General features: G+C 43.3%; 49 protein-coding genes and 2 pseudogenes (1 of these 51 only partly in view). 24 read left to right on the forward strand and 27 right to left on the reverse strand.

From position 1 onward, the window contains the following. Nucleotides 1-530, forward strand: partial view of a DUF975 family protein gene (locus DW743_RS12175; RefSeq protein WP_022461316.1) — the 3' portion only. The gene continues 289 nt to the left of window position 1, outside the view; only the last 530 of its 819 coding nucleotides appear in the window; the start codon falls outside the window, past its left edge; its stop codon occupies nt 528-530. Between the two features lie 89 nt (nt 531-619). Here the strand turns inward: DW743_RS12175 and DW743_RS12180 are convergent, their stop codons facing one another. The 13 genes from DW743_RS12180 to hrcA form a co-directional block, all read right to left on the reverse strand. Further along, entirely contained in the window at nt 620-1,837 is a 1,218-nt protein-coding gene (locus tag DW743_RS12180) for a homoserine dehydrogenase (RefSeq protein ID WP_022461317.1), read from the reverse strand. Between the two features lie 30 nt (nt 1,838-1,867). Beyond that, on the reverse strand, nt 1,868-2,314 hold the full coding sequence (locus DW743_RS12185; protein ID WP_022461318.1) for an ACT domain-containing protein: 447 nt from the start codon (nt 2,312-2,314) through the stop codon (nt 1,868-1,870). A gap of 106 nt (nt 2,315-2,420) precedes the next feature. Then, entirely contained in the window at nt 2,421-3,254 is an 834-nt protein-coding gene (locus tag DW743_RS12190; RefSeq protein ID WP_117761691.1) for a TPM domain-containing protein, read from the reverse strand. Continuing rightward, on the reverse strand, nt 3,251-4,360 hold the full coding sequence (locus DW743_RS12195; protein WP_055218422.1) for a TFIIB-type zinc ribbon-containing protein: 1,110 nt from the start codon (nt 4,358-4,360) through the stop codon (nt 3,251-3,253). Before DW743_RS12195 ends, DW743_RS12190 begins: the two co-directional genes overlap by 4 nt. 56 nt (nt 4,361-4,416) lie before the next feature. Further along, nucleotides 4,417-5,670 (reverse strand): SPFH domain-containing protein, encoded by a 1,254-nt coding sequence (locus tag DW743_RS12200; RefSeq protein WP_117761692.1) that lies wholly within the window; start codon nt 5,668-5,670, stop codon nt 4,417-4,419. Nucleotides 5,671-5,781: 111 nt separating this feature from the next. Next, nucleotides 5,782-6,889 (reverse strand): peptide chain release factor 2 gene (gene prfB / locus DW743_RS12205; protein ID WP_117509617.1). Its coding sequence is split into 2 segments (ribosomal slippage): nt 5,782-6,837 and nt 6,839-6,889, totalling 1,107 coding nucleotides; the frame shifts between segments, so codons are not numbered across the junction. Between the two features lie 141 nt (nt 6,890-7,030). Further along, nucleotides 7,031-9,601, reverse strand: a complete 2,571-nt coding sequence (gene secA / locus DW743_RS12210; RefSeq protein ID WP_117761693.1) for a preprotein translocase subunit SecA — start codon at nt 9,599-9,601, stop codon at nt 7,031-7,033. Nucleotides 9,602-9,835: 234 nt separating this feature from the next. Further along, nucleotides 9,836-10,363, reverse strand: a complete 528-nt coding sequence (gene hpf, locus DW743_RS12215) for a ribosome hibernation-promoting factor, HPF/YfiA family (protein WP_055218411.1) — start codon at nt 10,361-10,363, stop codon at nt 9,836-9,838. A gap of 301 nt (nt 10,364-10,664) precedes the next feature. Then, nucleotides 10,665-11,441 (reverse strand): phosphoribosylformimino-5-aminoimidazole carboxamide ribotide isomerase, encoded by a 777-nt coding sequence (gene hisA, locus DW743_RS12220; protein ID WP_117761694.1) that lies wholly within the window; start codon nt 11,439-11,441, stop codon nt 10,665-10,667. A gap of 167 nt (nt 11,442-11,608) precedes the next feature. Further along, nucleotides 11,609-12,817 carry a molecular chaperone DnaJ gene (gene dnaJ, locus DW743_RS12225; RefSeq protein ID WP_117761695.1) on the reverse strand — a complete coding sequence of 403 codons (1,209 nt, stop codon included), beginning with the start codon at nt 12,815-12,817 and terminating at the stop codon, nt 11,609-11,611. Between the two features lie 225 nt (nt 12,818-13,042). After that, nucleotides 13,043-14,920, reverse strand: coding sequence for a molecular chaperone DnaK (dnaK, locus tag DW743_RS12230; protein WP_117509603.1), 1,878 nt, complete (start codon nt 14,918-14,920; stop codon nt 13,043-13,045). A 66-nt stretch (nt 14,921-14,986) separates the two neighbouring features. Further along, nucleotides 14,987-15,598, reverse strand: coding sequence for a nucleotide exchange factor GrpE (grpE, locus tag DW743_RS12235; RefSeq protein WP_055218747.1), 612 nt, complete (start codon nt 15,596-15,598; stop codon nt 14,987-14,989). A 49-nt stretch (nt 15,599-15,647) separates the two neighbouring features. Beyond that, complete coding sequence (gene hrcA, locus DW743_RS12240) at nt 15,648-16,706, reverse strand: heat-inducible transcriptional repressor HrcA (RefSeq protein ID WP_022461073.1); 1,059 nt, start codon at nt 16,704-16,706, stop codon at nt 15,648-15,650. Nucleotides 16,707-16,990: 284 nt separating this feature from the next. Between hrcA and DW743_RS12245 the strand changes: the two genes are divergently transcribed. Then, the gene (locus DW743_RS12245; RefSeq protein WP_055218403.1) at nt 16,991-17,209 is read left to right on the forward strand and encodes a helix-turn-helix domain-containing protein; all 219 of its coding nucleotides are present in this window, start codon (nt 16,991-16,993) and stop codon (nt 17,207-17,209) included. A 77-nt stretch (nt 17,210-17,286) separates the two neighbouring features. On the opposite strand, the gene DW743_RS12250 is transcribed toward DW743_RS12245, so the two are convergent. Beyond that, the gene (locus DW743_RS12250; RefSeq protein WP_022461735.1) at nt 17,287-17,652 is read right to left on the reverse strand and encodes a hypothetical protein; all 366 of its coding nucleotides are present in this window, start codon (nt 17,650-17,652) and stop codon (nt 17,287-17,289) included. A 172-nt stretch (nt 17,653-17,824) separates the two neighbouring features. Here DW743_RS12250 and DW743_RS12255 point away from each other — a divergent pair, with 172 nt between their 5' ends. Beyond that, nucleotides 17,825-18,043: a helix-turn-helix domain-containing protein gene (locus tag DW743_RS12255; protein ID WP_055228291.1), complete on the forward strand. Its 219-nt coding sequence runs from the start codon at nt 17,825-17,827 to the stop codon at nt 18,041-18,043. A 196-nt stretch (nt 18,044-18,239) separates the two neighbouring features. Here DW743_RS12255 and uvrB read toward each other — a convergent pair whose 3' ends face one another. The 13 genes and pseudogenes from uvrB to DW743_RS12325 all read right to left on the reverse strand — a co-directional run. Next, nucleotides 18,240-20,228: an excinuclease ABC subunit UvrB gene (uvrB, locus tag DW743_RS12260; RefSeq protein ID WP_117761696.1), complete on the reverse strand. Its 1,989-nt coding sequence runs from the start codon at nt 20,226-20,228 to the stop codon at nt 18,240-18,242. Between the two features lie 334 nt (nt 20,229-20,562). Next, a complete protein-coding gene (locus DW743_RS12270; RefSeq protein ID WP_330418101.1) occupies nt 20,563-20,970 on the reverse strand; it encodes a tyrosine-type recombinase/integrase in 408 nt (135 codons plus the stop codon). Next, nucleotides 20,891-21,547, reverse strand: coding sequence for a DUF3991 domain-containing protein (locus DW743_RS12275; RefSeq protein ID WP_243004581.1), 657 nt, complete (start codon nt 21,545-21,547; stop codon nt 20,891-20,893). Before DW743_RS12275 ends, DW743_RS12270 begins: the two co-directional genes overlap by 80 nt. A 112-nt stretch (nt 21,548-21,659) precedes the next feature. Continuing rightward, nucleotides 21,660-23,306 (reverse strand): P-loop NTPase fold protein, encoded by a 1,647-nt coding sequence (locus DW743_RS12280; protein ID WP_117761698.1) that lies wholly within the window; start codon nt 23,304-23,306, stop codon nt 21,660-21,662. Nucleotides 23,307-23,342: 36 nt separating this feature from the next. After that, nucleotides 23,343-24,044: an RloB family protein gene (locus DW743_RS12285; protein ID WP_055290367.1), complete on the reverse strand. Its 702-nt coding sequence runs from the start codon at nt 24,042-24,044 to the stop codon at nt 23,343-23,345. A 2-nt stretch (nt 24,045-24,046) separates the two neighbouring features. Beyond that, nucleotides 24,047-25,402 (reverse strand): AAA family ATPase, encoded by a 1,356-nt coding sequence (locus tag DW743_RS12290; RefSeq protein ID WP_117761699.1) that lies wholly within the window; start codon nt 25,400-25,402, stop codon nt 24,047-24,049. 232 nt (nt 25,403-25,634) lie between these two features. Then, nucleotides 25,635-26,108 carry a JAB domain-containing protein gene (locus DW743_RS12295; protein ID WP_117761700.1) on the reverse strand — a complete coding sequence of 158 codons (474 nt, stop codon included), beginning with the start codon at nt 26,106-26,108 and terminating at the stop codon, nt 25,635-25,637. A 98-nt stretch (nt 26,109-26,206) separates the two neighbouring features. Beyond that, nucleotides 26,207-26,521, reverse strand: coding sequence for a hypothetical protein (locus tag DW743_RS12300; RefSeq protein ID WP_082432805.1), 315 nt, complete (start codon nt 26,519-26,521; stop codon nt 26,207-26,209). Further along, nucleotides 26,493-29,560: pseudogene (locus tag DW743_RS12305) on the reverse strand (VaFE repeat-containing surface-anchored protein). The gene DW743_RS12300 and the pseudogene DW743_RS12305 overlap by 29 nt, the downstream one beginning before the upstream one ends. A gap of 265 nt (nt 29,561-29,825) precedes the next feature. After that, nucleotides 29,826-30,764, reverse strand: a complete 939-nt coding sequence (locus DW743_RS12310; RefSeq protein WP_117761701.1) for a ParB/RepB/Spo0J family partition protein — start codon at nt 30,762-30,764, stop codon at nt 29,826-29,828. Further along, nucleotides 30,718-31,545, reverse strand: a complete 828-nt coding sequence (locus DW743_RS12315; RefSeq protein WP_117761702.1) for a ParA family protein — start codon at nt 31,543-31,545, stop codon at nt 30,718-30,720. Before DW743_RS12315 ends, DW743_RS12310 begins: the two co-directional genes overlap by 47 nt. 156 nt (nt 31,546-31,701) lie before the next feature. Further along, nucleotides 31,702-32,976, reverse strand: a complete 1,275-nt coding sequence (locus DW743_RS12320) for a hypothetical protein (RefSeq protein WP_117761703.1) — start codon at nt 32,974-32,976, stop codon at nt 31,702-31,704. 332 nt (nt 32,977-33,308) lie between these two features. Then, nucleotides 33,309-33,572 (reverse strand): annotated as a pseudogene (locus tag DW743_RS12325) (DEAD/DEAH box helicase family protein); the annotation flags it as partial. Nucleotides 33,573-33,899: 327 nt separating this feature from the next. On the opposite strand from DW743_RS12325, the gene DW743_RS12330 reads away from it, so the two are divergent. The 21 genes from DW743_RS12330 to DW743_RS12440 form a co-directional block, all read left to right on the forward strand. Next, complete coding sequence (locus tag DW743_RS12330) at nt 33,900-36,950, forward strand: SrtB-anchored collagen-binding adhesin (RefSeq protein WP_003060618.1); 3,051 nt, start codon at nt 33,900-33,902, stop codon at nt 36,948-36,950. Between the two features lie 235 nt (nt 36,951-37,185). After that, nucleotides 37,186-37,512, forward strand: a complete 327-nt coding sequence (locus DW743_RS12340; protein ID WP_003059926.1) for a YdcP family protein — start codon at nt 37,186-37,188, stop codon at nt 37,510-37,512. Nucleotides 37,513-37,527: 15 nt separating this feature from the next. Next, a complete protein-coding gene (locus tag DW743_RS12345) occupies nt 37,528-37,911 on the forward strand; it encodes a YdcP family protein (RefSeq protein WP_003062614.1) in 384 nt (127 codons plus the stop codon). Between the two features lie 168 nt (nt 37,912-38,079). Next, on the forward strand, nt 38,080-38,667 hold the full coding sequence (locus DW743_RS12350; protein ID WP_003061262.1) for a helix-turn-helix domain-containing protein: 588 nt from the start codon (nt 38,080-38,082) through the stop codon (nt 38,665-38,667). Between the two features lie 208 nt (nt 38,668-38,875). Further along, entirely contained in the window at nt 38,876-40,270 is a 1,395-nt protein-coding gene (locus tag DW743_RS12355; RefSeq protein WP_118760262.1) for an FtsK/SpoIIIE domain-containing protein, read from the forward strand. Nucleotides 40,271-40,453: 183 nt separating this feature from the next. Further along, entirely contained in the window at nt 40,454-41,650 is a 1,197-nt protein-coding gene (gene mobT, locus DW743_RS12365; protein WP_003062030.1) for a MobT family relaxase, read from the forward strand. Between the two features lie 13 nt (nt 41,651-41,663). Further along, on the forward strand, nt 41,664-41,798 hold the full coding sequence (locus DW743_RS12370; RefSeq protein ID WP_003061156.1) for a DUF3789 domain-containing protein: 135 nt from the start codon (nt 41,664-41,666) through the stop codon (nt 41,796-41,798). Nucleotide 41,799: 1 nt separating this feature from the next. Continuing rightward, nucleotides 41,800-42,021: a hypothetical protein gene (locus tag DW743_RS12375; RefSeq protein WP_003060793.1), complete on the forward strand. Its 222-nt coding sequence runs from the start codon at nt 41,800-41,802 to the stop codon at nt 42,019-42,021. Between the two features lie 67 nt (nt 42,022-42,088). Further along, complete coding sequence (locus DW743_RS12380; RefSeq protein WP_003060053.1) at nt 42,089-42,508, forward strand: nuclear transport factor 2 family protein; 420 nt, start codon at nt 42,089-42,091, stop codon at nt 42,506-42,508. 90 nt (nt 42,509-42,598) lie between these two features. Continuing rightward, nucleotides 42,599-42,895: a hypothetical protein gene (locus tag DW743_RS12385; RefSeq protein WP_008687105.1), complete on the forward strand. Its 297-nt coding sequence runs from the start codon at nt 42,599-42,601 to the stop codon at nt 42,893-42,895. Then, on the forward strand, nt 42,814-43,317 hold the full coding sequence (locus tag DW743_RS12390) for an antirestriction protein ArdA (RefSeq protein WP_003062492.1): 504 nt from the start codon (nt 42,814-42,816) through the stop codon (nt 43,315-43,317). Before DW743_RS12385 ends, DW743_RS12390 begins: the two co-directional genes overlap by 82 nt. 17 nt (nt 43,318-43,334) lie before the next feature. Next, nucleotides 43,335-43,838, forward strand: a complete 504-nt coding sequence (locus tag DW743_RS12395) for an antirestriction protein ArdA (protein ID WP_002323345.1) — start codon at nt 43,335-43,337, stop codon at nt 43,836-43,838. 107 nt (nt 43,839-43,945) lie between these two features. Beyond that, entirely contained in the window at nt 43,946-44,344 is a 399-nt protein-coding gene (locus tag DW743_RS12400; protein WP_003061368.1) for a conjugal transfer protein, read from the forward strand. Continuing rightward, nucleotides 44,322-46,772 (forward strand): ATP-binding protein, encoded by a 2,451-nt coding sequence (locus DW743_RS12405; protein ID WP_118760263.1) that lies wholly within the window; start codon nt 44,322-44,324, stop codon nt 46,770-46,772. Before DW743_RS12400 ends, DW743_RS12405 begins: the two co-directional genes overlap by 23 nt. After that, on the forward strand, nt 46,772-48,982 hold the full coding sequence (locus tag DW743_RS12410) for a CD3337/EF1877 family mobilome membrane protein (protein WP_117761705.1): 2,211 nt from the start codon (nt 46,772-46,774) through the stop codon (nt 48,980-48,982). The genes DW743_RS12405 and DW743_RS12410 overlap by 1 nt, the downstream gene beginning before the upstream one ends. After that, nucleotides 48,979-49,986, forward strand: coding sequence for a bifunctional lytic transglycosylase/C40 family peptidase (locus tag DW743_RS12415; RefSeq protein WP_003059774.1), 1,008 nt, complete (start codon nt 48,979-48,981; stop codon nt 49,984-49,986). Before DW743_RS12410 ends, DW743_RS12415 begins: the two co-directional genes overlap by 4 nt. Before the next feature lie 16 nt (nt 49,987-50,002). Beyond that, a complete protein-coding gene (locus tag DW743_RS12420) occupies nt 50,003-50,914 on the forward strand; it encodes a conjugal transfer protein (RefSeq protein ID WP_117761706.1) in 912 nt (303 codons plus the stop codon). A 144-nt stretch (nt 50,915-51,058) separates the two neighbouring features. Then, a complete protein-coding gene (locus DW743_RS12425; RefSeq protein WP_003061887.1) occupies nt 51,059-51,373 on the forward strand; it encodes a DUF6442 family protein in 315 nt (104 codons plus the stop codon). A gap of 1 nt (nt 51,374) precedes the next feature. Continuing rightward, the gene (locus tag DW743_RS12430) at nt 51,375-51,584 is read left to right on the forward strand and encodes a helix-turn-helix transcriptional regulator (protein ID WP_007286202.1); all 210 of its coding nucleotides are present in this window, start codon (nt 51,375-51,377) and stop codon (nt 51,582-51,584) included. Between the two features lie 14 nt (nt 51,585-51,598). Further along, nucleotides 51,599-51,928, forward strand: a complete 330-nt coding sequence (locus tag DW743_RS12435) for a DUF3784 domain-containing protein (protein WP_003061243.1) — start codon at nt 51,599-51,601, stop codon at nt 51,926-51,928. 15 nt (nt 51,929-51,943) lie between these two features. After that, a partial coding sequence (locus DW743_RS12440; protein ID WP_118753775.1) for a hypothetical protein occupies nt 51,944-52,142 on the forward strand: 199 nt, incomplete at its 3' end.

Here is a 52,142-nt window from a genome sequence, read left to right on the forward strand (position 1 = left end):
ACGCTTTCTATCACCACCCGGACCAGTACGTGCTGATGTTCCTTATCATCAACGGCATCAGCTCCGTGATCGCCCTGATTTCCAGCATTCCGGGCTTCCAGTATCTTTCCTCCCCGAGTGCGGAACTGACGCTTGGAACAGCACTTTCCATCGAAGCCGAGCTTTCTTCTCTGATGAACGTTTACGTTTACAAGCTGATCGGCTCTCTCGTTTCCACGCTGGTGCTGGTTCCGTTTTCCCTTTCCACCTTTGTGATGAACGACGCTCCCGGCATCGGCCCGATCCAGGCGATCCGTCAGAGCTTTGCGATGATGAAGAAGAACTTTTTCCGCTACATTCTGCTTCTCTTAAGTTTCTTAGGGCTTGAGATTCTCGCATCCTGTTCCTGTGTCATCGGCTTTTTGTGGGTAATGCCCTATATGCAGATCACGATGGCTGCGTTCTATCAGGAACGGAAAGATGTCCTGTATCCGGCATCGGAACCGGTGGGATATGATACGGATTCCTTTGGATCCGGCACAGATCTTTAAAAATAAATTTTAAGATAACTAAAAAGACGTTTCACACCCCTTGCTTTACGGCTGTGAAACGTCTTTTTAGTTATGTCTATTTCGAGATCTTAAATTCTCGCGCGGATTCTGCTCTGGATTCCGTCGAGTTTCTCTGCTTTTTCTCTGTACTCCTGCTCTGTGATTTCGCCGGTAATAAATGCGAACTCCTCGGACAGACTTGGAACTGCTACGATTTCTACTTTTCCGAACAGCTCCTCGATCTCACTCTGGCGCTCTGCGGCGTGGCCGGACACGCGGACGAAGAAGCGGCTCTTTACATCATCGATCTGCAGCAGGTCCAGTTTTTCCTCGCTCCAGCTCATCATGATGTTTCTGCCTTTGTTCTTTGCGCAGTCTACGACATCGGCTACAACGGCACTTGCGGTCGGAAGCTTTCCTGCTCCGCTTCCGTAGAACATCGCATCACCCAGTACATTTCCGTGGATGAAGATGGCGTTGAAGACACCGTTTACGCTGTACAGCGGGTTTTTCGCGTCAATCATCACCGGGCTTACCATGGCGTAATACTGATCACCCACCTTGCGGCTTGTTGCGAGCAGTTTGATTGCGGTTCCCATCGAGGTCGCATATTTGATATCCTCTGCGGTGATCTTTGTGATTCCCTCGGTGTAAACCTCTTCGTAATTGACTTCTTTTCCATAAGCAAGAGAAGAAAGAATCGCAATTTTACGGCACGCATCGTAGCCTTCTACATCTGCTTCCGGGTTGCGCTCTGCGTAGCCGAGGCGCTGTGCCTCTTTTAATACATCCGCGAAATCGGAACCGTCGCTTGCCATTTTGCTTAAGATATAGTTCGTGGTACCATTTAAGATACCAGTTACTTCATCGATCTCATCTGCAGTCAGGGAGGAGTTTAACGGACGGATGATCGGGATACCGCCGCCGCAGCTTGCCTCAAACAGATAGTTTGCGCCGTGCTCTTTTGCAATTGCAAGAAGCTCGGTACCGTGTCTTGCCACCAGCTCTTTGTTGGATGTGCAGACGCTCTTTCCAGCCTCCAGCGCACGTTTTGTGAAGGTGTAAGCCGGCTCAACGCCGCCCATGACCTCGACAACAATATCAACCTCCGGATCGTTTGCGATCACTTCGTAATCATGTACCAGCACTTTTTCCACTGGATCTCCCGGGAAATCTCTTAAATCCAGAACGTATTTGATATTAATCTCGTTCTCTGCTCTCTTGTTGATGCTGTCATGGTTCGTGTTGATGACTTCTACCACGCCGGAACCAACGGTGCCATATCCTAATACTGCAATCTGAATCATCTCTTTTGTCCCTCTCTTGCTTTTTCTTTTTCAGGACTCCTGTCCTAAGATTTTAAAATAATGAACTCCCTGTCTGGACTCAATCTCGTTGATCATCTCCGAGGCGTCTCCCCGGTCTTCCGCGATATCCACGCTGATTGTCAGTGACGCCACGCCGTTTAACGGAATCGTCTGATGAATGGTCAGAATGTTTCCGTGAAACTCGGCGATAATCTTCAGCACATCGGAAAGCAGTCCCGGCTCATCGTCCATCTGCAGAATAAACGTAATCGTTTTTCCTTTTGCATTGTCATGAAAAGGAAGAATATCATCTTTGTATTTATAGAAAGAGCTTCTGCTGATTCCCGCTTTTTCCGTTGCCTGCTGCACGGTAAGCTCCTGCATATCCATCAGCCGTTTGGCCTCGATGACCTTCAAAAGAACCTCGGGAACCGCTTTTTCTTTGATTACATAGTACTTTGTTTTCTCTTCTCTCATGGCAATCCTCTACCTTTATACTCTTTCCAGGAAATACATTTGTTTTCACAGGAAAGATCGTATCATATTCCGACACAATACGCAAGGAATTTTTTCGAATCGGTTTTCAGAAGCCAATGCTTCCGCCGCCGTGACTGTTTCCGCTCGACGAAGTGTGAACGGTGCTTCCGCCGCCAGAAGCGCCTCCGCCGTAGTTTCCATCATCCTTCTGGATTTTGTGCATCGATACATGACGGTCGATCAGCGCATCCCTGCGGTCTCTAATGTTTACACGTTTCAGATCCGCATAGCTCTTTGCACCACGGTTTTTCTTTCGTCGATAGCTTTTCCAAATTCCAAAATAAACAAGAATTCCTGTCGCAGCAGCTGCGATAACAGCAATAAGAGCCTCCGTGCTGTTGATCTTACGGTAATGAATAATGGAACCATCTTCTGTAATCAGATAGTCCGCATCGGAAACGCCGCGGTCGAAGCATTCCTGCGTCATCGTAATCATTTTTGCAAAAGTTCCCGCATAGTCGCCGTCTTTCGCGTACCCCTGCGCCGCCTGCAGAATATCGTCAATTTCCGTGTCCGACATATAATACTGCATAATACCGGACGTCGAAATCACGATCTGGCGCTGTCCCATGTCGATGAGGAAGCAGACACCGTTTGGCTCTTTCGGATACTTTTTGTCATAAAAATCATCTGCAATCGCCTGACAGTCCTCGGAACCACTGCTGCGCTCGGTCAGGATGACCATATGGAGCTTTGTATTGCGCTCGAACTCTGTACAGGATCTCTCGAGGTCCTGCTCCTCCTCATCGGAAAGAAGTGATGCATTGTCGTAGACATACTGGGATTCGGCTTTTACAATATTCACAGAAAAAACTCCGCACAGCAGAAGGGCCGCAAAAATTCCGAGCAGATATTGTCCTGCTTTTTTCATTCTTCTCATGCGAAATACCCTCCTATCAGCATCACAATCAGAACCAGAAGAGCACTCACAGCCGACGTCAGAAGGGCTCTCTTCCGCTCATAGGGAAAATCGCCGTTGATCGTTCCGGTCTGGCCGTTCATCGCATAGTAGTAAACCTTCCCGTCCTTTCCCGGATACGTCAGCGTCCAGACGGGAAACAGGACGTAACGCCAGTTCTCCTGCTTCGGGGAAAGGTTCATTTTTTCCTGCTCGAGGGAGATATATTCGTTCGCCTCATTCCGCATGGCGCCGCGTGCCATCGTCTCCAGTTCTTTTTTCAGTTCCGGTGCGATCTGCTGCTGTTCGATATCACGCTTTTCCGCCTGAAAGCCGGAAAGGTACCCCATGGAAAACGGCTGCATCTCCTCCAGACGGTATGGCTGTACGCATTCGATCAGATCGCGGTCTGCCTTGTTCAGAGCGTTACGCGACAGACCGTCCACACGGACCTCTCCCTCCCGGCGGACATCGTAGATGCTGGTCTCTGTGTACTCCACATCACCGGTCTGCCAGACTCTCACCTTCCGGCCGCGCGCTATGTAATCCGTCTCAAAGTCTCCGCCGTAAATCCAGTACGGGAAATAGACACCTGTCATCTTCTGTACCTGACTCTTTTCGAAAAAGTCCTTCGGAATAAAGTGTTTCTTCCGGGTAAATGACAAAAATTTCTCGATTGCCTGCTCCTTGCTGATTTTGAACGGCAGCACAAAATCCGGCATATATTCTCCCGAAAGCCGGCCGGAAAGCACCACCGGGTTGTGGCAGTAGAAACAGTATGTCGCTGCCGTCGTCGCATCGGTCACAATCTCGGCGCCGCAGTTCGGGCAGGTGTAGACAACTGCTTCGCCCTGCTCTGTTTCCCCTTTTGTTTCCTCCGTACTGCTTTCCTTCTGTGCATCGGATGCTTCCTGTGCACCGGCAGCATCGTCCTCCCCGTTCAGCGCTTCCGCTGCTTTCGGGTTCGCCTTTTCGGCTTCTTCCTGTGTAAACGAGGACAGGCAGTACTCGCATTTATACTTTCCGCTTGCCGGATCGAAGGTCAGATCGCCTCCGCAGTTCGGGCATTTGTATGTAATAACCTCCATATTCTATCCCTCCTTCCCCGGAGCCGCTGTTGTATTGGATGGTTATCTGTTTTCTTTTACTGTCTTGGTTTTCCGCAGTTCGAGCAGAACTTGCCGGTATTCTCCGTTCCGCATGCGCAGACCCATTTTCCTGCCGCTTCCGATTTCGGGCTGCCACAGTTCGAACAGAATTTACCGCTGTTCTCGGTTCCACACTTGCCGCAGATCCACACCATCGGCTTTGCACTTCCGCAGTTTGAGCAGAAATTGCCGGTGTTCTCCGTTCCGCAGGAGCATTTCCATACGCCTTTTGCAGCTTCCTGCTGTGCCTTGGCTGCCGCCTGCTGCTGCATCTGCTGCTGATTCGAAGCGGACGCCGATGCAAACGAAGAACCGAAGGCATTCATGCCCATCTGAACACCCATAAAGCCGTTCATGGCTCCGTTTGGGTTGGCTGCTGCTTTCTCCATACTGCGTGCCATCGCTCCCTGTACATAGCCCTCACGGATCGATGGATCAGACATCATCGCACCTTCGTTGCGCATCTGGATCAGTTTCTGGGAAGCTTCATCGTAGGAAAGGCTTGCGATTGCCACGGACTGGATCTCCATGCCGCGCATTGCCCGCCAGCTCTCATCCATCGCATCTGCCATGTAGCGGGACAGCTCGGCGCTCTTGGATGCTGCGAACGAAATGCGGATGCCGTCGGCTGCCATCTGATTGATCGAGGACTGCAGGCCCTCTAAAAATTCGTTCATATACTGCTCGTTGATATCCTCGATCTCTACGCGGGATGCGTTTCTCGGCACAGCCTCTGCGTAGAAGCGGAGCGGATCGACGATGCGGATGGAATAGGAACCGTGTGCCCGAAGGAACAGCTCGGCATTGTAGAACTGGTCGAAATAGTTGACCGGATTTCTCGTTCCGAATTTGATTCCCTTGATTTCCTGCAGATTAATATAGAAAACTCTCTGCTCATGCGGGGTCTGGCCGCCGAATTTCAGGCGCTCAAACGTATCTTTTACGGCTGCGTCAAGCGATCCGCTGAACATCGACGGAGACGATGACTGGTCTACGGTAAAGTAGCCCGGCTCTGCGGTGTAATCAATGATCTTTCCGCCGTCCACCAGCATCATGAACTGATTGTCATAGACATGGATCACAGAACCGTTTGAAATCGTCTGGCTTCCCTTTTTATTCTGGCCTTTTCTTACCAGAATTCCCTCTGTAAATACCGTATGTTCCCCCATCTCATACGGTTCCACGGTCTCCAGCCACTGATCGGCGAGACTGCCGTGTACTGCATTGACTGCTGCTCTGATAATACCCATACTTTTACCTCCTGTTTGCCTTTGGCTTCAAAACAGAAAGGAGCATTTCCGTCCTCTGTTGGTGAAAATGCTCCTTATTTTACTTGTCACTGTGCTCTGCCCACAGCCGAATTATGCTTCTTCCTCTTTCGCTCCGGTTCCGAGGGCAATCCACTTCAGATATGCGTTGATAAACAGATCAATTCCGCCGTCCATGACTGCATCGACGTTTCCGGTCTCTGCGTTGGTACGGTGGTCTTTGACCATGGTGTATGGCTGCATAACGTAAGAACGGATCTGGTTGCCCCAGCCGATCTCGGTTACTTCGCCGCGGATGTCGCTCAGCTTATCTGCCTGCTCCTGGAGTTTCAGCATATACAATTTTGCTTTCAGCATCTGCATTGCCTTGTCCTTGTTCTGGAACTGGGAACGCTCATTCTGGCACGTAACCACGATGCCGGTCGGCATATGCGTGATTCGGATCGCCGATGACGTCTTGTTGATGTGCTGTCCGCCGGCACCGCTGGAACGGTACGTATCGATACGGATATCCTCATCACGAACCTCAACATCGATCTCTTTGTCGATATCCGGCATAACATCGCACGATACGAACGATGTCTGGCGTTTTCCTGCCGCGTTGAACGGAGAAATACGGACGAGACGGTGAACGCCTTTTTCGGATTTCAGATAACCGTAAGCGTTTTCGCCGTTGACCTGGAATGTCACGGACTTCACACCGGCCTCATCACCGTCCAGAAAGTCGAGTTCCTCGATCGTAAAGCCTTTGCGTTCTGCCCATCTGGTGTACATACGGTACAGCATGCCGCACCAGTCGCACGCCTCGGTTCCGCCTGCACCTGCGTTCAGTTTGATGATCGCATTGTCCTTGTCAAATTCGCCGGACAGCAGGGTTTTGATGCGGATGGCATCGAAGGATGCCTTGAACTCTTCCATCATTTCCGCGATTTCCGGAACAACGGAATCGTCATCCTCCTCCTGTCCCATCTCAATCAGAGTTTCCATATCTTCTTTGGCGGATACCAGTTTCTGATACGTATCTCTGTCCTCTTTCATGCTGCTCAGCTGTTTCATCTGCTCCTGCGCTTCTTCGGGGTTGTCCCAGAAATTGGGTTCCTCCATTTTACGCTCTAATTCTTCGATCCTCTGCTCTTTATTAGCGAGGTCAAAGTGAATCCCTCACTTCCACTAATGGTTTATCGTATGTGCCAAGTTCCATTTTGAACTGGTCTAATTCAACTACCACAAGCTTCACCTGCTTTCTGTTTTATATTTTGTATGACACGCAGCTTCTGGTAGGGAAGCTGCGTGCTTTGTCAAACGGATCGTGCTCATCCGTCTCACTGCTGTTCTGCTTTTATCAAACCGGTTTTCTTCCGCAGCACTGTTTGTACTTTTTGCCGCTTCCGCACGGGCATGGATCGTTTGGATAGATCTTACGCTCTGCGCGCTGTACCGGTTTTCTCGGGCCGGACTCGTCTTTGTTGGTTCCGGTCACTTTGGCTACCTGCTCACGTTCTACTTTCTGCTCAACACGTACATGGAACAGGAGACGGACGGTATCCTGCTGGATGGACTCGAGCATTTCGTTAAACATGTCGTAAGCTGCCATCTTGTACTCAACCTTCGGGTCTCTCTGACCGTATGCCTGCAGGCCGATACCCTCGCGGAGCTGATCCATATCATCGATATGATCCATCCACTTCTGGTCGATAACCTTCAGAAGAACGACACGCTCAAGCTCACGAATCTGCTCCTCCTCCGGGAATTCTGCTTCTTTCTCCTCGTAGAGTTTAACAGCTTCCTCTTTTAACTGCTGTTTCAGCTCGTTTTTGGAAATCTTCTCTACGCGCTCTTTTGTCACTGCCTTCACCGGCATGATGGAGAGCAGCATCTCATTTAACTCGGTCAGATCCCACTCGGACTGCTCGGTGTTCTCGCCGATGCAGAGATCCACAGTATTGTCGATGGTGTCGGCAATCATCTTGAAGATGGTGTCTCTCATGCTCTCGCCGTCCAGAACGCGGCGTCTCTCTTTGTAGATGATCTCACGCTGCTCGTTATTGACCTGGTCATAGTCGAGCAGGTTTTTACGGATTCCGTAGTTGTTGCCCTCGATCTTCTTCTGCGCTTTTTCGATGGCGGAAGAAAGCATCTTGTGCTCGATCTGCTCATTTTCCGGTACGCCGAGGGATTTGAAAATGCCCATCAGTTTTTCGGAACCGAAGAGTCTCATCAGATCGTCTTCCAGGGAAATGTAGAAACGGGACTCACCCGGGTCTCCCTGACGGCCGGAACGACCGCGGAGCTGATTGTCGATACGGCGGGACTCATGACGCTCGGTGCCGATGATCTTTAAGCCGCCGGCAGCTTTTGCCACATCATCCAGCTTGATATCGGTACCACGGCCGGCCATGTTGGTCGCGATGGTAACGGCTCCTGCCTCGCCGGCATGGGCTACGATTTCTGCCTCGAGCTCATGGAACTTCGCATTTAAGACCTGATGCGGGATTCCCTCGCGGCGCAGCATTTTGCTGATCAGCTCAGAAGTCTCAATGGTGATGGTACCAACCAGAACCGGCTGGTTCACGGCATGTGCCTCTTTGACTTCCTCTACGACTGCGTGGAATTTCTCTTTTTTCGTCATGTATACGGCATCGTCCATATCCACACGGATGACCGGGCGGTTGGTCGGGATCTCGATAACGTCCATGCCGTAGATGTCACGGAACTCCTGCTCCTCGGTGAGGGCAGTACCGGTCATGCCGGCTTTTTTCTCGTATTTGTTAAAGAAGTTCTGGAACGTGATGGTTGCCAGAGTCTTGCTCTCTCTTCTTACTTTTACGTGCTCTTTTGCCTCGATTGCCTGATGCAGACCATCGGAATAACGGCGCCCCGGCATGATACGGCCGGTGAACTCATCGACGATCAGAACCTCGTCGTCTTTGACTACGTAGTCCTTGTCGCGGTGCATCAGATAATTGGCACGCAGCGCCAGGATCACGTTGTGCTGGATCTCCAGGTTCTCCGGATCGGAGAGGTTCTCGATATGGAAGAAGTTCTCGACTTTCTTCACACCGTCATCGGTCAGGGTAACGAATTTGTCCTTCTCGTTGACGATGAAGTCTCCGGTCTCCTCGATCTCCTCGCCCATGATCGCGGTCATCTTGGTCATCTCGCCGCTTGCCTCGCCGCGCTGCATCTGGTGTGCCAGAATATCTGCGGTCTCGTACAGCTTGGTGGATTTGCTGCTCTGTCCGGAAATAATCAGAGGTGTTCTTGCCTCGTCGATCAGGACGGAGTCGACCTCGTCGATGATACAGTAAGCAAGCTCTCTCTGTACGAGCTGCTCTTTGTAGATCACCATGTTGTCACGCAGGTAATCGAAACCAAGCTCATTGTTGGTGATGTAGGTGATATCGCATGCGTACTGCTGGCGGCGCTCATCGTTTTTCATATCATTTAAAACGACGCCGACGGTCAGACCGAGGAATCTGTGGACTTTTCCCATCCACTCTGCATCTCGGTTTGCCAGGTAGTCGTTGACGGTAACGATGTGGACGCCGCGTCCGGTCAGTGCGTTCAGGTAAGCCGGAAGGGTGGAAACGAGGGTTTTTCCTTCACCGGTTTTCATCTCAGCGATACGGCCCTGATGGAGGATAATACCACCCATCAGCTGTACGCGGTGGTGCTCCATACCGAGGGAACGTTTTGCTGCCTCGCGGACGGTTGCGAATGCTTCCGGGAGAATGGAATCCAGGGATTCGCCTCCGTTGTAGCGGTCTTTATATTCCTTTGTCTTGGCACGCAGCTCTTCATCGGTCAGCGCCTGCATGGTCGGGCGGAGAGCTTCGATTTTGTCTACAATTGGATAGATTCGTTTCAGCTCGCGCTCACTGTGCGTACCAAAAAGTTTTTCTGTGAATTTCATAGAATGTTTGCTCCTGCTTTCTCTATTAATTGCCATATTAACATATGGTACTATTCTACCACTTCTGGCACAAGATAACAATGAATTTTTCGTAAACATTTGGTGCCGTTCCCCGGTTTTCCGCTGTTTTTACGGCTTTTCCCGGACTTTCCGGCCCTTTCCGCGAAAAAGTCACCCTGTTTCACAGCTTTTCTAAGCTGGAAACAGGGTGACTGTTCATTCTTTATTTACTTTTCAGCACTCCGGCTCGATCAGACCGTAGGTGTTGTTCTTTCTCTTGTAAACGACGTTTACTTCGTCGGTCTCTGCATTGCGGAATACGAAGAAGGTGTGTCCAAGAAGTTCCATCTGTACGCAGGCATCTTCCGGATACATTGGTTTCATGCCGAATTTTTTCGTACGGATGATCTGGATGTCTTCGTCCTCCAGATAGTCATGCTCCAGATATTCTTTCTGGAAGTTTCCTGCTTCCTGCTGTTTGTCGGCAATTTTGTTTTTGTATTTGCGAAGCTGGCGTTCGATGACTTCCTCTACCAGATCGATGGATACGTACATATCGTTGCTTACCTGCTCGGAACGGATGATATTTCCTTTTACCGGAATGGTAACCTCAATTTTCTGTCTTTCTTTCTCTACGCTTAAGGTTACAATGACATTTGTGTCAGGCGTAAAATATTTCTCCAGTTTGCCAAGTTTTTCGTTGACCGCGGCTTTTAATCCCTCTGTCACGTCAATATTTTTTCCGCTGATGGTAATTTTCATTATGCCCAACCCCTTTGCTCTCAAATTTTACAGGTTCTTCACTTCCCCTGTAAGTAACTCTAATTATAGCAATAGTTGTCTCTATTTGCAATAGTATTTAGAAAATTCATGAATATTTTAGAGTTTTTTCTGTTACAGTTCACTTGTATCTTATTTTTGACAGATTTCATGCTCGCATGAAAATCTGTCAAGAATAAGATACAAAGGGAGCGCCTGGTTATGAGCAAAAAGGAGCTGCGCAGCAGCGGAGAGCGCTGAAAGCGCGGTTTTGCGAATGGCGCGGGTGAACGTCCGTTTCCGCTTACCGGCGGCATACTGCCAGCACGTCTTCAAACTTCATTTTGCCGCCGAACAGATCCAGTGCACTGCCAATTGTCACATCGACGTGGTTGTTTCCCAGTTTTTTGAGCAGCTCCAGGTCTTCAAAACTTCCCACGCCGCCGGCGTACGTCACCGGAAAATCTTTCATCTTCGCAAGCAGTTCCACCAGCTCCGTCTCAATGCCGGAAGCCTTTCCCTCGACATCCACGGCATGGATCAGGAACTCATCACAGTATTCTGACAGGTGATGCAGCAGTTCCTCTGTCACTTCTTCGTCCGTGAACTTCTGCCAGCGGTCCGTCACGATATAGTATTTTCCGTCCCGCTTCCGGCAGCTTAAATCCAGTGTCAGCCGCTGCTTTCCTACCGTCGTCACCAGCTTGTCCAGATTTTCATAGAACACATGGCCGTCGCGGAACACATACGAAGTCACAATCACATGGCTTGCCCCCGCTGTCAGAAACTCGCACGCATTCTCCGCATCAATGCCGCCTCCCACCTGCAGGCCGCCCGGGTACGTCGAGAGTGCCAGCAATGCCTGGCGCTTCGTTTCCTCGTAAAACTCGGTACCTTCCTTGTTCAGCAGAATCACATGGCCGCCCGTAATGCCCTGCTCTTCGTACAGCTGCGCATAGTACGACGCATCCTGCTCCGAGACAAAATTCTCGCTCGCCTGATTTCCCTGATCTTTCAGCGATCCCCCGACAATCTGTTTTACTTTTCCGTTATGAATATCAATACATGGTCGAAATCTCATTTTCCCCGTTTCCTTTCTTTTCTCTCCCCTTAAGTTTTCCACATTATATCAAAATCCGACCATTCTGTGTATAAATTCACCAAATTTTCATGGTTCTTTCATAGAAAAGAAAGAAGAACCTGCTTTTTCCACAGATTCTTCTTTCTTTTCCGGCTTGCCACCGTTCTTTATTTATCGATGTCCTCAAAGGCCTCTTTCACTTTATCCATAAAGCCTTTTTTCTTCTTCGGCTGCTCTGCAGTTTCGCCGTCGGCTGCTTTTTCTTCTGCTGCCGGGCGGTTTCCGCAGGCTTCGTCGAAGGCGCGGAGGGCCTCTTTTGCTTTCTCATTCAGTTTCGTCGGAGTCTGGACTACGAGTGTTACGTAGTGATCACCGCGCACATTGCTGTTGCGAAGGGACGGAACACCTTTTCCCTTCAGACGGATCTTCGTATCGGTCTGGGTTCCCGGTTTTACAGTGTAGAGAACGTCCCCGTCAACGGTGCTGATCTTCACATCACCGCCGAGTGCTGCCTGGGCAAACGTAATCGGTGCAGTGGAGAAAATGTTCATATCCTGTCTCTGGAAGATCGGATGACGGGTTACCTGAACCTCGACAAGCAGATCTCCTCTCGGTCCGCCGTTTACACCCGGCTCACCTTTTTCACGGATCCGGATGCTCTGTCCATCGTCGATTCCAGCCGGAATGTTGACCTGAATGCGTTTTCTGCTGGATGTATAGCCCGTGCCGTGGCATGCGGTACATTTATCGCGAATGATCTTTCCGGTTCCGTTACAATCCGGACAGGTCGTCACGTTTCTCACAGAACCGAACATGGTCTGCTGTGTGTACGTAATCTGACCAGTTCCGTTACATTTGGAGCATGTCTCCGGTGAAGTTCCTGGTTTTGCGCCGGTTCCGTGGCACGTTGTACAGGTATCCTTCAGGTTGATCTCGAGCTCTTTCTGGCATCCGAAAACAGCTTCCTCAAACGTAATGTGGACAACAGCGCGGAGGTTTGCTCCCTTCATAGGTCCATTGTTTGCTCTTCTTCTGCTTCCGCCGCCACCGAACAGGTCGCCGAAAATATCGCCGAAGATATCACCCATATCTCCGCCGCCAAAGTCGAAGCCGCCGAATCCGCCGGCTCCTGCGCCGCCACCGCCGTTTTCAAATGCAGCGTGGCCAAACTGATCGTACTGACGCCGTTTGTCCGGATCACTCAGCACGCCATAGGCTTCTGTCGCCTCTTTAAATTTTGCCTCGGCCTCTTTGTCGCCCGGGTTCATATCCGGATGGTATTTCTTGGCCAGTTTACGGTATGCTTTTTTTAATGTTGCATCGTCCGCTCCGCGGTCTACGCCGAGGACCTCGTAATAATCTCTTTTTTCTGCCATTTATGTTCACCTTTTCATTTCTGTTCCACAAATTTCATCTTTGCAGAAATGTTTTTCCGCACGCTCCAGTATAGCACTTTTCCGAAAGCAATACCAGCATAAATACAGGGGGCGGAATGTATTTTCCGTCCCCTGCAAACATTCGCCTCACAGGGCTTTTTGCGTTTATTTACTTATTGTTTCAACTCACAGTCGGTATTTTCACGGAGTGTGACATGCCGAAAATTAAACCTCTTTGTAGTCAGCGTCTACGACATCGTCGTCATGGCCGCCTGCTGCTCCTGCATTTCCCATATCCGGGCCTGCACCTGCTGTTCCGGCACCAGCGCCTGCTGCTCCGCCCTGCTGCTCATACAGTTTTGCAAACAGTTTCTGAGCGCTTGTCATCAGTTTTTCCTGAGCTGCTTTCAGATCAGCTACCTGTGCATCGGTCATTTCTTCCGGATTGCATTTTGCAATGAGATCTTTCAGTGCGTTCAGGTCAGCTTCTACTGCTGTTTTGTCGTTTGCATCAAGCTTGTCGCCGACTTCCTCGATTGCTTTCTCGGTCTGGAATACCATGGAGTCTGCATCGTTTCTTGCGTCGATTGCTTCTTTTCGTTTCTTATCCTGAGCCTCGAACTCAGCAGCTTCTTTGACTGCTTTGTCGATCTCGCTGTCGGACATGTTAGAGCCTGCGGTGATGGTGATGTGCTGCTCTTTTCCTGTTCCAAGGTCTTTTGCAGATACATTTACGATACCGTTGGCATCGATATCAAAGGTAACCTCGATCTGCGGAACGCCTCTTCTTGCTGGCGGAATTCCATCCAGACGGAACTGGCCGAGGGATTTGTTGTCTTTCGCGAACTGACGCTCACCCTGTACTACGTTGATATCTACTGCTGTCTGGTTATCTGCTGCTGTTGAGAAGATCTGGCTCTTCTTGGTCGGGATTGTGGTGTTACGCTCGATCAGACGAGTTGCAATACCTCCCATGGTCTCGATGGACAGAGACAGCGGAGTTACATCCAGAAGAAGGATATCGCCTGCGCCGGCGTCTCCTGCAAGTTTACCACCCTGTACGGAAGCACCAAGTGCTACGCACTCATCCGGGTTCAGGCTCTTGCTCGGCTCGTGTCCGGTCAGCTGTCTTACTTTATCCTGTACAGCCGGGATACGGGTAGATCCGCCTACCAGAAGGACTTTGGAAAGCTCGGATGCCTGAAGGCCTGCATCAGAAAGTGCTCTCTGTACCGGCTCTGCGGTTTTCTCTACCAGGTCGTGGGTCAGCTCATCGAATTTAGCCTTTGTCAGGTTCATATCGAGATGTTTCGGGCCATCTGCGGTTGCAGTGATGAACGGCAGGTTGATGTTGGTTGTAGTTGCGCTGGAAAGCTCTTTCTTTGCTTTCTCTGCTGCTTCTCTGATTCTCTGCAGAGCCATTTTATCATTGGAAAGATCTACGCCTTCCTGTTTCTTGAACTCAGCAAGGATATAATCTGTTACTTTCTGGTCGAAGTCATCGCCGCCCAGACGGTTGTTTCCTGCTGTGGAAAGAACTTCGATAACGCCGTCACCGATCTCGATGATGGAAACATCGAAAGTACCGCCGCCAAGGTCGTATACCATGATCTTCTGCTCATTTTCGTTGTCCAGTCCGTATGCCAGAGCTGCTGCGGTAGGCTCGTTGATGATACGTTTTACATCAAGACCTGCGATTTTACCGGCATCTTTGGTTGCCTGACGCTGTGCGTCATTGAAGTAAGCCGGAACTGTGATAACTGCTTCTGTTACTTTCTCACCAAGGTAGTTCTCTGCATCACCTTTCAGTTTCTGAAGAATCATAGCGGAGATCTCCTGCGGAGAGTATTTCTTTCCTTCGATGTCTACTTTATAGTCAGTACCCATCTCACGTTTGATAGAACGGATGGTTCTGTCTGCGTTTGTTACAGCCTGACGTTTTGCCGGCTCGCCGACCAGACGGTCACCTGTTTTTGTGAATGCTACGATAGATGGAGTTGTTCTTTCACCCTCTGCGTTTGCGATAACGGTTGGTTTTCCACCTTCCATAACGGCTACACAGCTGTTTGTTGTTCCTAAGTCAATACCAATAATTTTGCCCATTGTTGTTTCCTCCTCAATGAATTATGCTAAAAAATGGTTTAATTTCTATTTATTTATCTTCAAGGCTTAGTTAGCCACCTTGACCATACTGTGACGGACTACGGAACCTTTGTACATGTAGCCCTTCAGGAACTCTTCTACGACGATGTTCTCGCCGGCTTCCTCATCCTCCACATGCATCACTGCGTTGTGCAGGTTCGGATCGAATTCCTTTCCAACGGCCTCGATCACGGTTACACCGAGTTCATCGAGTGCTGTGGTAAACTGTTTGTATACTTTATTCATGCCGTCTGCGAACGGATCTTCCTCCGGGTTTTCCACCGTTGCAAGTCCGCGCTCGAAGCTGTCAACAACCGGAAGAATCTTCTCGATGATGTCTTTTGCTCCAATGGCATACATATTTGCTTTTTCTTTTTCGGTGCGTTTGCGGAAGTTATCGAACTCTGCCATCTGACGGGTCAGGCGGTCAGTCAGCTCTTCGATTTTCTCATCTTTTTTATCTTTTTTCTTTTTGAAGAACTTTCGTTCTTTGCCATCCTCAGCAGTTTCTTCTGCAGCTTCCGCTTCTTTTGCCTCTGCTGCTTTCTTTGCTTCTTCCTGCTCCGCAGCCGGTTCGGTTTCCGGCAGATCGGTCTCTGCTCCGGTTTCTTTTTCCATCTCGCGTGTAGGTTCTTCCATGGTTTCCTCTTTCTTTCTATTTTCTTCGCTCACTGATCATTCCACCTTTCTACTCACCTGTGTCCGGCTTTTTGAAGACGGCGTCCAGTTGAACTTTTAATGTTTTCAGGTTATCTACCACATTTTCGTAATCCATCCGCTTTGGTCCCACGATACCGATTGTTCCGCGCATACCGTTTCCCATATCGTATGTGGTGGTGACCACGCTGCAGTCCCGTAAGGGTTCCATCGAAGATTCATTTCCGATGTATACCTGAATACCGGTATTTTCCTCTCCGTCCTGCTCCTCGGCAGCTCCTTTGATCATATCGACCAGTTTCTGCCGTTCCTCGAATGTGGAAATCAGCTGGCTGGCTTTGCTGCTGTCGGAAAGCTCAGGGTACTTGAAAATGTTGGTTGCGCCGCTGGTGTACACCGGCACATCTTCTTCGCTGACTGCGATGGCTTCCGCTACGGTATCGACCACTTTGCTGATGATGCCGGAGTGGATGCCTGCCTGCTCTTTCATCTTCTTGATCATGCCAAGATTGATTTCTTCAATGGTCAGGCCATTGAGCTGTGTGTTCAGAAGCAGGTTCAGCTTTAATATCTGTTCATCGTTGATGGTCTCGTCGAGGTCGATCATCTGGTTTTTCACCAGGTTGCCTTCTACGACGATGACGGCCAGGAGCTGCTCTTCATTGACTTTTGAGAGCTGGATGAATTTCACTTTATTTCTGTGATATTCCGGTCCTGTAATCAACGTTGCATAGTTGGTAGATGAAGCGAGGACTTTGACAACCTGCTGCAGAACTTTTTCCATTCGGTCTGTTTTTTCAATGACCATGTTTTTGATGTCTGCAACTTCCTGTTCTTTTTCCCGCATCAGCTCATCTACATAGAGGCGGTAGCCTTTATCGGAAGGAATGCGTCCTGCGGAAGTGTGGGGCTGTAAGATGTAACCCATCTCTTCCAGATCGGACATTTCATTCCGGATTGTGGCGGAGCTTAAATTCAAATCCGTGTATTTGGAAATCGTTCTTGAGCCGACCGGCTCGCCCGTTTCCAGATACGTCTGGATGATCGCTTTTAATATTTTTCTTTTTCTTTCATCCAATTCTGTATCCACTAAGATAAGCTCCTTCCTGTTGTATAGTCCTGTTAGCACTCGTTTCAGTGGAGTGCTAACATCTATGCTCTTAAGATAGCACTCTGCCTTTTGTTTGTCAACACCTTTTCCCGGTTTTTCTATGAAGAAATTGTGAAAAAAGTATAAACCGTTTTCTTTCTGAAAAGGAATCTGACTTTTCTTTTTTATTGCATTCTACTGTTTCAAAGGCGCTATAGCCGTATGGTAGGATTCTGCCATTTCGATACGACCATTTAGTAGCATTTTCTCAGAGGTGATGAATCATGAAATATCAGAGACTGGAGGATCTGCGCACGGACCACGATCTGACGATCCGCCAGGTTGCCGACTATCTCGGCTGCAACCGCGATGTGTATACCCGATATGAAAAAGGCGTCCGGCAGCTGCCGATCTCCATTGCCATCCGTCTGGCGGAGCTGTATCAGGTCAGTCTGGATTATCTGGTCGGCATCAGCGATGAGAAGCGGCCGTATGGATCCTGACTTTCCGGTGTCTCCGCCGCAGCAAAAGCAGGAGGACAGTTTTTCTTTTCCCTGTCCTCCCTGTTTTGCTTTTTCGTTTACAGATTCTGCAGATATTCCATCATCCGCGTTTCGCTGAGTTTCCATCCGTCCGGCTCCCCGCAGAGATACAGCGTAAAATGCCCGCACGGGACTCCGTTTTCCAGGTGGATGCCGGTATACAGTTCTACAATGAGGAGTTCTTCTGCTTTTTCTTCATATATATTAGTGATCTGATAGATGCGCTCTCCCTTTTCGTCCACCGGCCATTCTTTCTTCAGCACATCCCTCAGACGGCTCTCCTGCCCCTGCGCTTCGCATTCTTCCTCCCGGCTGATCATTTTTTCAAACGCTTCCGGCGTCTCCATCCGTTCCACTATATTCTGGACAAAATCTTCTATTTCTATTCTTTCTGCTTTTCCCATTCGTTCCCCCATTTCTGCCGTACATATTTTTCTGTTTTCTGCACAGGCTGTCTTCACCCGCCGTTTCTCTCTCCCGCCCTATTCTCCAATTTGCGACCATATGATCTGATTTAACTTTGTCCATCCAACCGTTTGGTAGTATGGGTTTGAATCTGAAAGGATGGTACAACGTATGAAATACCAGAGAATTGAAGATATGCGGATTGATCAGGATCTCACCATCAAAGAGATTTCTGCCCTGCTCGAATGCAACCGCGACGTCTATTCCCGCTACGAAAAAGGAATCCGCGACATCCCGATCGACTATGTGATCCGACTTGCACGGTTCTATGACTGCTCGGTCGACTATCTGCTGAGTGTCTCCAGTAAAAAGAGAAAATTCGGCGATTAATTTTTTTATTGTTGTCTTTTTATTTTTGTGTTTTTCGTTTTGATGCGACCGTTTGGTCGTATTTTATATTATAATGGTATTCTTATTTTGCGTCAATTCTGAACAAGAAGGAATCAAAATCGGACGCAAAAAAGCGTGCCGGAAAGTTTTCTGTCGCTTTTCCGGCACGCTTTTTTTCATGCTCTTTTCTTCTTTTTTATTCTTCCATGTCATCCAGGCTCTTCTTCAGTGTGATCATTTTGTCACGCAGCTCGGCGGCCATTTCGAAGTTGAGTTCGGCGGCAGCGGCTTTCATCTGTTTCTGTACCTGGCCGATCAGTTTTTCCAGTTCTTCGCGGCTCATGGACTCCGGGTCTTTTTCCATCTTTTCTTCTGTCTTTGCCACTTCTTTCGAAATGCTGATGAGATCGCGGACGGCTTTTTTGATGGTGGTCGGAGTGATGCCGTGTTCTTTGTTGTAGGCTTCCTGCAGGGCACGGCGGCGCTTCGTCTCGTCGATCGCGAGTCGCATGGAATCGGTCATCACATCGGCGTACATGATAACATGGCCCTCGCTGTTTCGTGCGGCACGGCCGATGGTCTGGATCAGGGAGGTTTCGGAACGCAGGAAACCTTCTTTATCGGCATCCAGGATCGCCACGAGTGTGATTTCCGGGATGTCGAGACCCTCACGCAGAAGGTTGATGCCGACGAGCACATCGAAGACATCGAGACGCATATCACGGATGATCTCGGTCCGTTCCAGGGTGTCGATATCGGAGTGCAGGTAGCGCACGCGGATGCCGGCCTCTTTCATATAGTCGGTCAGATCCTCTGCCATACGCTTCGTCAGCGTCGTCACGAGAACTTTGTTGTGTTTTTCAGTTTCTTTCTTTACTTCCGAAATCAGATCGTCGATCTGTCCCTCCACCGGGCGCACCTCGACATCCGGGTCGAGAAGGCCGGTCGGGCGGATGATCTGTTCGGCGCGCAGCAGCTCGTGGTCTGCCTCGTAGTCGCCCGGCGTGGCAGATACGAAGAGGATCTGATCGATCCGGTCCTCGAACTCGCCGAAGTTCAACGGGCGGTTGTCTTTTGCGGACGGCAGACGGAATCCATAGTCCACCAGCGTCGATTTCCGCGACTGGTCGCCGGCATACATGCTGCGGATCTGCGGAACAGTCTTATGCGACTCATCCACGATGATGAGGAAATCATCTCCGAAATAGTCCATCAGTGTGTAGGGCGGCTCGCCTGGCTTTAATCCGGAGAGGTAACGCGAATAGTTTTCGATGCCGGAACAGATGCCGGTTTCTTTGAGCATCTCAATATCGAAATTGGTCCGCTCCTCGATGCGCTGGGCCTCGATCAGTTTTCCCTCGTGCTTGAAGAACTTCACCTGCTCTTCCATATCCTTTTCAATCTCGCCTGTTGCTTTCAGGATCGTGTCCATCGGCACAACGTAGTGGGAGGCCGGAAAGATTGCGATGTGGTTCAGTTCACATAAGATTTCACCCGTCAGCGTATCGATCTGCACCAGACGGTCAATCTCATCCCCGAAGAACTCGACGCGCACCGCCTTGTCCGTCTCCTCCGCCGGAAAAATCTCCAATACATCACCGCGCACGCGGAACGTACCTCGGTGGAAATCCATATCATTCCGGTCATACTGAATATCAATCAACTGCCGGATCACATCGTCCCGGTCCTTTTCCATTCCCGGGCGGAGCGAAATAATCATCTCCATGTAGTCCTTCGGGCTTCCGATTCCATAGATACACGAAACACTGGAAACCACAATGACATCGTTCCGCTCACTCAGTGCAGAAGTCGCGGAAAGCCGCAGCTTATCAATCTCATCGTTCCGCGCAGAGTCCTTCGCAATATACGTATCCGAAGACGGCACGTAAGCCTCCGGCTGGTAGTAGTCGTAGTAGGAGACAAAATATTCCACTGCGTTCTCAGGGAACATCTCCTTGAACTCTCCGTACAACTGAGCTGCTAACGTCTTATTATGAGCGATGACAAGCGTCGGCTTCTGTAATTGCTGAATCACATTTGCCATCGTAAAAGTCTTTCCAGAACCCGTAACCCCTAGTAAAGTCTGGCATTGATTGCCTTCCTTGAACCCTTTCACAAGCTCTGCTATCGCCTGTGGCTGGTCTCCGGTTGGCTCGTATGGGGCTTTTAATTTGAACTCATTCATGGTAAATTCCTCCATTTGTGACTTTTACTATGACCACTATCAGCCAAAAATTCGTATCCGGATTCGTAACGAAAAGCTCATTTTTATGGTGAATAGATGTCTTTTTCACCTCGTTACGAATAAAAGTCACAAAACTGATTTTTGCGGATAAAACAGCACTCGGAAATACCTGACGATACCAGGCTCCGGTTCTGTCATATTTTTACTGTTTGTTCTTGTAACAGTCCCTATTATATCAGACATTTTTTTGAAAGTATATAGATGAAGGTAAGAAAAAGTACAAATGTTCGATTTTTATTTGTACTTTTCTCTCTTACTACTATTCTATTTTTTATCATGCTGCGTTGAAATATTCCTCCAGGATTAAGTCTATTTCAATCACTTCTGAATAATCATAATACTGATCTTTCCGCTCTTTTGGAATAACTTCTTCAATAAATGGTTCCAATACATCCAGACAGTCTTCTATGATTTCCTGCGTATCTCCATAGATATCTACTGATATGATTTCCTTGGCATGTCCCAATAAATGCGAAATACCTTTTGAATTAAAGCTATTCTTCAGCAAAATAGTTGCATAGGTATTTCTCAACTGGTGAAAATGAATATCAGGCAAATCCAAGGATTTCAACAAGTCTTTATAGTATTTCTGATGAAAACCTTTACTCCTTCCCCTCCAATTTCTGCAATGTTGCATAAGATAGCAGATCAATGGCTGACTCAAACAGATGCACCGTATCATTGGGTTTTTCTGTAAAAATGGAAAAAGAGTAATTCTTATCGCTTCCATTTGCTTCTCCGATAAAACTGGTTCCGATTCCCCTAATAGCTGCATATTTCGGATTTCCTTTCTCATCCATCCCTACAAACACCGTATTATGATGAAATTCACTTTCATAAACTCTTCCAGACTCTAAGCAAAACTGAATGATTTCATTATCAATCCCACGTTCAGAAAGATACGCAATCACTTTCTGATTATCTTGATTTTTCCTTGGCAACAGTAACTGTTTCTCCATCGGAACATTCTCAGATACAAAAAGAGGCGGCTGAATATTTGCCCGTTCTGCAAGCAATTCAACCGCCTCTAAAAAACTGTATCCTCTTACTTTGATCAGATAATCCAGTGCTGATCTGCCACCGGTTCTCTGACTCCACCACATCCATTTCCCATTTGATATTTTCAAACTATCGTGTGTTCTGGTAGTGTAGGTGTTGCCAGAAAAGTGAACTAATTCGTATGGTTCATAATTTTTCAAGTACGTAAGCAAATCCATCCGCTTGACCTCCCGCACGACCGATGGTGGTATATATGGCATAATTTTCATCTCCTTTCTTGCCTTAGATTGATATTATTGGGGATAATATCCGGGCATGAAAATAGCCAGGTGATTCCTTGAGTTGGAACCATCTGGCTATGTAAATTTACTTTTACTTTTTTACTATCTCCTCAATCAAAACATCTATTCTATGCCTTGACATATTATCACAATCTTCTTTTATTTTTTCACAATACTGCAAGAATTTTTCAGCATCTGAATGATACAAAACATACATAATATTATAACACGTATGATATCTATCCTCATCCACATTGTCTACTGGAAAAGAAATTTTATTATACAAATTGTCTATCTCTGATATGATAATATCATGATAATAACTACTATCAAAATTATTTCTAAGTTTATATGAATACTCATAAGCCTTTTTCCCATGAGTTGTTTTTTTCAAATATCCCACATATGTCTCTATTAAAAATTTCATCATTTCTTTATTTTCTTCTTGATATATTCTTTTTGTCTTTTCCGATGACATGTGAAACAAATCATATGAATACGATAGCATTTCCTCTTTCCCATCTAAAACAGTTTTTTCCAGCATTTCTTCTAAAATATTTCTATATTCTGATAAAACACTTTCATTATTTTCCTCTAAAACATCACTCCAAACAACATACGCATCTGCAAATTCATTTAATTCTGCTAAACTCTTTGCTTCAAGCATTTTCTCTCTTAAAATAGGTAATACACTCCTTATTTCCTCATCTGACTTATAATAGTTAGGCTTATCTCCTGAATTAAGAAATAACTTGTATTCAGCCTCCAATTGTTCTTCATTTAGTACCCCTTCCTCATAATATTTCAGTATCATTTCTACCAAATTTGTACTACACTTTATTCCATAAAGATATCTGCCAATTCTATGCTGAAGCATATTTCCAATCGTATTTGTCATTTTTTCTACAGAATCAGTATTAGTATTATCAGAATCAATTTCTTTATAGTACAAGTTTTCTATACTCTCCACAACAACAGCAAAGCATATTAACCTTAATTCTTCTTTAAATTGCTCACTCATGTCACTATTACAAAACAATTTTACATCTTCAAAAAAACGTTGCGCCTTTTCGAGCGTCCGTAAATTTTTGACTTTATGGATTTCCAAGAATTTTTCAACAAAGTCTGCATGGATATTCATTTTACTCCATGTCACTTTCTCTGCACGTTCTGTAATATGATATATTCTTTCAATGACCTTTTCATTATACTTTTCAAATACAACTTTTTTGTCCGATTGTATTTCATCTGTATTCGCAATCACAATAACTTTTACATAATTACATTGCTTGAGTTCTTCTATAATTCCAAATATATCTTCCAAATTTATGTCATCACTCATTCTTTCCAAGTCATCTATTACAATAATATGAACAGAAGTAAACTCTTTTGACAATAATAAAAACAATTCTCTTTCATTGGCAATGCTTTGTACTACTTCCTTTGCCTGACCAACTTTATCCCAAATTTTCGATAGACCATCTAAAACATTATTAGCAATTTCACCTATTTTCCCACCAATATTATTCTTTAAAGCCAATTGAAATAACGCTTCATGATATATTTGTTTTGGGTCTTTTAAACCAAACATTGATATTTTACAAACATTGGGATTTGCTTCTAATGCCTCATTTACCGCATAAGATTTTCCAATTCCCCATGTTCCATCAAATAAAATTGCTCTATACGGTAGATGATCTATGTCACTGATTATATTTTTTATATTATCTGCTTTCATACTGTATCTTTCCATCCCTATTTTTCATCTAACAACTTATTTTCCATCATCATTCCGAATATCATCAATAATCCGACCAATATTACATGTAATCTGTCCCTTACACTGATGAATATCCTCATTGATTTTCTTTTCCTGCTCAATAGCAATCTCTATATTCTTCGCCAGTTCTCCAATTGCAGAATTCTTTTTGGGATTGATTCCTGTTCTGGCAAGTAACAGCTTATAGATAAATGTCTGATGTCCATCTTTTTCATTCTGGATAATCTGTTCAGCATTCGGCTCAATATCATCTTCATATGAATTTTCATAATGTAACAGCAGGAACAATTCAAATGCTGGATTGCTAACCGCTAATATATTATTCTTTTCACCTTCTGCTACTAGTTCATCATAATCAAGTACTTTTTCTTCAAAAATATCTCCATCAAATACAACAATCATCTTATCCCGTTCTTTATCAAACGCTATTTCCGGATTTTCTTTCTGATTTTCTGCAAATTCAATCAAACGTCTTGGAAATGAAATGTCCCTGTCTCCCTCTGTTTTTTCAAGTAACCGGATATCGATCAATGGATGAATATTTAACTCTTTTCGGATATCAATTAACTTTTTGAAATACCATGTTTCAGTATTTGCACCCTCACATATGAAAAAGTACTTACGATAAGGCTCAATCTGTTCTTCTTCATCTGTAGTTCTGCTATTCCAATTCGTATAACTTCTTACTGGAGCCAAGGCTACTCCTCCTCTCTAAAGTCGAATGTTGAAAATACCGGTATCGCACCATATCTTCCTTCCAGATATGCCTTGCTCAACACCTTATCATACCTCTCCTTGAAACGATCTAAGGAATAAATAGAGCTTGCATTTTCTGCGTTACGTTCTACAAACCAGATTTCATCCCTTCTAAAAATAGCCTGATCCATAATGGATGATTCATGTGTAGTGAACAATAGCTGCATACGCTGCTCATCATGTAGCTGCATAAACAATTGCAAAAATCGTTCTGTCAGCTTCGGATGTAAGCTTCTCTCCAATTCATCCACAACATAAAGAACATCTTCTCGTTTATTCAACAGCATATCCATCAAATCGAATAATCTTCTTGTTCCATCAGACTCTTCATCAAAACCGAACTCATAAAATGACTTATTATGATGCAACCGGATTGTTGTGACCTTCGGTTCAGAATGTCCTTCAACTTCGATATTAAAGAAAGTTTCCTTCGACCTCATCGTCATTCTGAATGATGGTTCTTCCTGCTCTTCCATTCTATTTTTTACATGCTGCATCATCTTATCAAATACTGATTTCGGCAATGCATTTGATAACTCATCCAATGTAATTTCTTCAATTTTTACCTGGCTGATACCCGTATCAAATGTTTTGATCAATTTGTTAATCAGCTTCAGCGAATTATCATCATAATAATATTCCAAATCAATCAATGGCGTATCCGGTGTGATAATCGAAATATGATTCTGAATCCAATCATATACATCCCGGAAGAACAATAATTTAGATCGTGTGCTATATTTTTTTCCACGATTCATTTCTGTCAGGAACAAAGATGTTTCATTTCCTTCAAAATCATCTGCATAGGTTTCAAATTTATTTTTTTCTGTGTTTATCAGCGTAATACCATCATTTAACACCGGACGTTTGCTTCCTTCTCGTTCAAAGAGACATTTTGCTGAACCATTCTGATATAATTCATATAACCATTCTCCGGTTACTTTTCGTCTGCTTAAAACTGCGGAAAAACCATAGGCATAAAATTTGTCACCTACAGTAATCTGAATTTCAAAACTACTTTCTCGTTCCTTATTCTCCTTCCGATTCTTACAAAACATCTGTGTAGCTTCTATCGGAATACCATTGCAGACACTATCTTTAAAAAATTTAAAGAACAATGCCAGATTGGTCTTTCCAGATGCATTTGCTCCATAAACTACTGCATATTTTAATAACTGGGTACTTTTTATCTTTAACCTGTGATTTGCATTTGTTCGTATTTTATTTGAGGAAATCATTGTCAGCTCTGCTGCTTTATCAAAAGATTTAAAATTTTCAACACTTACTTTTACTAACATTCTTATACACCTCCACCTTTATTATATGTTTTACTCTTCTCTCAGTCAATACAAATTCTCTTATTTAGAGATTTTTTCGTTATATATTGTTTCTTTTTCTATTTTTAACAATTTTATTTTGAGTTATGCATATAATATCAATGTATAAGTCAGCTTTTTGTAGCGACACTATTTTACTAATGCCGCTACATGAAATATTACAATAAATAAAAACTTCTAATTCTTTTTTCTTCTATCTCTCCCAATCCATCCTTCCTGTCACATTCAACATCTTTTCTTCTCGGAAGCTGAGCATCTTTCCATTAGTTCCACCGACAATGATATGATCCAGCAATTCTATCCCCAGTAGCTGTCCGCACTTCTGCAGCTTTCTCGTAACAATCATATCCTCTTTTGACGGTTTCACATTGCCACTGGGATGATTATGAAGTCCAATGATTGCAGAAGCATTTGCCAGAATACTGCTCTTAAAAACTTCTCTGGGAATTACCAAAGATGCATTGATTGTTCCAACACTGACCAGATTCATATTGATTACCTGTCCATTATTTTTCATATTCAGGATGCAAAATACTTCTCTGTCATATTGCGATAACTCCTTCACCATCAATTCTACAACAGCCTGTGGACTGTCCAACGTCTGCTCACTATAAAGAGACGGCTCTTTTACCAGACGGATATTCACAACTTCCAATTCATTCTCCATCCTTCTGATCTCCTTTTGGAAATTCTACAACCAAAAAAATATTACTCTCTGAAGATTCCACATATGATTTCAATTGTGATAATGTCATTTCCAAATATTTAGGTTGTTCCACCATAATCTGCTCCTTTCGTTTCTTCCTTTACTTCTTTTTTCCCTGACAAATAGCTTATCACTTTGTTTGCCTTAATGCTTTTCTGCAGCTCACTGATAATGCACAGATCTGCTACATTCACTCCCGGCAAAGCAAGCATTTCATCCATCGCCATATTGACAATCTCTTTTTCCGTTCCGTATCCGGCATCAAATAAACGCTGTAATACTTTTATTGCTTTCTGATTTTTTCCCATTTCATCATCAAAGGGCAGCTTATCGCCGCCCTCTGTTTTACTCCTCCTCTTCTTTCTTTTCTTCAATTCCTAATCTCTTAACCTGTTTCTTTTTATTCCAGATACGAACTCCTGTGATTCCGGCTGCTGATAATACCAGAATGGCTATCCATAAAATTGCATTTGCAGTGTCTCCTGTTTTCGGAGGGTTACTGGTTTTTGTAGTAGTACCCGGTGTCTCTGGGGTTGGTGTTTCCGGTACTTCTTTGATGGTTACAGTCTGACCTTCATCATTGATTTCCTTATGCTCTGTTACCTTTTTCGGTTCTTCCGGATTTGTTATATCATACAGTTCTTCAAAGGTTACAAGCTGTTTTCTTCCAAGAGTGCTGCCGTCGAAAGTAAACTCAATCTGCACTTCCATGTTTTCCTTGTCCGCTGTAAATTCATAATCATTGGTAACTTCTTTGCCATCAATGATCAGCTTTGCATTTTCTTCCTTAATCATCTGCCAACCAGACAATTTATACTTTGTACCGATTTCCAATCCTTCTAATGTAACTGTATCCACAATCGTCAGATCTTTTCCGGCTTCCATCTCTTTCTTGCCATTCTTATCAGTTGCTGTGGTATGAATCGAAATCTTTCGCTCCGTAATCAGGACTGTCTGACCTTCATCATCAATATCCTTATGCTCTGCAACTTTTACAGGTTCTTCCGGATTCTTCAGGTCATATAATTCTTCAAATGTAACCAGATTCTGTCCTCCAAGTTCTGATGCATCGAACGTATAAGAAATCTCTATTTTCATTTTCTCGCTGTCAGCAACAAAAGTGTAATCACTCTCCACACGTTTTCCATCAATGAGCAGTTCAGCATTTTCCTCTTTCAGCATCTGCCAGCCTTTCAACTGGTACTTTCTTCCTTCTTCCAGACCATCCAAAGTAACTGTATCCACAATCGTTACTTTCTTTCCTGCAACAATTACCTTTTCGCCCATTTCCTTGTCCGTTGCGGTTGTATGAATGGTAATCTCTTTTTCATACTCATCGGTCAATGTCCCAAGGCCGATGGTTACTTTATTTCTGCTGACAACAACTTCAAATGCCGGAATCAGCTTCATACCTTTGTTGGATTCACAAGCTAACTCCTCAATCTCATAAGTGTCATAAAGTAATGCACCTTTACTGTCATCCGGCTCAGAAGTTCCGAACCAGATTCCGTCCTCACTGGATTTCCCGGCATTTGTATTTCTCTTATGAGATGCCCAATTGGAAGCAGTTGAAAACTGACCGTTCTTATCTGTCACTACGATATGGCTCTCTCCGGTTGTTTTACTTGTAATCTTAAAAGGAACATTTGCAAGCCTCTTATGTGTACCTGCTCCAATCTTTACTCCTTCTAAATCTCCACGTTTAATCTGGTTGTAAATGGAATGGCTTTCGTCTGTTAAATCTACGATTTTTCCATTTTCCGTAATCGAAAATTCAATCGCTTTTGCCCCGTCAGTCAGATAACCTTCCGGTGCTTTGGTTTCTTCCAGTTTGTATTTACCATATGGAAGTAAATCTGCCGTCGTTGTTGCAATTCCGTCAATCCCTGTCTGAATCGCCTTAACTGTCTCGTTCTTTTTGTATAGCTTTCCTTCTACCAGAACCGAATTTTCGTTCAAAGAAATAATTGCAAATGCAGTATCTTTTAATGTGGCACTTCCCTGTGCTTTGGTATCTTTTGTCTCTAAATCACGTTTCTGAATCTTCACACCACCTCGGATTACCTGGTCAGATACGGAATACTGGTTGCTTCCGGAAAGAACTGCAAGTTCTCCGTCCTCTGTGATCTGTGTCAGATACATTCCTTTTATCTGTTCTGTAATGTCTCCTGCCTGCATATAAGCTCCGTCCAGTAAATATCCGTCTGGTGCTTTTGTCTCCTCAACAGTCAGTGTTCCAAGTGGTAATACGCTTTTTTCATTCTGAATGTAAAATGCATCTCCCGATACTTTGTAAGCATCTGACAGTTTTGTCACATAATGAATACTTCCATCACTGCTCTTTTCTGCCACCGTTTTTGTAACCCAAGTGCGTGTTGCTTTCTCTGGTAAGTTATCTTTTGTATAAAATCCGTCATAATAATGCCAGGTAAACTCTGCTCCTGACAGTGCTGCATTTCCCTGTGCGGTTGCTTTTCCTGTCTCCATATCAATCTTGAACAGATCTACCAATGTCTCTGTTACTTTCGGAACATCGGAAACATTTAATACGGCTGTCTTTCCGGCTTCAACTTTCAGACTGCGTACTGTCGTATCCAGCTTATATCCTTTCGGTGCAGAAAGCTCTTTGATGTAAACAGTCCCTACAGTTACTTCAACTTCATTCGTATCGCCATTTTCATTTGTTGTAAGTGTTCCAATCTGATTACTACAATTCTGGTCTAAAAATATGCCAAAGGTTGCTCCAACAATGGAATACATCGCATTTCCATTTGTGACAATCTCATTGGTGGTTGTCTTTTTTACCTTCGCATTTCCGACATTCAGTTCTGCCCAAAACTGTCCAAGATCCTGTCCTTCACCAGTATAGATATATCCGCCACATTTATAGCGACCTTTGTTTGCCTGTACAAATGCTCTCGCTCCTGCATACACTTCATTCTGAATATCCTGTGAAATCTCAGAATAAGCAGCTCGGACATTATCGCACTTCCAGCCCAACTGTTCACTGAGTCTCTGCCATACTACACACTGTTCCAGCAGATATCCTGATTTGCATTCAGGTTACTATGACTGCCTCTATACTGCTTTACATACTCCAGTGACAATGCCACATCTTCGATCTGTGTAGCACTCATGCTAGCACTTGCATCGTGTCTAGTTTTATACCCATTTTTGAATCCGGTGTTAATATCTACACAATAGGCGGTTTCGCCCTCTACTCGCATGTGACCTTCATTGAATGTAGAATGAATGGTTCCATCATTCATCACATGTTCAATATATCCGACTCTCTCTGAGGATTCCGTCCAATACTGTGTTTCCGCTGCCTGAACCGATGTGATCGGTAATGCAGTTAAAATCGTGGTCAGGGCAAGAATCCCTGTACACACTCGTTTCCATATCTTCTTCATTTTCTACAACTCCTTTCTTTTCAATCAAAAAAGACGTCCGTCTGGAACGTCTGCTGTTGTTTTATGCTGTTTGCTCCCTGCTGTCATGCAGGGTGTGGAAATCTCTGACCTGCCGAAATAAAAGATGTTCCCGGCTCCTTATTGTCTTTTCGGCTGGTAATCTGCTGGTAAACCAAAGGGGTAGGGTGTGGGGAGGGGAAAACAGGAAAAAGCTGATTTCTCATTGACCACCAACGGATAGACTTTTCCCTTGGTGTCAAAATGCCTATCGTTCCCTGCTTTTTTCCCGTTTCCGGTATAATTCCAGTGCTTTGATAATGGTTTCTTCCATTTTCTGCTGTGATGTTCCCGACGGGAAATATTTCTTCAGTCGGTTCTTCGGAATTTTCCACTGCTCTACCTGATTTGGCTTCTCTTCTGACATAATCGATAGCAAAACATCTTCATTCAACCTGCCCTCTGCTGAAAATTTGCGGATTTTAATTGCCTGTGCATGACTTGGGGTACAAGCCTCCGACTCCATGGTGTCGTATAATATCGCCTGTTCCTCTTTCGGCAAATAAGACAGTTCTACCGCCGGACGCATAGAAATCTTTTTGTCATCGACCATTTCAAGGATTTCCGGGATAAGTTCTGTAAGGCGGATATAACGGCGGATTGTATCTTTACTTTCACCTACTTGTTCTCCTAATAATTCATCAGAACGTTGCCCCCGTAAATGCGTCGCCACTGGCGACACATTTTCTTTACTAGGTCTACCTGCCTGTCGTTTCATTGCTTCCAGTCTCATTTTATAAGCAAATGCTTTTTCTGATGGTAATATTTCTTCCCTTTGAAGATTGCTGTCAACCATGACAATAACTGCTTCATCATCACTGAGATTTCTTACAATACAAGGTATATTTTCTAACCCTGCCAGTTCACTTGCCATTTTTCTACGGTGTCCAGAAATCATTTCATACCCACCTGTTGGCTTCTCTCTGACAAGAGCAGGAACCAATACACCATGTTCTCGAATACTTTCAATGGTCTCCACCATTTTATCATCCATTTTTACTTTAAATGGGTGATTCGGAAAATCACTGATGTCATAAACAGAAATATTTTTTACATGCTCCTGATTCTTCTGGTCTCTTTCTTCCCGCGTGGTAAAAAGGTCATCGGCTGAGGGAAGATTCATGTTTATTTCTTTGCTTTTCGCCACACTGAATCACCTCCCTCGTAAATTCTGCATACGCCTTTGCAACAGTTCCATTCTTGTCATACTCATAAATGCTCTGTCCTGCTGCACTGCTTTCTGCCGCTGTGATAGCCACTGGAATAACCGTTTTGAAAATTCGGATATGTTTCCCGTAATTTTCTCGAAGGCTATCCTCTGTTGTCTTGGCAAGTTTTGTCCGCATATCTGCAATCGTCAGTAATACTCCATCAATCTTCAGATTGGGATTTAGCTGTCTTTGTACCTTACCGATTGTTTTCATTAACTGCGTCATACCTTTTAATGGAAAATAATGAGCCTGAACTGGAACAATTACACTGTCTGCGGCAACTAATGCATTGATAGTCAACATTCCCAAACTAGGCATACAATCAATCAGGATATAATCATAATCCTTTTTCAAATCTGACAGATACAGCTTTAAAGTCTGCTCCCTGCTCATGGCATTTACCAGTGAGATTTCCATGCCCGATAGCTCGATATTAGTTGGAATAATGTCTACTCCTTCTTTATGGTGTAAAATACCTTCATTATACACAAATGGTTCATCTTGTAATATTTTCTTCATCTGTGTATCCAACGTAATCGGAAGATTATCTGCATCAGTCCACCCTAATGCGGTTGTTAAGTCTCCCTGTGGATCAGCATCGACCAATAATACTTTTCGCCCCTGATGTGCAAGACCGATTCCCAGATTCAATGTCGTTGTGGTCTTTGCGCATCCTCCCTTCTGATTTGCAAGAGCGATTACTTTACACTTGGTCATATGATTTCCTCCTTCCTTGAAAAATTTAATAGCCAATCCGTTTTACGTGACTGGCTATGTATAAATAAAAATGGGCATGAAAAAGCCGACTGACTCGTAATTTGAATCAATCGGCTATGTATTTTATTTATCACAAATATTTTTTACAAATTGTATTTAGCTTAAATAATTGTCCAGTTCATCAAATTGAACATCTCCTAAATTCATTAAATACAAATAAAAACGCATGATACATATTTTATTAGAAAATTCTTTCTTCCACCAAAATTCTCCACATTTCTTACTAATTTCTTTTTTATACGCCGTACATATAGGAAGTAATGCACAACTTGTTTGTTTATTCATAATAGTTTGTTGTAATGCATATGGTGCTAGTAGAAAAATCAAATGTTTATCATCTTTACTATAAAGTTTTCCTGTTTTATCAATTAGTAATGGATTTTCATTTATTTTTATTAACTCCCGCATGCGAGCTTTTCTCAACAAAATATCCTCGTCTTCTAATATATAGATCAATGTATTCCGAAATTTTTCTTCATTTTCTATCATATGTCTATATGTACTTTTTAACCAATTATTACAATATTTCAAATCACACATAAATGGACTATACAACTTTTCTACGGTTACTTCATTTTCAATTATTGGTAATGCATAATCTATTCTTTCTTCTAAATTCTTTATTTGATTTTCATTAACCTCTTGCATTAGATTCCTAGCAATTTCAAAAATATCTTCCATTTTCTTTGGAATACTTTTTAAATCTTTGATTCTTTTTACTAACATATAAAACGTATATCCTGGAAAATGAGACATTAAAGAAGCATAACATAAAGCAATCATAATTTGAATACTATCACATGAAGTTCCTATAATTTCTTTATACACGATCTCACATGAATTATATGGTAAAGATTTTTCATAATCATTAGCATTAAAAAACAGTTTTTCAAACAAATATGCCATGTTTTCAGCTACTGCTTCTCCACCAAATTGATATTCCTTTTCATCATTATATTGCACTATTACAGATGGTTTGAATAAATCCATATATTGTGGATAATCTTCTTCATAATATTCTTTATCTTCTAAAATCTCAATTCCATTTACTTTATGGCAAACTGTATCTGAAATATCTTCTATAGAATCTCCTGCGGCAGCCACAAATAGACTTGATACAAAGTCAGCTTCATCATTCAGTTTTAAATAACCAGAATAATTATCCGTTTGTATTTGTATAATCATATCTAAATAACGACTCAATCTATCCACTGACTGATCTATCCCATAACAAGTTCCAAAATCTTGAATAAAATGTATATATTCGTGCAAATATGCTGAATCCTTTTCTAATGTTACATTTTCTGGATTGCTATAATCTTCATTCAACTTCATTATAGCAAATGCTCTGTGATATTCTCCCTCAACCATTACTATTTCTCCAGTTTCTTCTTAATTATTTTATCATTTATTGTACCAAGTGTTTGGTTCTCATACACTATATTTTTCAATTATTATTAAAAAAGCCGACTGATGCTTAATTTGAATCAATCGGCTATGTAGCCTATAAAATATAAAATTTTTTTATTTTTGAAGTTCTTGTTTATTACATAAAAATGGCAATCCAAAGGTCACAAAAAGTCACACCCCCCCTATCCATTCGCCATTTATACCTCCTATGAACACCCCTTTATCCACAATATATGGATATTTGAGCATGGATACCCACTAAATATCACCCTATTTGTGACTCCTACCGACTAGGAGACAAAATATTCTACTGCGTTCTCAGGGAAGAATTCCTTAAACTCACCGTACAGCTGTGCTGCAAGTGTTTTATTGTGCGCTATGATCAAGGTTGGCTTATTTAACTGTGCAATAACATTTGCCATGGTAAAGGTCTTGCCGGAACCTGTAACGCCCAGCAAAGTCTCGCATTGATTGCCTTCTTGAAAGCCTTTGACCAGTTTTTCGATTGCCTGGGGCTGGTCGCCTGTAGGCTGGTATTCGGAGTGTAATTTGAATATTTGTTGTGAATTCTGCAAAAAAGCACCTCCTGGTTTTTAATATAAAAACACAATAAAAATCTGATTATCCGCTAAAACACAGTATCTATCAGCATTTTCAAGGAAACAAACACATCAATTTACTACTTATTTACTACCATTGAATGAGCCTTGATACGCAAGTTTTCCTAGATATGCAAAGATATGGTACAGCACATCAGTATTGAAACAAGAAAAATTGAATAACTCATAGACTATGGAACGCCTAAAATGACGTTCCTTTTCTATTTTCAGCCGTTCATTATGGACGGTTATTTTATTACCAAAAATGAAAGGAGCATTAGATTTATGAAAAAGATGTTAAAACGATTGTGTACGGGCTTCTTAGCTCTTGCAACTGTCGTTACTGCTTTGCCGACTACACCCGTTCATGCAGAAAGTAAGCAATACTGGACGGAGTCAAAAGAGCGTGTCGGTATCGTTGAAAAAGTAATGAATGACGGTTCGATTGGTTCTACCTTTAATGAGGGACATTTGACCGTTGAGGGCGAGGACGCTTACTGTATCGACATTAACACAGACTTTAAGAATGGCTACAAGACCAGAGCTGACGCAAGCACCCGTATGAGTGCCGACCAGATAAGCGACGTTGCCTTATCTATCGAATATGTAAAACAGTACACAGACAGCCACAACGGAATAAGCAAAAACCACGCCTACCTTTTAAGACAGCTTGTTGTCTGGCAGAGATTAAGCGTACATCTTGGCTGGCAATGCGATAACGTGCGAGCTTCTTATGATGAAATTCCAAAGGCAACGCAGGACGAAGTTTTCGCTGGTGCAAAAGCCTTTGTCAAAGAGAATAAAGGACGCTATGAATGTGGCGGTTATATCTACTCTGGCGAGGGGCAGGAATTGGGACAATTCTGGGCGAAACTCAATGTTGGAAATGCGAAACTTCAAAAGACTTCCAGTAATACCAGCATTACAGACGGTAACGGGAATTACTCTATCGCTGGTGCGACATACGGTGTCTTTGCTGATAAGGACTGCACGAAACAGCTTGCCACCCTTACGACTGATGAAAACGGAAATACAGATGTCGTAGAGGTAACGGCTGACACAGTCTATATCAAGGAATTATCCGCACCAGCAGGATATAAGGTTGATACAAATATATATTCCTTAAAGGTTGAAGCTGGAAAGACAGCGACCTTGAACGTATCAGATACACCAAAGGTAACAGACACTTTGATTGAACTCTTCAAGATTGATATGGAAACACAGAAAGACAATCCGCAGGGGAACGCTTCTTTAGCAGGTGCGGAATTTACATGGAAGTATTATACTGGCTTCTACAATAAAGACAATCTCCCTGCCGAAGCTACAAGAACATGGGTTACAAAGACAATCGCCGAAACAGACAGCGACGGTACAATCCACTATGTTACAAAATTAGCGGACGCATACAAGGTATCTGGCGACAGTTTCTATATGCAGGACGGCAAAGCCGTTCTTCCACTTGGAACACTAACCGTAGAAGAAACAAAAGCTCCAAACGGTTACTTGCTGGACGGTGCATATATGCAGGCTGGCGATAAGTCCGAACAGATTAAGGGCTTATATGTAACACAGATTACCGAGGACGGCGACCTTGCCGTATTGACTGGAAGTAACCAGTTTTCTGTATCAGACAAGGTTATCCGTGGCGGTGTGAAAATTCAGAAACGAGATTTAGAAACGGGCGATACAAAACCACAAGGAAGTGCCACTTTGAAAGATACTGCCTTTGACATCATTTCCTTAAATGATAATGCGGTACTGGTTGAGGGCAAGCTATACAAGAAAAATGAAGTGGTAAAGACAATCCATACAGACATTGAGGGTGTCGCTTCTACGTCTGCTGACCTTTTACCTTATGGAAAATTCCGTATCGTTGAGAGTGAAGCTCCAAACGGATATTTGACAGACGGTGCAAAACCGATTGATTTTGCAATCACAGAGAATGGAAAAATCGTTGATTTAACCGACGAAGCCCATTCTATCTACAATCAGATTAAGCGTGGAGATATTGAGGGCGTAAAAATCGGAGCAGGCACACACAAGCGTCTTGCTGATGTTCCCTTTAGGATCACAAGCAAGACAACGGGCGAAAGTCATGTTGTGGTAACTGATGATAACGGGCAATTCTCCACTTCTTCTGACTGGGCTTCTCATAAGCATAATACCAACGCAGGAAAGACCAGCGAGGACGGTGTATGGTTTGGAACTTCTAAACCAGACGACAGCAAAGGGGCGTTGCCTTATGATACCTACATCATTGAAGAAATGCGTTGCGATAGTAACAAAGGCTTTGAGCTTATCCCACCTTTTGAAATCGTGGTATCAAGAAATAACCTTGTGATTGATTTAGGTACTTTGACTGATGAATACGAAAAAGAAATCTCTATCCATACCACAGCGACCAGTAAGGACGGCGAAAAGACAATCCTTGCAGGAAAAGAGGTAACAATCGTTGATACCGTCAAATTAGACGGACTTACAAAAGGCACAAAATATCAGCTCAAAGGCTGGCAGATGTTAAAGGAAGAAAACACCGAGCTTCTTATCAATGGAAAGCGTGTAGAAAATGACTATACCTTTATCGCTGATGATGAAGCTATGAAAGTGGAAATTACTTATACATTCAATGCGTCCGAGCTTGGCGGTAAAAATCTGGTAACATTCGAGGAATTATACGATTTGAGCAATCCAGAAGAACCCGTAAAAGTTGCGGAACATAAAGACATTGAGGACGACGGACAGACGGTACTTATCACAGAGCGTATCATCAAAATTCATACGACTGCTACCGATAAGGACGGCAACAAAGAGCTTGAAGCTGGAAAAGAGGTAACAATCATTGATACCATAACCTTAGAGGGCTTAGAAGTCGGCACACAGTACAAACTTGTAGGCTGGCAGATGTTGAAAGAAGAAAATGCAGAGCTTCTTATCAATGGAAAACGTGTGGAAAGTGATTACACCTTTACCGCAGACAGCGAAACTATGAAAGCGGAAGTTGCCTTTACCTTTGACGCTACTTCTCTTGACGGCAAACAGCTTGTAACTTTTGAAGAATTGTACGATTTAAGCAATCCAGACGAGCCGAAGAAAGTTACCGAGCATAAAGACATTGACAACGAGGGACAGACGATTACCTTTAAGGAAAAACCCGAAGTCCCAGAAGAACCAGAGAAACCCAAAACACCACAGACACCAGATACACCGCATAAAACAGACAGTCCAAAAACGGGCGATAACACGAACCTTTACGGACTGCTTGCATTATTACTAACTTCTGGTGCTGGACTGGCAGGTATCTTCTTCTGCAAACGCCGTAAAATGAAGAAATCATAAGGCGGTAACGATATGAGAAAAGAAAAATCACGTTCTCCGCCGATACCGTGTCGGCAGACTTCCGCTTATTCTGGCTTGTCTGCTACTTACCTGCAAGAACACGGATAGTCAAGGGTGCGTAAGCATTTATTTTACCCTTTACTATCTGGGGACTTGCTGGTACTTCCCTAACCGCCAGAATAAGAAATCACTATCAAAAACTTATCAAATATAGAAAGAAACGAGGTAAAACAATATGGAAATGAAATATGTCGTGCCAGATATGGCACAGTCTTTTGGAACACTTGAATTTGCAGGCGAAAGCGAGCCTATCTTTGAAAGAGATAAAAATAACCGCAGGGTCTTAGCCAGACGAAGCTACAACCTTTATTCTGATGTGCAGAAAGGCGAAAATGTTGTCGTGGAAATTCCCGTGCAGGCTGGCGAAAAGCATTTCAAGTATGAACAGAAAGTAAAACTTGTCAATCCGAAATTATACGGCAGAGGTTACGCAATTGGGGATATGGGACATACCGATTATGTGTTACTTGCTGATGATATTGTAGCAGTTGAAGAAAAGTAAAGGAGTGAAAATATTATGAGATTATCAAACGGTTTTGTTATTGACAAAGAGAAAACATTTGGAGAATTAAAATTTACAGCAGTGCGTGATGTATTCTTGCAGAATGAGGACGGGACACCGAGTACCCAGCTTAAAAAGCGTATCTATGATTTGAAGTGCAGTCTGCATGGTGGAATTATCCCCGTGTCTGTACCGCCAGAAGTACCAGTAAGGGAATTTCCGTACAATGCAGTTGTGGAGCTTGTCAATCCAGTAGCCGATACGGTATCACGAAAAACCTATACGGGTGCAGATGTGGACTGGTATGTAAAGGCAGAGGATATTGTGTTGAAGAATAAAGGCAATCAGAACGCAGGCAATCCACAGAACCATGTACCGCAAGGACAGATGAAAAAATAAATGTGAGCCCATATTTTTCTTGTAACTTATATATAGAACCGATATAATTAGTTGAAAAGTTCTGTTTTAAGCCATGTAAAACTATTTTGACAAGGGAAAATGGCAATGTCAAAGGCTTTTGACAGACAAAATAGCTATATTCATATACAATAAAGGAGAAGATTCAAGATGGATATTGGATTACAAATCAAAAAATTTAGGGAACAACAAAAAATTTCTCAAGAAGAACTGGCTCTTAAAATATTTGTTTCAAGACAAACAATTTCTAACTGGGAAACAAATAAAAGTTGTCCAGATGTTAAAAGTTTAATTACTTTATCTAATATCTTCAATGTGTCTTTAGATAATTTTATAAAAGAAGATATAAAGGAGATGAGGGAGATTGTAGAAAAAGCAACTATTAAAAAGTTTAATGTGATAAGTGTAGTTTTCCTAATTGAATTGATAGTCGTAGCCATAAGTGCCTATCCTTTATTTAGTATTAAGGGAAATATAGGAATTATTATTTGGTTATGCTTGTTTGCAATAACGCTCTATACGGCAAGTAAGATTGAAAAATTCAAAAAGAGCCATGACATTCAAACCTATAAAGAAATTTTGGCATTTATTGACGGAAAGCAATTAACGCATGATGAAACACAACAAGAAATAGGAAAAAGAAATTATCAAAAAATCATATTTGCATTCATTGCAGGTGTAATCGCACTTATTATATGTTTTGTTGTAATTTTTATTTGCCAGCATTTAACAAATTAAAAGGGAGGAGAAATCATGGAATTTTGGCTTATTATGATTGGCTTTATAGTTATGGGCGGAAGTTGTTCATTAGCAGGTACTTGGTGGGATAGAAAAAATAAAAAAGATAAAAAAGAAGAAAAGAAACAATAAAATTTACACTTTATTGTTGATTAAGCAGTTAGTCTTAGGATTGACTGCTTTTTTCATACCTAGAAAGGATTGATTTATGCGTATGATTTGGAACAAAGGACACCGTATCAGAGCCAGCGACAAGCACCTTGTCTACCACTTTTCCATAGGGACGCTTCTGTTTGTATTCATGGCGGTTCTTCTGCTACTGAACATCAAACAGCTCATGCGTACCGACTGGGAACATTTCAGCTTGTTAGAAAACGGCTTGACGCTTTCCCCTTACAACTTCATAACTGTGCTGATAGCGACTGGTGTTTGTGCATTGGTCGCTTTTCTGTATTACCGCTTCTGTTACGACAGTTTCAAGAAGCTATTGCACCGTCAAAAGCTGGCACGAATGATACTGGAAAATAAGTGGTATGAAGCCGATACCGTACAAGACAGCGGTTTTTTTACTGACCTGCAAAGCAGATCAAGGGAAAAAATCGTCTGGTTTCCAAAGATTTATTATCAAATGGAAAAGGGATTGCTCCATATCCTCTGTGAAATCACGTTAGGAAAATATCAAGACCAGCTTTTACGGTTAGAGGATAAATTGGAAAGTGGCTTGTATTGCGAGCTGACCGACAAGACCTTACATGACGGCTATATTGAATACACCCTGCTTTATGACATGATAGCAAACCGCATTACCATTGATGAAGTATGGGCAGAAAACGGCTGTCTTAGGCTGATGAAAAATCTTGTGTGGGAATATGACGCACTCCCTCACGCTTTGATTGCTGGTGGGACTGGTGGCGGTAAAACTTATTTTCTGCTGACGCTCATTGAAGCCTTACTGCATACCAACGCTGTCCTTTATATCTTAGACCCAAAGAACAGCGACCTTGCAGACTTGGGAACAGTCATGCCTAATGTCTATCACACCAAAGAAGAAATGATTGATTGCGTCAATGCCTTTTATGAGGGCATGGTACGGCGAAGTGAGGAAATGAAGCAACACCCGAACTATAAGACGGGCGAAAACTACGCCTATCTGGGACTTCCACCCTGCTTTCTTATCTTTGATGAATATGTAGCGTTTTTTGAAATGTTGGGGACAAAAGAAAGCGTGAGCTTACTTAGCCAGTTAAAGAAAATCGTTATGTTAGGGCGACAAGCAGGTTATTTCCTTATTGTTGCCTGCCAGCGTCCAGACGCAAAGTATTTTTCAGATGGTATCAGAGATAACTTCAATTTCCGTGTGGGACTTGGGCGTATCAGCGAATTAGGTTACGGTATGCTGTTTGGTTCAGATGTGAAAAAGCAGTTTTTCCAGAAGCGTATCAAGGGGCGTGGCTATTGTGATGTGGGAACAAGCGTCATAAGTGAGTTTTACACGCCTTTAGTCCCAAAAGGACATGATTTTTTACAGACTATCAGCTCTCTTGCACAAGCAAGGCAGGACGGGACGGCGACGTGCGAAGCGAAAGGCGACGGCACGGACTAGCCGTTGCTGGTGTGGCGTCAGCCACGCCAGCAGGTAAAACCCCTCGGTATCTAACAGAGGGGTACGTTTGCAAATAGACAATAGACAAAAAACATAGGAAACATAAGGCTTCTGGCATGGTTTTCTAGCAAAAATCGGCTGTGAAGTCGCCTTAAAAAACTTCACACTTTACAGATTGGGGGTATGGTTCTGAATGAAGAACAACGGATAAAAGAATTACGGGAGAAACGGATTGCTTACGGTATCTCACAAGGCAGGCTGGCGGTGGCTTCTGGTATCACAAGGGAATATTTCAACAAGATAGAAAGTGGAAAAATGAAGCCGTCAAAGGAACTTCTGGAAACTCTGCATAAGGAACTGGCAAGGTTCAATCCAGAAGTACCGCTTACCATGCTGTTTGATTATGTGAAAATTCGTTTTCCCACGCTGGATATACAGCACATCATCAAAGATATATTAAAACTGAATATCAATTATATGCTCCATGAAGATTACGGACATTACAGTTATACGGAGCATTATTCTTTAGGGGACATCTTTATCTATACGTCGGCTGACGAAGAAAAAGGTGTCCTTTTAGAGTTAAAGGGGCGTGGTTGCCGACAGTTTGAAAGTTACCTGCTGGCACAACAAAGAAGTTGGTATGACTTTCTCATGGACGCACTCATAGACGGTGGCGTGATGAAGCGTATCGACCTTGCTATCAACGACCATACGGGTATTTTGGATATTCCAGAGCTTGCGGAAAAATGCAGGAAACGGGAATATATCGGAAAGTCCAGAAGTTATAAGTTTTATCAGTCGGGCGAGCTTATCAAGCATAGAGAGGACGACAGAGAATATATGGGACGCACCCTTTATCTTGGTTCGCTAAAATCAGATGTGTATTTCTGTATCTATGAAAAGGACTATGAGCAGTACGTCAAGTTAGGGACACCGCTGGAAGAAGCCGACATTATCAACCGTTTTGAGATACGGCTTAGAAATGAACGTGCCTATTATGCAGTACGAGATTTGCTGACCTATTATGACGCAGAGCAGACTGCCTTTTCTATCATCAACCAGTATGTGCGGTTTGTTGATGAAGAAGCAGACAAGCGAAAAAATGACTGGAAACTCAATGACCGCTGGGCGTGGTTTATCGGCGATAACAGACAGAGCTTGAAGCTGACGACAAAGCCAGAGCCTTACACCTTAGACCGTACATTGCGGTGGGTACAACGGCAGGTAGCACCGACCTTGAAAATGCTGAAAAGGATTGATAAGGGAAACGGAACAGACTACATGAAAACTATCGAACAGCAGGCAAAGCTCACAGAAAAGCATGAAATGATAATCAAACAGCAGACGACCCCTGCAAAAGATTTAGTAGAAAGTTAGGAGTGATGAAAAAATGTGGGAATTATTGAAAGACTTCCTGCTGGTATCTGTTGGAACGGGTATCGGCGTAGCCTTGATGTGTATTTTAAGTGTTGGCAAAGGAGCTGACTATGAAATGAAGAAATTAAAAGAAAGCGAGGACAAATAACATGAATTTCGGGCAAAATTTGTATCAATGGTTTTTAAGCAACGCACAGAGCTTAGTGCTTATGTCGATTGTGGTTATCGGTATCTACTTAGGGTTCAAGCGTGAGTTTTCAAAACTTATCGGTTTCTTGGTAGTTGCCTTGATTGCTGTCGGCTTGGTATTCAATGCTGGCGGTGTGAAAGATGTACTGTTAGAGCTGTTCAATAAGATTATCGGTGCATAAAATTTTATTGTGGGGCTGATGTATGGGTGCTATAATGTGAAAAAAGAAGTAATCGAGGTGTTCTATTTTGAATGAGAGAGAAAAAATTATTCGTTTATGGTTTGATATGTGGTTGAAACAGCAAGACTTAGGAATAGATAAAATTTTTACAGAAGATGTTGTTTATACGGAAAGCTGGTGTCCTAAATATGAAAATCTTAAAACAGTAAAACATTGGTTTAATGAATGGAATACTCGTGGTAAAGTCATTATTTGGGATATTAAACAGTTCTTTCATAAAGAAAATCAAACTGTCGTAGAATGGTATTTTAAAAATGAAATGAATACGGGAAGCGTTGAAGAATTTGACGGTATTTCCTTAATTGAATGGACAGAAGATAACAAAATCAAATCATTAAAAGAATATGGTTGCAATCTGAATAACTATAATCCATATCAACACAGCGATAACCCTCAATTTAGAGATGAAAAAACAAACTGGTTTTAAAACTTAATCAAATTATATCCATATACATAAAGCAGTTAGTCTTAGGATTGACTGCTTTTTTCTTACCTAAAATCAGATTGGAGTGATGAAATGAGCGATATTTTTAAGGATATGCAGGCAAACGTCGGCTGTGATTATATTTCTAACCTGCCCTCTTACAAGCGTAAAGTGTGGCATGAAATGAAGCGATTACCGCTTACGAATTATGATATAAAACAGTTAGAAGATTTTTCAAAGTATGTGTTTGGTATGTCGTACCAGAGCTTAAAAGATGTGATGAAGCAACAGAAAGGACGTGAGGAACAATGCAGGAAACAAGGGTGCTGGTGGAAACGAGAGGAACAACTGGCGAAGAAACAATATCATACTGGTTCGACCTGCCGATAGATGTTGCCGAGTTTGAAGAAAAGTTAGGTATCGGTGCAGAAAGTGGGGATTATCGTATTATCGAAAAGGTGTTGCCTTATGCTGATGAAGTCCACGAACACACCAGCGTGTACCAGCTCAACGAATTAGATTTTATGTACCGCCAGCTTTCAAGTGATATGCAGGAAGAATATGTATCACTACTTACGGTGTTTGAAAATTTAGAAGCACTTTATATTTGCAGGAACGTGATTATTGTTTATCCCGACTGTAAAAGCATGATAGATGTTGCAAGGCAAAAGCTGATGAACGACCCGATGTTCAAGCATTTATCCGAGGACTGTCAAGAATACTACTTTGACTTTGAAGCCTACGCTTCTCACTTGCAGGAACACGGGAAATTTTTAGTAACAGAACACGGTATCTTTGAACTGCCAGAGTAGGAAATGAGGTGGTGCTTATGATTGATGATATGGCGGTTTATATTGCTAATCTTGGCAAATACAATGAGGGCTATTTAGTCGGTGCTTGGTTCACGTTCCCCATTGACGAGGAAGATGTGAAAGAAAAAATCGGCTTGAATGAACAGTATGAGGAATACGCTATCCATGATACCGACAACTTTCCCATTGCGATTGGCGAGTATGTTTCCATTGAAGAACTCAATGAGATGTATGAAATGATAGAGGAACTTCCCGACTATATTGTAGAGTGTCTGGACGAATTTATCAGCCACTATGGGACGCTGGAAGAAGTCGTGGAACATAAGGACGATATTTACTATTATCCCGACTGTGAAACCATGACAGATGTTGCCTACTACTACATAGACGAATTGCAGGCACTTGGGGACATTCCACCCAGCTTACAGAATTACATTGACTATGAAGCCTACGGGCGAGATTTGGATATGGGCGGTTGCTTTATTGAAACAAGCCGAGGTATGTGCGAGATACCATATTAACGCTGGAAGATCAGCGACAAGCATTGTTGCTACTGACAGCGTATTTCTCTTTAAGGGACAGTCTGAAAATGGCTGTCCTTTTCTATTTTGAAAGGAGCTGAAAGAACTTGAAAAAGATTAAAAGCTACACGGGTATCTGGAACGTGGAAAAAGTCTTGTATGCAATCAATGACTTTAACTTACCCTTTCCCGTTACTTTTACACAGATTACATGGTTTGTGATTACGGAATTTATCATCATTCTGTTTGGGGATATTCCCCCACTTTCCATGATTGAGGGAGCATTTCTCAAATACTTTGGTATTCCCGTTGCTCTCACTTGGTTCATGTCGCAGAAAACCTTTGACGGAAAGAAGCCGTACAGCTTTTTGAAATCACAGATAACCTATGCCCTGCGACCAAAAATCACTTATGCAGGAAAAGCCGTAAAACTGCATAAGCAGATATTGAATGAAACAATCACGGCAGTAAGGAGTGTGAACTATGTTCCCGATAAAATATATTGACAATAACCTTGTCTGGAACAAGGACAATGAGGTGTTCGCCTACTATGAGCTGATACCATACAACTATTCTTTTCTATCCGCAGAGCAGAAATTTATCGTGCATGACAGTTTCCGACAGCTTATCGCACAGTCCCGTGAGGGTAAAATTCATGCGTTGCAGATTGCCACAGAAAGCTCAATCCGCAGTATGCAGGAACAGTCAAAGAAGCTGGTAACTGGAAAATTAAAGGAAGTTGCCTGCCAGAAGATAGCCGAACAGACCGAAGCGTTAGTATCTATGATTGGGGACAATCAAGTGGACTACCGCTTTTTTCTTGGCTTTAAGCTCATGGTTACGGAAGAACAGCTCAATCTGAAGAACATCAAAAAATCGGTGTGGCTGACGTTCACAGAATTTCTCCATGAAGTGAACCACACGCTGATGAATGATTTTGTTTCCATGCCGAATGATGAAATCAACCGTTACATAAAAATGGAAAAGTTACTGGAAAATAAAATCTCCCGTCGCTTTAAGGTGCGTCGCTTGGAAATCCATGATTTTGGGTATCTCATGGAACATCTTTACGGCAGGGACGGTATCGCTTATGAAGATTATGAGTACCAGCTACCAAAGAAAAAATTGAACAAAGAGACGCTGATAAAATACTACGACCTTATCCGTCCGACAAGGTGTGTGATTGAGGAAAGCCAGCGGTATTTACGATTGGAACATGAGGACAAGGAAAGCTATGTGTCCTATTTTACCGTCAATGCGATTGTAGGAGAGCTTGATTTTCCGTCGTCTGAAATCTTCTATTTCCAGCAACAGCAATTCACATTCCCCGTTGATACGAGCATGAATGTAGAAATCGTGGAAAATCGGAAAGCATTAACGACCGTCCGCAACAAGAAAAAGGAACTGAAAGACCTTGATAATCACGCCTATCAAGCAGGAAGTGAAACCAGCTCAAATGTGGTGGACGCTTTAGACAGCGTGGACGAGCTGGAAACTGATTTAGACCAGACAAAAGAAAGTATGTATAAGTTAAGCTACGTCATACGGGTGTCTGCACCCGATCTTGACGAGCTGAAACGCCGTTGTGATGAAGTCAAGGACTTTTACGACGACCTCAATGTAAAGCTGGTGCGTCCTGCTGGGGATATGCTGGGGCTTCATTCTGAATTTTTACCAGCCAGCAAGCGATATATCAATGACTATGTGCAGTATGTAAAATCAGATTTTTTAGCTGGGCTTGGCTTTGGTGCGACACAGCAGTTAGGAGAAACTACGGGTATCTATATGGGCTATTCTGTTGATACGGGAAGAAATGTGTACCTGCAACCGTCCCTTGCCAGTCAAGGTGTAAAAGGTACAGTTACCAACGCTTTAGCGTCTGCTTTTGTCGGTTCGCTTGGCGGTGGGAAATCGTTCTGTAACAATCTTCTGGTATATTATGCGGTGCTGTTTGGCGGTCAAGCACTTCTGTTAGACCCTAAAAGTGAGCGTGGTAACTGGAAAGAAACGCTCCCAGAGATTGCACATGAAATCAATATCGTAAATCTTACCAGCGATAAGGACAATGCAGGGCTTCTTGACCCGTTTGTGATTATGAAGAATGTAAAAGACGCTGAAAGTCTGGCAATCGACATCTTAACATTCCTTACGGGTATTTCTTCAAGGGACGGCGAAAAATTCCCCGTACTTCGTAAGGCAGTACGCTCCGTTACCCAGAGCGACAGTCGGGGCTTGCTCCATGTGATAGACGAGCTACGCCGTGAAGATACGCCCATATCAAGAAATATCGCAGACCATATCGACAGCTTCACGGACTACGACTTTGCACACCTGCTGTTTTCAGACGGTACGGTAGAAAATGCTATCAGTCTGGATAATCAGCTCAATATCATTCAAGTAGCCGACCTTGTACTGCCAGATAAAGATACCACTTTTGAAGAATACACGACCATTGAATTGTTGTCTGTGTCTATGCTGATTGTGATTAGTACCTTTGCCCTTGATTTTATCCATTCGGACAGAAGCATTTTTAAGATTGTCGATTTAGACGAAGCGTGGGCGTTCTTAAATGTGGCACAAGGAGAAACCTTATCAAATAAGCTGGTTCGTGCTGGGCGAGCTATGCAGGCAGGCGTTTATTTCGTTACCCAGTCTGCCTATGACGTGTCAAAGGAAAGTCTGAAAAACAATATCGGCTTAAAGTTTGCATTTAGAAGCACGGATATAAACGAGATAAAGCAGACCTTAGAGTTTTTCGGTATCGACAAGGACGATGAGAACAACCAGAAACGCTTGCGTGATTTGGAGAACGGACAATGCTTATTGCAGGACTTATACGGGCGTGTCGGTGTGGTGCAGATACACCCAGTCTTTGAAGAACTGCTACACGCCTTTGATACCAGACCGCCCGTACAGAGAAATGAGGTGGAGTGATGAAAGAAAGGATAAAAGGTGTGTTCACAAAAAAGAAGATTTTCCACTTTCTCAAAATGGCTCTGTTCGTGGTGGCACTCTCCCTTATCCTGCTTTCACTTTTGGGGACGGTGGCTCATGCGACGGGGCTTGTAGACGATACCATAAACGCAGAAAATCTTTATTCAAAATATCCCCTTTCCAACTACCAGCTTGATTTTTTCGTCGATAATAGCTGGTCGTGGCTTCCGTGGAACTGGCTCGACGGTATCGGAAAATCGGTACAATACGGGCTGTACTGCATTACCAACTTTGTCTGGACTATCAGTTTGTATTTGAGTAATGCAACGGGCTATGTGGTGCAGGAAGCCTATAAGCTGGACTTCATCAATGATATGGCAGACAGTATCGGAAAGAGCATACAGACCCTTGCAGGCGTTACCGAGAACGGCTTTTCTTCTACGGGCTTCTATGTTGGTTTCCTGCTTCTCATTATCTTAGTGGTGGGAATGTACGTTGCTTATACGGGACTGATAAAACGGGAAACCAGCAAAGCACTTCACGCTGTTATCAACTTTGTGGTGGTGTTCGTGCTGTCCGCTTCATTTATTGCTTATGCTCCCGACTATATCAAGAAGATAAATGAATTTTCATCAGACATCAGTACCGCTTCTTTGGATTTGGGAACAAAAATCATGCTCCCTAACTCCGACAGCGAGGGTAAGGACAGCGTGGACTTGATACGGGACAGCCTATTTTCTATTCAAGTGGAACAGCCGTGGCTCTTGCTTCAATTCGGGAACAGCAACGCAGAAGAAATCGGGACAGACCGTGTAGAAGCTCTCGTATCGGCAAGTCCAGAGGACGAGGACGGGAAAACCAGAGAGGAAGTCGTGAAAACAGAAATCGAGGACAACGACAATAACAATCTGACAATACCGCAGGTCGTGAACCGTTTGGGTATGGTGTTCTTCCTCTTGTTCTTTAACTTGGGTATCACGATATTTGTATTCTTGCTTACGGGCATGATGTTGTTCAGCCAGATACTTTTTATTATCTTTGCAATGTTTTTACCTATCAGTTTTTTACTTTCCATGATACCGAGCTATGAAAGCATGGCAAAGCAGGCAATCGTGAGAGTATTTAATACCATAATGACACGGGCAGGAATAACGCTCATTGTAACGGTGGCATTTAGTATTTCCAGTATGTTTTACAACATTTCCACAGACTACCCATTCTTTATGGTGGCGTTCTTGCAGATAGTATGTTTCGCTGGTATCTACATGAAGCTGGGCGACTTAATGAGTATGTTCTCACTTAATGCTGGCGACAGTCAAAGCATGGGACGACGCATATTCCGCAGACCGTATCTGTTTATGCGACATCGGGCTAGGCGTATGGAACACCGTATTGCAAGGGCGGTAAGTGCTGGCGGTATTTCGGGCGGTGTAGCTGGTGCGGTGGCTGGAAGTGCCGTTGCTGGCAAGAGAGCCGAAAGAAAAAATACGGCTTCTAAAGAAAATCGGGGCAATACCACTTCCAGCATGGGACAGCGTGCAGGTTCAAAAGTCGGTGCTGTTTTAGATACGAAAAATAAAGTGAAAGACAAGGCAAACGCTGTCAAAGAGAATATCAAGGATATGCCGACACAGACCGCTTATGCGGTGTATTCCGCAAAGGAAAAGGCAAAGTCCAGCGTGTCCTACTTCAAGCGTGGCATGGTGCAGGAACAGCAGTCCAGACAGACGGGACGCTTGGAAAAGCAGGAACAGCGTAAGAAAAATATCGCTGACAAACGTATGGAGCTTCAAAAGGCACAAGAAGCAAGGCAGGTACAGCGAAAGGCTGACGGATCAGCGACAACGGGAGCTACCCGTCCCCATGAGCGACCAGTCACAGCTTCAACCATTCCAAAGCCGAGTGTTGAAAAAATGCAGGAAGTCAAACGCCCAGCCACAGCTCCAACTCCGAAAGCAAGTGAGCCAGTCAAGACAAATGTTATCAAAGAGCGTCCGTTATCTTCTGGTGCTTCTGATAAGAAAGCACCCCAGCCTACACAGACAGTACATAGGCAGAATGTAGAAAAAGTGGTATCGCAGGAAACACGCCAGAATGACACCAAAGACCGCAGGATAAAGGTTCAGCAGACCCAGAGCGTCCAGAAGAACCAGCAGACCATAGAGAAAACCCGTAACCTTGTAACGAAGAAAGGACAGAAGAAAAAATGAAACTGAAACATATCGCTATCATTGGCAGTCTGTTTCCTATCCTCTTTTCTCTGGTGCTTTTCTTTGGCGTCCTCATTAGTGCGGACAGCGACGACGAGAACAGCAATTTTTCTTCTGGCATTACGGGTATGAACCTATCCGCAGAAGTCTTGAAACATCAGCCTATGGTAGAAAAATACGCCAGAGAAAACGGTATCTCCGAGTATGTCAATGTGTTACTTGCTATCATTCAAGTAGAAAGTGGCGGTACGGCAGAAGATGTTATGCAGAGTTCGGAAAGTCTTGGTTTACCGCCTAATTCCTTAGATACGGAAAGCTCAATCAAGCAGGGGTGTAAGTATTTTGCGTCCCTGCTTTCTTCCTGCAAAAATCAAGGTATCGACGACTTGAATGTAGCGATACAGTCTTATAACTATGGCGGTGGCTATGTGGGATATGTGGCAGGAAAAGGAAAAAAACACACTTTTAATCTTGCAGAGAGCTTCGCCCGTGAGAAATCGGGTGGAAAGAAAGTAACCTACACCAACCCGATAGCCGTTGCTAAGAATGGGGGCTGGCGGTATGGCTATGGAAATATGTTCTATGTGGAAGTAGTCAATCAGTATTTAGCAGTTCCGCAGGTATCGGGAGAACTGGCACAAAAGGTAATGAATGAAGCGTTGAAATATCAAGGCTGGAAGTATGTGTATGGTGGCAGTAACCCGAATACTTCCTTTGATTGTTCGGGATTGACGCAATGGTGCTATGGAAAAGCTGGTATCTCCTTACCGAGAACAGCACAAGCACAGTATGACGCAACCCAACATCTGCCACTCTCGCAGGCAAAAGCAGGCGATTTGGTGTTTTTCCATTCCACCTATAACGCTGGTTCGTATGTAACACACGTCGGTATTCTTGTTTCGCCGACACAGATGTACCACGCAGGCGACCCGATAGGATATGCAGACCTAAGTAGTAGTTACTGGCAACAGCACTTAATCGGTGCAGGACGAGTAAAACAATAGAAAGGACTTGAAAAATATGTTTAAGAAGAATAAGAAACAGACAGAAACTATCAAAGAACCAAAAGAAAAAAAGGTGCGTACTGTCAAGGTAGGCACACATAAGAAAACCGTGATTGCGTTGTGGGTGGTGCTTGTCGCAAGCGTGAGCTTTGGGGTGTATAAGAATTTTACGGCTATCGACCAGCACACCACCCATGAAAAAGAAATCATTGAACTTTGCTTGCAGGACACCAACGGGATAGAAAATTTCGTGAAAAACTTTGCGAAGTCCTATTACACATGGGATAACAGCAAAGAAGCTATCGAAGCAAGGACGCAGGCAATCAGCGGTTATCTGACAAAGGAATTGCAGGACTTAAATGTAGACACCATTAGAACCGATATACCGACCAGCTCCACGGTTACAGATGTGATTGTATGGCATATCGAGCAATCGGGAGCGGACACTTTTTCTGCTACCTACGAAGTAGATCAGCAGATAAAAGAGGGAGAACAGACAAGCAATGTGAAAGCAACCTATACTGTAAAAGTCTATGTGGACGCAGACGGGGATATGGTAATCGTTCAAAACCCTACCCTTGCACCAGCAGTTGAAAAATCAGACTATGAGCCTAAGACACCAGAAGCAGACGCAAGCGTGGACGCTGATACGGTAAATGACGCTACCGCTTTTCTGGAAACATTCTTTAAGCTGTACCCAACAGCGACGGAAAAAGAGCTTGCTTACTATGTATTGGGAAATGTGATTGAACCTATCGGCAGGGACTACCTTTATTCTGAACTGGTAAACCCTATCTTTATAAAGGACGGCGACAATGTGAAAGTCAAGGTTGCGGTAAAATTCCTTGATAATCAGACAAAAGCGACGCAGGTATCGCAGTATGAGCTTGTGCTACATAAGGATAGTAACTGGAAGATTGTAGGATAAATGATATAGCGTGCATTTCCTATCAGATTTGCACGCTTTTACAAAACGACAAGAAAACTGTGCAAAAATATTGACTTGTAATGACCGAATGCTATAATATAAATGACAAGTGTACTTGGTATTATTTGAAGGGAGCGTTATATAATGGATAAAGAAAAAATACTATCACAAAACAAAAAAGAGAATCTATATCTTGATGAATACGAAAAACATATTAAACTTCAAGGGAAATCTTTTGGCTTAATGTTTGTTTTATTTATCTGCATTTTAATTCTTTTCATTAAAGCAGTTTGTAAAGAACCTTACTATGACATAATGACAATTATTGGGTCTGTGGCATTTGGCTCTATGGGTTATGAAGCACATATTTCAAAAAATAAATCCAAATTTGTTATTGCTTTATTCTTTTTTCTATTTATGGGGTATTACTTTTATAAATTTTTAATGGTAGGTTTATAGAATGGACGAACATTTAATTTTGCGAAACAGATTAAAAACTGTACGAAAAGAAAAAAAATTATCACAAACAGAATTAGCTGAACTAGTCGGGGTTTCTCGGAATACAGTTAGTTCTATTGAAACTGGACAATTTAATCCAACAGCAAAATTGGCATTAGTGCTTTGTATAGCTTTAGATAAAAAATTTGAAGAATTATTTTATTTTGATTAAAGGAGAGAACGATTATGGAATTAGAGGAATTGATTGTTGAAATAGTTATAGGATTGTTTTTACTTTTTACATCTTATCAAATAGGTATAAAAGAGAATATTACTTTATTACATGGTTATCATTATACACAACTTGACCCTAAAGATAAAAAGGTGTTTACAAAAAAAATAGGAATAGGCACTTTACTGGTTAGTATTGGTATTCTTGTTATGCCGATTATCAATTTAATCTCTCATTCTGAATTAGGCTATTACATAGGTCTTATTTTGATTGTTGTAGGAGTGTTTTATATCATATTCATCATTGTAAAATACAATGGAAAACTTATTAGCTTTAAAAAGTAGAATTGAGGTATGAATATGATAGGACTGAACAAAAGAGATATAAAAAAGGCATTGAAAGCTGGTGCAAAAGCTGGCGGTGTATCATTGGCTGATGTTCGGGCGGATATTGAAGCTACGATTGATGAAGCTATGAATAGCACCGACCCAGAGGTGCAGGCAAATTTCAAAAAGTATTTTGGGAATAAACGCCCTACACCAGAAGAATATATTTATA

The sequence above is a fragment of the Blautia sp. AM28-27 genome, assembly GCF_003480905.1.
In the GTDB taxonomy this organism is placed as follows: Bacteria; Bacillota; Clostridia; order Lachnospirales; family Lachnospiraceae; genus Fusicatenibacter; species Fusicatenibacter saccharivorans.

What these genes read in the sequence shown, in the direction of transcription:
- DW743_RS12190 (WP_117761691.1), bottom strand. Translation starts at nt 3,254, where the DNA reads ATGAGAAGAATGAAAAAAGCAGGACAATATCTGCTCGGAATTTTTGCG.
- DW743_RS12200 (WP_117761692.1), bottom strand. Translation starts at nt 5,670, where the DNA reads ATGGGTATTATCAGAGCAGCAGTCAATGCAGTACACGGCAGTCTCGCC.
- DW743_RS12340 (WP_003059926.1), top strand. Translation starts at nt 37,186, where the DNA reads ATGGAAATGAAATATGTCGTGCCAGATATGGCACAGTCTTTTGGAACA.
- secA (WP_117761693.1), bottom strand. Translation starts at nt 9,601, where the DNA reads ATGAAATTCACAGAAAAACTTTTTGGTACGCACAGTGAGCGCGAGCTG.
- DW743_RS12345 (WP_003062614.1), top strand. Translation starts at nt 37,528, where the DNA reads ATGAGATTATCAAACGGTTTTGTTATTGACAAAGAGAAAACATTTGGA.
- DW743_RS12395 (WP_002323345.1), top strand. Translation starts at nt 43,335, where the DNA reads ATGATTGATGATATGGCGGTTTATATTGCTAATCTTGGCAAATACAAT.
- DW743_RS12375 (WP_003060793.1), top strand. Translation starts at nt 41,800, where the DNA reads ATGAATTTCGGGCAAAATTTGTATCAATGGTTTTTAAGCAACGCACAG.
- DW743_RS12290 (WP_117761699.1), bottom strand. Translation starts at nt 25,402, where the DNA reads ATGTTAGTAAAAGTAAGTGTTGAAAATTTTAAATCTTTTGATAAAGCA.
- DW743_RS12245 (WP_055218403.1), top strand. Translation starts at nt 16,991, where the DNA reads ATGAAATATCAGAGACTGGAGGATCTGCGCACGGACCACGATCTGACG.
- DW743_RS12320 (WP_117761703.1), bottom strand. Translation starts at nt 32,976, where the DNA reads ATGGTTGAGGGAGAATATCACAGAGCATTTGCTATAATGAAGTTGAAT.
- DW743_RS12295 (WP_117761700.1), bottom strand. Translation starts at nt 26,108, where the DNA reads ATGGAGAATGAATTGGAAGTTGTGAATATCCGTCTGGTAAAAGAGCCG.
- DW743_RS12280 (WP_117761698.1), bottom strand. Translation starts at nt 23,306, where the DNA reads ATGAAAGCAGATAATATAAAAAATATAATCAGTGACATAGATCATCTA.
- uvrB (WP_117761696.1), bottom strand. Translation starts at nt 20,228, where the DNA reads ATGAATGAGTTCAAATTAAAAGCCCCATACGAGCCAACCGGAGACCAG.
- DW743_RS12355 (WP_118760262.1), top strand. Translation starts at nt 38,876, where the DNA reads ATGCGTATGATTTGGAACAAAGGACACCGTATCAGAGCCAGCGACAAG.
- DW743_RS12180 (WP_022461317.1), bottom strand. Translation starts at nt 1,837, where the DNA reads ATGATTCAGATTGCAGTATTAGGATATGGCACCGTTGGTTCCGGCGTG.
- hisA (WP_117761694.1), bottom strand. Translation starts at nt 11,441, where the DNA reads ATGAGATTTCGACCATGTATTGATATTCATAACGGAAAAGTAAAACAG.
- dnaK (WP_117509603.1), bottom strand. Translation starts at nt 14,920, where the DNA reads ATGGGCAAAATTATTGGTATTGACTTAGGAACAACAAACAGCTGTGTA.
- DW743_RS12250 (WP_022461735.1), bottom strand. Translation starts at nt 17,652, where the DNA reads ATGGGAAAAGCAGAAAGAATAGAAATAGAAGATTTTGTCCAGAATATA.
- DW743_RS12195 (WP_055218422.1), bottom strand. Translation starts at nt 4,360, where the DNA reads ATGGAGGTTATTACATACAAATGCCCGAACTGCGGAGGCGATCTGACC.
- DW743_RS12385 (WP_008687105.1), top strand. Translation starts at nt 42,599, where the DNA reads ATGAGCGATATTTTTAAGGATATGCAGGCAAACGTCGGCTGTGATTAT.
- hpf (WP_055218411.1), bottom strand. Translation starts at nt 10,363, where the DNA reads ATGAAAATTACCATCAGCGGAAAAAATATTGACGTGACAGAGGGATTA.
- dnaJ (WP_117761695.1), bottom strand. Translation starts at nt 12,817, where the DNA reads ATGGCAGAAAAAAGAGATTATTACGAGGTCCTCGGCGTAGACCGCGGA.
- DW743_RS12430 (WP_007286202.1), top strand. Translation starts at nt 51,375, where the DNA reads ATGGACGAACATTTAATTTTGCGAAACAGATTAAAAACTGTACGAAAA.
- DW743_RS12420 (WP_117761706.1), top strand. Translation starts at nt 50,003, where the DNA reads ATGTTTAAGAAGAATAAGAAACAGACAGAAACTATCAAAGAACCAAAA.
- DW743_RS12405 (WP_118760263.1), top strand. Translation starts at nt 44,322, where the DNA reads ATGTTCCCGATAAAATATATTGACAATAACCTTGTCTGGAACAAGGAC.
- DW743_RS12350 (WP_003061262.1), top strand. Translation starts at nt 38,080, where the DNA reads ATGGATATTGGATTACAAATCAAAAAATTTAGGGAACAACAAAAAATT.
- DW743_RS12330 (WP_003060618.1), top strand. Translation starts at nt 33,900, where the DNA reads ATGAAAAAGATGTTAAAACGATTGTGTACGGGCTTCTTAGCTCTTGCA.
- DW743_RS12435 (WP_003061243.1), top strand. Translation starts at nt 51,599, where the DNA reads ATGGAATTAGAGGAATTGATTGTTGAAATAGTTATAGGATTGTTTTTA.
- DW743_RS12255 (WP_055228291.1), top strand. Translation starts at nt 17,825, where the DNA reads ATGAAATACCAGAGAATTGAAGATATGCGGATTGATCAGGATCTCACC.
- mobT (WP_003062030.1), top strand. Translation starts at nt 40,454, where the DNA reads ATGGTTCTGAATGAAGAACAACGGATAAAAGAATTACGGGAGAAACGG.
- DW743_RS12185 (WP_022461318.1), bottom strand. Translation starts at nt 2,314, where the DNA reads ATGAGAGAAGAGAAAACAAAGTACTATGTAATCAAAGAAAAAGCGGTT.
- DW743_RS12425 (WP_003061887.1), top strand. Translation starts at nt 51,059, where the DNA reads ATGGATAAAGAAAAAATACTATCACAAAACAAAAAAGAGAATCTATAT.
- DW743_RS12390 (WP_003062492.1), top strand. Translation starts at nt 42,814, where the DNA reads ATGCAGGAAACAAGGGTGCTGGTGGAAACGAGAGGAACAACTGGCGAA.
- DW743_RS12275 (WP_243004581.1), bottom strand. Translation starts at nt 21,547, where the DNA reads ATGCCATATATACCACCATCGGTCGTGCGGGAGGTCAAGCGGATGGAT.
- DW743_RS12315 (WP_117761702.1), bottom strand. Translation starts at nt 31,545, where the DNA reads ATGACCAAGTGTAAAGTAATCGCTCTTGCAAATCAGAAGGGAGGATGC.
- DW743_RS12270 (WP_330418101.1), bottom strand. Translation starts at nt 20,970, where the DNA reads ATGATACGGTGCATCTGTTTGAGTCAGCCATTGATCTGCTATCTTATG.
- grpE (WP_055218747.1), bottom strand. Translation starts at nt 15,598, where the DNA reads ATGGAAGAACCTACACGCGAGATGGAAAAAGAAACCGGAGCAGAGACC.
- DW743_RS12410 (WP_117761705.1), top strand. Translation starts at nt 46,772, where the DNA reads ATGAAAGAAAGGATAAAAGGTGTGTTCACAAAAAAGAAGATTTTCCAC.
- DW743_RS12370 (WP_003061156.1), top strand. Translation starts at nt 41,664, where the DNA reads ATGTGGGAATTATTGAAAGACTTCCTGCTGGTATCTGTTGGAACGGGT.
- DW743_RS12415 (WP_003059774.1), top strand. Translation starts at nt 48,979, where the DNA reads ATGAAACTGAAACATATCGCTATCATTGGCAGTCTGTTTCCTATCCTC.